This window comes from Actinoplanes sp. NPDC024001 (assembly GCF_040638955.1).
Taxonomy (GTDB): Bacteria; Actinomycetota; Actinomycetes; order Mycobacteriales; family Micromonosporaceae; genus Actinoplanes.
Genome location: NZ_JBEZZB010000042.1, coordinates 1 through 56,584, shown reverse-complemented (window position 1 = coordinate 56,584; position 56,584 = coordinate 1). Strand labels below are relative to the sequence as shown.

Below are 56,584 nucleotides of genomic sequence, written 5' to 3'. Positions count from 1 at the left end.
CCCGCCTGACCCTGCCGTACGTCTGGATCGGCTTCGCCGTCATCGAGGCGCTCGCGCTGCTGGGTATCGCGTTCGGCTTCATCTGGCAAGGCAACCTCTGATCTTCGGCCTCGACTAGGAGGACCCCATGATCAACCTCTATCTGGCGGCCGAAGAGGGCGCCACCGAGCACAACCCGATCATTCCGATCTGGCAGGAAATCGTCGTCGGCTCGGTTGCCTTCGCGGTGCTCTGCTTCGTGCTCATCAAGTTCGTCTTCCCGCAGATGGAGAAGACGTTCCGGGCGCGCGTCGACGCCATCGAGGGTGGCATCAAGCGTGCCGAGGCCGCGCAGGCCGAGGCGAACGGGCTGCTGGAGCAGTACAAGGCCCAGCTCGCCGAGGCGCGTACCGAGGCCGCTCGCATCCGCGACGAGGCCCGGGCCGACGCCGAGGGCATCCGGCAGGACGTGCTGGCCAAGGCTCGCGAGGAGTCGGACCGCATCATCGCGGCCGGCAACGAGCAGCTCGCCGCGCAGCGTGAGTCCATCGTCCGGGAGCTGCGCTCCGAGGTCGGCACGCTCGCGGTCGACCTGGCCAGCAAGATCGTTGGCGAGGCGCTGGCGGACGAGGCCCGTACCCGGGGCACCGTCGAGCGGTTCATCAACGACCTCGACTCGGCCGGGCGGCGCTGATGGCTTCGAGCGTGAGCCGCGAGGCTTACGGCGAGGCCGTCGACCGGCTCGCCGCGGAGACGACGTCGGCCACGGCCGCGCAGCTGGCCACGGTCGCCGACGAGATCCTGTCGGTGGCCGGCCTGCTGCGGGCCCAGCCCCGGCTGCGCCGGGCGCTGACCGACCCGTCGCGGCCCGGCTCGGACCGTGCCGATCTGCTCAAGTCGCTGCTCTCCGGCAAGGTCACCGCGGCCACCATCAACACGGTTACCACGCTGGTGGCCGGGCGGTTCTCCCGTCCGGTGGAGCTGCTGGACGCCACCGAGCGTCTGGGCGTCGAGGCCCTGCTGGCCTCGGCCGAGCGGGACGGCAAGCTGGCCGACGTCGAGGACGAACTGTTCCGGTTCGCCCAGATCGTCGGCGGCAACTCCCGACTCGCGGTGACGCTCAGTGACATCGGTGCTCCGGTCGAGCAGCGGGTTAAGCTGGTGCAGGACTTGCTCAAGGGCAAGGTGCACGTGGCCACCGGCCGGCTGGTCGAGGTCGCGCTGACCGGCTTCGGTGGCCGTGGCTTCGAGGCCTCGCTGACCCGGCTGGTCGAGGCGACCGCCGCCAAGCGCGACCGCGAGGTGGCGTATGTGACGGTGGCCAAGCCGCTCACCGACGCTGACGAGCAGGCCCTGGCCGTGAAGCTGTCCGCCCTCTACGGCCGCGAGGTCTCGCTGAAGGTGGACGTCAACCCGGCGGTTCTCGGCGGTGTCAGCGTCCGGGTCGGCTCCGACCTTTACGACGGCACGGTCCTGCGCAAGCTGAACCAGGCCAAGCAGGCGTTCGCTAAATAGTTCTTTCCCCTCGATTCCCATCGAGAAGCCCCCTCGGCGGCGGTGACGCTCCGAGCTAGACAGAGAAGGCAGAGGATGGCCGAGCTGACCATCTCCTCGGACGAGATCCGGGGGGCGCTAGAGCGCTACGTCTCGTCCGCCACGTCGACCGATCTCACCCGCGAAGAGGTCGGCATCGTCTCCGACGCGGGTGACGGCATCGCGCACGTCGAGGGCCTGCCCTCGACGATGGCGAACGAACTGCTCGAGTTCTCGGACGGCACGCTGGGTGTCGCCCTCAACCTCGACGTCCGCGAGATCGGCGCCGTGATCCTGGGCGACTACGCGAACATCGAGGAGGGCCAGCCGGTCAAGCGGACCGGCCGTGTCCTCTCGGTCCCGGTCGGCGACGCCTTCCTGGGCCGCGTGGTCGACGCGCTGGGCAACCCGATCGACGACCGCGGCGAGATCGCCAACGAAGGCTTCCGTGAGCTGGAGCTCCAGGCGCCGAACGTGATGGCGCGCCAGCCCGTGAAGCAGCCGCTGCAGACCGGCATCAAGGCGATCGACGCCATGACGCCGATCGGCCGTGGCCAGCGCCAGCTGATCATCGGCGACCGTAAGACCGGTAAGACCACGGTCGCGATCGACACGATCATCAACCAGAAGGCGAACTGGGAGTCCGGCGACCCGGAGAAGCAGGTTCGCTGCATCTACGTGGCGATCGGCCAGAAGGCCTCCACCATCGCCAGCATCCGGGGCACCCTGGAGGCGCAGGGCGCGCTGCAGTACACGACCATCGTGGCTGCTCCGGCGTCCGACCCGGCCGGCTTCAAGTACATCGCGCCGTACACCGGCTCGTCCATCGGACAGCACTGGATGTACAACGGCAAGCACGTCCTGATCGTCTTCGACGACTTGACCAAGCAGGCCGAGGCGTACCGCGCCGTGTCGCTGCTGCTGCGCCGCCCGCCGGGCCGCGAGGCGTACCCGGGTGACGTCTTCTACCTGCACTCCCGGCTGCTGGAGCGCTGCGCCAAGCTCTCCAACGAGATGGGCGGCGGCTCGATGACCGGTCTGCCGATCATCGAGACCAAGGCCAACGACATCTCGGCCTACATCCCGACCAACGTCATCTCGATCACCGACGGCCAGATCTTCCTGGAGTCCGACCTGTTCGCCTCGGGTGTCCGCCCGGCGATCAACGTCGGTACGTCGGTGTCCCGCGTCGGTGGTTCGGCGCAGGTCAAGGCGATGCGCTCGGTCTCCGGCCGCCTGCGTCTCGACCTGGCCCAGTTCCGTGAGCTGGAGGCCTTCTCGGCCTTCGCCTCCGACCTGGACAAGGCGTCGCGCGCTCAGCTGGAGAAGGGCGTCCGGCTGGTCGAGCTGCTCAAGCAGCCGCAGTACTCGCCGTACGCGACCGTCGACCAGGTCATCACGATCTGGGCCGGCACCACCGGTCAGCTCGACGACATCCCGGTCGGCGACGTGCGCCGGTTCGAGCAGGAATTCCTCCAGTGGTTCAAGCAGCACCACAGCGAGGTCTACACCGCGATCGAGTCGACGAACCTGCTGAGCGACGACAACGTCGAGAGCCTCAAGGCCGGCGTCGTCGAGTTCAAGAAGGTCTTCCAGAGCGGCTCCACCGAGAGCGGTAGCTAGGCATGGCCGGTCAGGTACAGGCGCTGCGGCGGCGCATCCGCACCGTCCGGTCGACCAAGAAGATCGCCAAGGCGCAGGAGCTGGTCGCCACCAGCCGGATCGCCAAGGCGCAGGAGCGGGTGAACGCGTCCCGGCCGTACTCGGTGGCGATCACCAAGGTCCTGGGCGCGCTGGCGACCAACGCGTCGGTGGACAACCCGCTGCTGGTCGCGCGTGAGCGCGTCCAGCGGGCGGGCGTCCTGCTGATCACCAGTGACCGGGGCCTGGCCGGCGCCTACAACGCCAACGCCATCCGGACCGCCGAGCAGCTGATCGCTCAGCTGCGCTCGGAGGGCAAGGAGGTGGCGCTGTACGTCGTGGGCCGTAAGGGCGTCGGTTACTACAAGTTCCGTAACCGGGAGATCGCCGCCAGCTGGACCGGCTTCTCCGAGCGGCCGTCGTTCGCGGACGCCAAGCGCATCGGTGACGCGCTGATCGAGGCGTTCGCGGCGGGTTCCGAGACCGACGGCACGTTCGGTCCGGAGAACATCGCGGGCGTGGACGAGCTGCACATCGTGAGCACCGAGTTCAAGTCCCTGATGACGCAGACCGCCAACGCGAAGCCGCTCGCGCCGGTCCAGGTCGACGAGCAGGCCGAGGAGTCCGAGGGCCTGCGCCCGGCGTACGAGTTCGAGCCGGACGCCGACGAGCTGCTCGACGCGCTGCTGCCGAAGTACCTCAACACCCGCCTCTACGCGGCGTTGCTGGACTCGGCGGCCAGTGAGTCGGCGTCGCGCCGGCGGGCGATGAAGAGCGCGTCGGACAACGCCGACGACCTGCTCAAGCGGTACACGCGCGAGATGAACTCCGCGCGGCAGGCTGCGATCACCCAGGAAATCAGTGAGATCGTCGGCGGCGCCAACGCGCTGGCCGCGGCGGGAAGTGATGTGTGATGACTGCTGTAGCTGAGCCCACCAAGGCGGAGACCGCTGTCGGCCGCGTCGTCCGGGTCATCGGCCCGGTCGTCGACGTCGAGTTTCCCCGTGACGCCATGCCCGCCATCTTCAACGCGCTGCACGTGGAGGTCACCCTCTCCGGCGGTACGAAGAAGCTGACGATGGAGGTCGCCCAGCACCTGGGTGACAACCTCCTCCGGGCGATCTCGATGCAGCCGACCGACGGTCTGGTGCGTGGCGCCGACGTGACCGACACCGGCGCGCCGATCTCGGTGCCGGTCGGTGACGTCACCAAGGGCCACGTGTTCAACGCCCTCGGCGAGGTCCTGAACGTCGACCCGTCGACGCTGGACGTGCAGGAGCGCTGGTCGATCCACCGCAAGCCGCCGGCGTTCGCGGACCTCGAGCCGAAGACCGAGATGCTGGAGACCGGCATCAAGGTGCTCGACCTGCTCGCGCCGTACGTGCGTGGTGGCAAGATCGGCCTGTTCGGCGGTGCCGGCGTGGGCAAGACGGTGCTCATCCAGGAGATGATCATCCGGGTGGCCCGTAACTTCGGTGGTACCTCCGTGTTCGCCGGCGTGGGTGAGCGCACCCGTGAGGGCAACGACCTCATCCTGGAGATGGAGGAGGGTGGCGTTCTCGACAAGACCGCCCTCGTCTTCGGCCAGATGGACGAGCCGCCGGGCACCCGTCTGCGGGTCGCCCTGACCGCCCTCACCATGGCGGAGTACTTCCGGGACGTCCAGAACCAGGAGGTGCTGCTCTTCATCGACAACATCTTCCGGTTCACCCAGGCCGGTTCCGAGGTCTCCACCCTGCTCGGGCGTATGCCGTCGGCCGTGGGTTACCAGCCCACCCTGGCGGACGAGATGGGTGAGCTGCAGGAGCGGATCACGTCGGTCCGGGGCAAGGCGATCACCTCGCTGCAGGCGATCTACGTGCCCGCCGACGACTACACCGACCCGGCGCCGGCCACCACCTTCGCCCACCTGGACGCGACCACGAACCTCGAGCGGTCGATCTCCGACAAGGGCATCTACCCGGCCGTGGACCCGCTGGCCTCCAGCTCGCGGATCCTCGCGCCCGAGTTCGTCGGCGCCGAGCACTACGCGGTCGCCCGTGAGGTGCAGCGGATCCTGCAGAAGTACAAGGACCTGCAGGACATCATCGCCATCCTCGGTATGGACGAGCTCTCCGAGGAGGACAAGGTCACGGTCGCCCGGGCCCGCCGCATCGAGCGGTTCCTGTCGCAGAACACCTACGCGGCGGAGCAGTTCACCGGCGTTCCCGGCTCGACGGTCCCGCTGAAGGAGACCATCGAGGCGTTCAAGAAGATCGCTGAGGGTGAGTACGACAACTACCCGGAGCAGGCCTTCTTCATGTGCGGTGGCCTCGAGGACCTCGAGAAGAACGCGCACGAGCTGATGAAGGGCTGACCACGCCCGTAGTCATTCGAGAGCCGCACCGGTGTTTCACCGGTGCGGCTCTCGCTCGTTTCGGGCCCCGGTTGCGCGCTTGGGTATGCTGGGCGCCGCGTTCGCATGATTCGGTAAGAGTTTGGGGATCGGGTGGCAAAGAAATTCCGGCGCCGCACGCCGTTGTGGGCCCGTCTCAGCGCCGCCTTCGGCGCGATCCTCATGGTGACGAGCGGTGGCGTGCTGGTGACCGGCCAGACCGTGATCGCGAAATACACCGGTGCGGTGGACGCCGGCCCGGTCCGGATCGGCGACTCGGACAGCGAGGAAGCCGCGGACATCAAGGGCCCGCTGAACATCCTGCTCGCCGGCATCGACCCGCGCGGCACCAAGACCGCGCCGCTCTCCGACTCGATCATCGTGGCGCACGTGCCGGCCTCGATGGACCAGGTCTACCTCTTCTCGCTGCCCCGCGATCTGTATGTCGAGATCCCCGCCTTCGAGAAGAACGGCTTCCGCGGCACCAGCTCGAAGATCAACGCGGCGATGACGTTCGGCAGCTCGGTCGGCAACGGGAAGTATGACGAGAAGCAGGGCTTCCAGCTGCTCGCCAAGACCGTCACCAAGCTCACCGGCATCAAGGAGTTCGACGCCGGCGCGATCGTCAACTTCGGCGGGTTCAAGGACATCGTCGAGGCCATGGGTGGCGTCACCATGACGATCGACCAGAACGTGAAGTCGGAGCACCTCCAGCCGAACGGCAAGCCCCGCCCCAAGCGGGCCGGGTGTGACAGCGGCTGCGAGCACCCGTACATCGGGCCGCAGAAGCTCTACAAGAAGGGCACCTACCACCTGAAGGCGTGGGAGGCCCTGGACTACGTCCGGCAGCGTTACGGCCTGCCCAACGGCGACTACGACCGCCAGCGGCACCAGCAGCAGTTCGTCAAGGCCATGGCCAAGCAGGCGATGAGCAAGGACGTGGTGACCAACCCCAGCAAGCTGCTGAAGGTGCTGGACGCGGCCGGCGACTCGCTCACCTTCTTCGGTGAGGGGCACAGCGTCGTCGACTGGGGTCTGGCGCTGCGCGGCGTCAGCACCGACGACATGACGCTGGTCAAGCTGCCCGGCGGGGCGTACCAGCCGAACGGGAAGTACCTGGGGGAGCAGCTCGCGCCGTCGACCGAGGAGTTCTTCAAGGCCCTCAAGGAGGACCGGGTCGCGGCCTTCCTGCTCGACAACCCGGAATACGTGAGCAAGGACAGCTGAGTCGGCACCCCGTACCACGGTGACCTGGGGCGCAGACTAGACTTCACCCGATCGGTTTCGCAGCGTCAAAGGGAGACAGCGTGGCCAACCAGCTGCACGTCGAGGTCGTCGCCGTCGAGGAGAAGGTGTGGTCCGGCGAGGCGGAGATGCTCGTGGCGCGGACCACCGAGGGTGAGATCGGTGTGCTGCCCGGTCACGCCCCGCTGCTCGGCCTGCTCAAGGAGCCGTCCCAGGTCCGGGTCAAGCTCGCCGGTGGCGAGCAGCTGACCTACGACGTGGCCGGCGGATTCCTCTCCATCGACGCGAACGGCGTCACGGTGCTCGCCGAGAGCGCCACGGCCGCCACGCCCGAGTCGCACTGACGCCGGCGATGCGGATTCTGGAAATCGTCGGAATCTGCGTCGTCGCGCTGCTCGCGCTTCTCTTCGCCGTCTTCTTCCGCCGCCGCCTGCTCATGCTCGGCGGCGGAACCATTCGGGTCCAGGTCCGGATCAGCACGATGGTGCCCGGCCGCGGCTGGTCGCCCGGCCTCGGCCAGTTCGTCGGTGACGAGCTCCGCTTCCACCGCATGTTCAGCCTGGCGATCCGCCCGAAACGGGTGCTCGACCGGCGGACCCTCGCGGTGCGGGAGCGGCGCCTTCCGGCCGGCCCGGAGCGGCTCACCATGCCGGGGCACTGGGTCGTCCTGCGCTGCGAGACCGACGGCACCCAGCTCGAGATCGCCATGGCGGAGACCACCGTCACCGGCTTCCTGTCCTGGCTGGAAGCGGGCCCGCCGCGCGACCCCGGCGCCCTGCGCAGCCGCCCGGCGTTCGGCACCCGCCCGATCGAGCCCTGAGTCCAGGCGCGCCGGATTGGCCGTGTCCGGCCGGCGCTGGGCTGCCCTAGCGTCGACGGCATGCGGATCAGAATCGTCGACGCCTTCACCGACCGGCCGTTCGCCGGAGCGCCCGCCGGGGTGGTCCTGCTGGACGCCTTCCCGGACGATGCCTGGATGCAGCGGGTGGCCGTCGAGGTCAACCACGCCGAGACCGCCTTCCTGCACCGCCTGCCGGCCGGCTCCGAGGCCGACTGGGCGCTGCGCTGGTTCACCCCCGCCGTCGAGGTCGCGCTCTGCGGGCACGCCACGCTGGCGGCCGCGCACGTGCTGGGCGAGGACGGGCCGGTCCGGTTCGCCACCCGCAGCGGGGTGCTGGTCGCCTCGCCCGGCCCGGACGGCATGCTCACCCTCGACTTCCCGACCGCGCCGCTGACCGCGGTCGCGCCGGATCCGGCCCTGGCCGCCGCCCTCGGCGCGGAGGTCCTGGCGGTGCGCCACACCGGGCCGAACACCGACGACCTGCTGGTCGAGGTGGCCGGCGAGAAGCTCGTCCGGGAGATCGCCCCGGACCTGCGTGCCCTGACGCCCCTGTCGAACCGGGGCGTCATCGTCACCGCGGCGGCCGGCGACGAGACGGCCGGCTACGACTTCGTCTCCCGCTTCTTCGGCCCGGCGGTCGGCGTCGACGAGGACCCGGTCACCGGCAGCGCGCACACCGCCCTCGCGCCCTACTGGGCGGCGAAGCTGGGCCGCGACGAGCTGACCGGATATCAGGCCTCACCGCGGGGCGGTTTCGTGCGGGTGGCCCTGCGCGGCGACCGCACGCACCTGAGCGGGCACGCCGTCACCGTGATCGACGGCGAACTGCACGCTCAGGTCCCCTCATCGGCGGGCTCGAACCGGTCGGCGACCAGTTCGACCTCGTAGGCCCAGTCGTCGGCCAGATAGGCGGCGTAACTCGCCGGGCCGCCGGCGTGGGGATAGCGGTCGGCGAAGAGCCGGGACCAGCCGTGCCCGGGAGCGTCCGCCCAGAGGCGGTCCACCTCCGCGGCGGTGTCGACGGTGAAGGCCAGGTGGTTCAGGCCGGGCGCCAGCCGGTCGTGCACCGTCCCGGAGAGGGCAGGGGACTGCTCCAGCACGAGGTAGACGTCCCCGTGCTTCCAGGACCGGCCGCCCGGCCAGTCCTGGAAGGGCTGCCAGCCCAGCTCGCCGAGCAGCCAGCCCCACGGGCGCAGGGCGCCCGCGAGGTCGGGGATCCAGAGCTCCAGGTGGTGCAGCCCGCCGGTCATCGACGGCTGCCGCCGGGGACCCACTTCACGTCGCCGTCCGGGTTCGCCACCCGGGACAGGATGAAGAGCAGGTCGGAGAGGCGGTTCAGGTATTTCGCGGGCAGCGCACTCGTACGCTCGGGCTCCTGCTCCTGAAGAGCCCAGGCCGAACGCTCCGCGCGGCGCGCCACCGTGCGTGCCACGTGCAGGAGCGCGGCCCCGGGGGTGCCGCCCGGAAGAATGAAGCTGTCCAGCGGGGCCAGCCGCTCGTTGAACTCGTCGCACCAGCCTTCGAGGCGGGTCACGTACTCCTCGGTGACCCGCAGCGGCGGGTACTCCGGCTTCTCGTCGGAGAGCGGGTTGCCCAGATCCGCCCCGAGGTCGAACAGGTCGTTCTGGATGGAGGCGAGCACCGTGCGTACCTCCGAGGGGAGATCGCCGAGCGCGATCGCGACACCCAGAGCGGCGTTGCACTCGTCGGCGTCGGCGTAGGCCGCGATGCGTGGCGCCGTCTTGGGCGCCACCTCGTTGTTGACCAGCCGGGTCTGGCCGGCGTCGCCGGTACGGGTGTAGATGCGGGTGAGATGCACAGCCATGCGCCCCACCCTACGTAGTGGCGCATGCCCGGGGCTCATACCATGGCCCGCGTGGATGTGATCAGGGTGAAGGGCGGCGCACGGCTGGCCGGTGACGTCGTGGTGGGCGGTGCCAAGAACTCGGCGCTCAAGCTGATGGCGGTGGCATTGCTGGCCGAGGGCCGCAGCGTGGTGTCGAACGTGCCACGCATCACCGACATCGCGATCATGGCGGAGGTGCTGCGCCGCCTCGGCTGCGACGTCGACCTCTCCGGTGGCGAGGCGGTCATCGACGTGCCGGCGGAGCCGGGTGCCGAGGCCGACTACGACCTGGTGCGCCGGCTGCGCGCGTCGATCTGCGTGCTGGGGCCGCTGCTGGCCCGCCGCGGTTACGTGCGGGTCGCGCTGCCCGGCGGCGACATGATCGGCTCCCGTGGCCTGGACATGCACGTCTCCGGCCTGGCCCGGATGGGCGCGGAGATCTCCAACGAGCACGGTTTCGTGATCGCCTCGGCCCCGGCCGGGCTGCGCGGCTCCAAGATCTGGCTGGACTTCCCGAGTGTCGGGGCCACCGAGAACCTGCTGATGGCCGCGGTGCTCGCCAAGGGCGTCACCGAGATCGACAACGCCGCGCGCGAGCCGGAGATCGTGGACATCTGCCAGATGCTCAACGCGATGGGCGCCCGGATCGAGGGCGCCGGCACGTCGACGCTGATCGTCGAGGGTGTGGAGGGGCCGCTCAAGCCGGTGCACCACACCACGGTCGGCGACCGGATCGTCGGCGGCACCTGGGCGTTCGCGGCGGCGATGACGCGCGGCGACGTGACCGTGCGCGGGGTGCGGCCGGAGTTCCTGGACATCGCGCTGGACAAGCTGGTCACCGCCGGCGCGACGGTGGATCCGGGGGAGAACGAGTTCCGGGTCCGGATGACCGAGCGCCCGCGCAACGTCGACATCGTCACGCTGCCGTACCCGGGTTTTGCCACCGACCTGCTGCCGATGGCGCTCGGTCTCGCCGCGGTGGCCGAGGGCTCCTCGCTGATCACCGAGAACATCTTCGACGGCCGGTTCATGTTCGTGAACGAGATGGTGCGTCTCGGCGCCGACATCCGGACCGACGGGCACCACGCGGTGGTGAACGGGCGGGAGCGGCTCTCCGGCGCCCCGGTGCGCGCGACCGACATCCGGGCCGGTGCGGGCCTGGTCATCGCCGGGCTCTGCGCGGACGGGGTGACCGAGGTGGGCGAGGTGCACCACATCGACCGTGGCTACCCGGACTTCGTGGCCGACCTGGCGAAGCTGGGTGTCGAGGTGGAGCGCACCGACGTGCCGGAGCCGACCTTCGACTTCTGATCAGCTGGACACCAGCCGGCGGGCCTCCTCCACCTCCTCGGAGAAGACCAGCACGCTGACCCGGCCGTCGCGCCGGGTGGCGGTGGTCGCCCGGATGCCGGCGTCGCCGAGGAGCCGCCGGATCTCGTCGGCCACCTCGGTGTCGTCGGCGACCGCGGCCGGGAAGAGGAGACCGTAGTCCTCCCGATCCTCGAAGATCGCGAGGCCGTCGCGCGGGGGTTCACCGCCGGTGGGCTGCAGACCCATGCGCCAGAACACCGCGCCGAGGAAGCCGACCAGTCCGACGGCGATCAACGGTCCGATGAGATACCAGCCGTCGCTCGTGGCCATGGGCACAGTCTGGCACCGCCGATCGCTGATTTCCGGAGATTCGACCCGATCGGGAGTCGGGCTGAACCACCGTTAAACTGGGCGCCCTCACACGAAGGAGTGGAACATGGCGGGTCGGCTCGCGGTCATCGGTTCCGGATTGATGGGTTCCGGTATAGCCCAGGTCTCGGCGCAGGCCGGATGGCAGGTCACCATGCGGGACGTCGACGACGCCTCGCTCAACCGCGGCATGTCCGCGATCAGGGACTCGCTGACCCGCTTCGCGGCGAAGGGCCGGATCGCCGAGGCAGACGTCGAGGCCACCCTCGCCCGGATCACCCCCACCACCGACCTGGACGCGGCCGCCGAGGCCGACATCGTGGTCGAGGCCATCTTCGAGAAGGTCGAGGCCAAGCACGAGGTCTTCAAGGCCCTCGACAAGATCTGCAAGGCGGGCGCGGTCCTCGGCACCAACACCTCGGCGATCCCGATCACCCAGATCGCCACGGTCACCTCGCGGCCGGAGTCCGTCGTCGGCATCCACTTCTTCTCGCCGGTGCCGATGATGAAGCTCGTCGAGCTGGTCCGCGGATACCAGACCTCGGACGAGACGCTGGCGGCCGCCCGCGCCTACGCCGAGGAGGTCGGCAAGACCTGCGTCGAGGTCAAGCGCGACGTCGCCGGGTTCGTCTCCAACCGGCTCTTCTCCGCCCTGCTGGTCGAGGCGATCAAGCTGGTCGAGTCGGGCGTGGTCTCCGCCGCCGACCTGGACACCGTGATGAAGCTCGGCTTCGGGCACACGATGGGGCCGCTGGCGACCGTCGACCTCACCGGGCTCGACGTGATGCTGAACGCGGCGAGCAACATCTACCGGGACACGGCGGACGAGAAGTTCTTCCCGCCGGAGCTGCTGCAGCGCATGGTGCAGGCCGGCGACCTGGGCCGGAAGACCGGCAAGGGTTTCTACCGCTACTGATGGCTGGGCCGGTGCGGCTTTGCGCCGCACCGGCTTCAACCGTTCGACGTACGTGCTACGCCTGGCCCAACCGCAGCTGGGTGGCCCCGTGGCTGCGGCCGGTTTAACGGCTCTGCACGACGCCATTCCTGTTCAGCGCGACGCCGTTCCTGTTCAGCGCGACGCTGTCCCTGCTCAGCGCGACCCCGCGAACGCCAGCGACAGCGCCGTTGCGGCCACCATCCCGCCGAGCAATGTCAGCCCGATCCCGCCGATGTCCATCCGGGCTCGCATCCCCCGATGGGCCAGCAGCGCCGCCACCGGCACCCCCGACGACGGCGCCACCAGGAACGTCAGCCATCCCAGTCCGCGGATCACCACGCCACCCCACACCCCGGTCTCCCCGAAGGTCACCAGCCCGGCGGCGACCAGCCCGGTGAGCGCCGCGCAGACCGCGCCCACCACCGGCAGCATCGGCAGCAGCCACCGCGACAGCGGGCGCCGGGCCGGCCGGACCGTCACGTCGATCCGGTCCGCGGCCCGGGAGAGCAGCGTCCGCGGCGACTGCCGCCCGGGCGCCGGCGCGTCCTCGGTCGTCGGCCGCCGCTGCAGGGCCACCCGGGGCAGTGTCTCCACCGGGGCCGGTTCCGGCGTCTCGCCCAGCGCCCGGACCCGCATGCCGCGCGCCCGGCGCAGCTGATCCCAGAGCCGGGCCGCCTCCCGATCCACGTCCAGCACCTGTGCCGCCGCCGCGCCCGCCCAGCGGTCCGCGGCGAGGGCGTCGTGCTCGGCCCGGGCCAGTTCGCCGGCCGCCCGCGCCGCGCTGTCCTGATACGCCTGCTCGGCGTCGTCCAGCTCCGCGTCACGCCGCCGGGTGACGTCGGCGAGGGCGCTCACCATCAGCTGGTAGTCGCGGCCCAGGGGCTGCCGGTCACGTGTGGTCACTGTTCACCTCGTACGGGATGATCACTTCGGGTGTGCGGTGCACGGAGCGGTCGAAGAACAGGGCCCGCCGGGTCCGCGGATGCCAGGCCGGGCCGTCCGGCTGCGGGTGCAGCTCGGCGAGGTCCGCCCCGGGCACGTCGAGTGCGACCCAGGCGCCGACCGTGTCGAGGTCCGCGCGCAGAGCGGACACCGAACGCCACCAGCCGAGCACGTGGGTGCGCCGTTCCGGGCCGTCGGCCAGCAGGGCCCGCAGCGCGGCCCGGTGCTCGGCGGTGACGGCGTCCAAGGCGTAACCGAGCACGTACCGGGGCACGTCCGAGGGCGGCAGGTCGAAGTGGACGTCGGAGGCGTCGTACCAGTCGGCGGCGGGCAGCTCGGCGACCAGCCGAGCCGCCGCCGGCGCTGCCTCCGGCGTCAGGCAGACCACGCTGAAGTGCGCCGGCCCCTGCGCGGCCAGCGACAGCGCGGCGGCCGCCAGCACGTCACAGGCCTCATCGGTACGGGCGCCGAGCACCGCCAGGTTGCGTCCCGGCATCCGCCCGAGCCGCAGGCGGGCCGGTTGTGCCGCCACGTCGATCCGCTCCCCGAGCACCGCCCCCGGCGACGACCCGACCGGTGCGTCCGCCGCCGGCACCCGTCCCGCCGGCCGGTACGCGGCCGGAAGCCGGGGCACCGCGTCACCGTCGAACAGCCGTGGCTCCTCGCAGCCGAGCGGCCGCCCCCGCCAGAGTTTGCGCTGCGTGGCCCGCCAGACCGTCAGGTCCCCGGCATCCGGCAGCCGCACGACCCGGTTGGCGCCGGCCGCCCCGGACTCGGTGTTCACCACCGCGTGGAAGCGGGGGATCAGCGCGGCCGCCAGGTTGTCCGCGGCCAGGATCCGGCGGGCCTTCGGCAGCGCGATCCGCAGCGTGAACCGGCCGGTCAGCGTCTCGGCGCCGGCCACCTCCCGGCCCGCCAGGATCAGGTGGATGCCCTGCGCGGGTCCGCGCCGGGCCAGATCCTCCAGCAGGGTGACGGCCTCCTCGGCGACCGCGTCCCGCCCGTCGATCAGCACCGGGAACTCGTCGATCACGGCGACGATCCGGGGCCAGTAGCCGTCCGGATCCGCGGCGCGCAGCTCGGCCAGGCCGGTGGCATCGTGCCGTTTGGCGGCCTGGGCACGGGTGCGCAGCTCCTCGCCGAGGTGGCGCAGCATGGCCAGCCCGAACTCGCGGTCGCCGTCGACGTTGATCCCGGCGAGGCGGACCTGCGGCAGCCAGCTCGGGTCGCGCAGGCTCGCCGCGTACCGGGCGAACGACGTGCCGTCGGTGAAGTCGAGCAGGTAGAGGGCGAGTTCCTCGGGGCCGTAGCGGGTGGCGAGCGAACCCAGCCAGGTGTAGATCAGGTTGGTCTTGCCGGAGCCGGCCGGGCCGCCGATCAGCGCGTGCGGCGCGCCGTCATCGAGCGGCACCTCGATCAGGGCCCCGTCGGTGCTGTCCCCGATCGGCGCCGCGAGGCCGGTCCGCGACGACTCGGCCCACAGCTTCGCCGGCTCGAGGTCGGCGAGCCGGGCGTGCGGCGAGCCGGGCCGGAGCCGGTTCGCCGCACCCTGGCAGAACAAGGCGATCCGCTCGGGGTCCGGCGGCGGGTCCAGCCGGATCTCCAGCCGGCCCAGCGAGTCGCAGGTCGCGTTCCGGTCCCGGACCACGATCCGTTCCACGGTGGGGTCGGCCTCCAGCTCCAGCCCGCGGACCATCAGGTGCACGCCGCAGGCCACGCCCGTACGCACGATCCGGTTCAGCTGCGCCTGCTGCCCCGCGGTGAGCTCGGCGGCGGTGGCCTGGTCGGCGAGCAGCACCACGAGCCGCCACGGCTCACCGCGCCGGCCCAGCTCGTTGACCCGGCAGATGTGCTCGGCCAGCTCGTCCAGCAGCGATCCGAGGCCGCCCGGCCCGACGAAGGCCGGCCCGAGCGGCGCGAACGCGGCGAGCGTGCCGCCCAGCCGCTCCGGGTCGTAGACGGTGAGCCGTACGTCCCCGGGCCGGGTGCTGCCGAGCGCCCGCAGCAGCACACCGGTGATCACCTCGTCGAGGGTCGCCGTCGGCCCGCTGAGGTGCAGGTGCGCGGCGTCGAGCAGCGGGATCAGGCCGGGCAGCGCGGTGGTCTCGTCGAACGAGATGGTCCCGATGCGCAGCAGGCCCGGCCGGCCGCCGGGCTCCGGTTCGCTCGGCGCCCACAGCCGCCACGGCGCTCCGGCCGCGCCGGTGGCGCTGACCGTGGCCAGGCCGCGCAGGTGGCCGGCGAGCCGGATGGCTTCGCTGCGATAGCGGCGCTGGATGTCGTCGCGGGCGGCCTCCCGGGCTGCCGCCAGCTGACTGAGGCAGGTGGCGTACGCGTCCCGGACGAGGCGGCGCCGGTTCTGCGCCTCGCCACGCGCTGTCTCAGCGGCGGCAAGCACCGCCCGTGCGGTGCCGCGTGCCTCGGCCAGTTCCTGCCGGACCGCGGCGACCAGCGCGTTGCGGTGACCCATGGTGGGGGATTTTAGCCATTTCCGACCTTTTTGGGACTTTATGCGTTGCGTGTCGTGATCTCGTCCGTGGCGGGTCGCCCGGGCAACGCCCGATGCCGGCCGCCGAGGTCCGTCCACAGCCGTTCCGCGACGACCATCGCGGCCTCCCGCTGCCACTGCCGGGCCACATCCCGCGACACATACCGCCGGAACCAGTCCACGGCCAGCCGCGCCTCCCGGCTCATCCCGTCACCGCGCTGCCGCCGCGCATACGGGTTCAGGCCCAGCACGCAGCAGAACTGCAGGACGTTGTAGTAGCGCCAGTCGTCCGTCGTGCTGAACGGGCCGGGCGGGCGCAGCGCGGACACCGACTCCCGCAGCACCGCCCGCAACTCCCGGGCCCGGGCCCGCGGCTGATCCTCCCGGCCGGCCAGCCGGCGCTCCACCACCGGCATGTCGGTCAGCGGGCTGCGCGCCAACCGGTCCAGGTCGGCGAAATCGTTCAGCGCCCGGCGGGTCAGCCGCAGGAACTCCGGCTCACCGATCGAACCGAGCCGGCGCGGCTCCCGCCGGCGCAGCAGCGCATCCGCGTTCAGGAACAGAGTGGACCGGTCGGAACGCAGGGCGGCGTCGTCGTACAGCGCGGCCTTGTCCAGCAGCCGCCGCAGCCGGCCGGTCAGGCCGGCCACCGCCGACGTCACCGCCACCACCCCGAACTGGACCAGCGCCACCCCGTCATGACCGGGCACCAGCAGCATCGTGACCGCGGCCGGAACGCCCACCAGCACCGTCGCCGCCAGCCCGGCGATCAGGGCGCGGCGCATGTCCGGGCGCAGCCGCTCACCCGCCTCGGTGGCATGCGCCACCGCGATCAGATAGCCCACCACCAGCAGATCCACGCCGATCGCCCCGATCAGCAGGGCGTCACCGCCCAGCTCGGCGGGGGACAGCAGCAGGCCGAGAGCGAACGCGTACAGCACCGCCATCAGGGTCAGCGCCAACGGCAGCATGCGCGGCACCACCTGCGCCCGCAGCCGCCACAACAGGGTCAAGCCGCCGAGCAGCGGACTCAGCGCGACCAGGCGGCCCACCCCCGGCAGGGCGACCACCATGACCAGGAAGAGCAACCCCAGCACCAGGGCGCCACGGTCGATCGGCCGCCGTTCCGGCGGCGTCAACGGCAGCAGCGCCACCACGGCGCCGGCCCACCCCAGAGCGGGCAGGCAGAGCAGGACCTGGGCAAACATGGCACCCGGTGCGACGGTCCAGGCGGCAACCCCGATGGCGTACGTGGCCAGCGCGGCAGCCGCCCACCGCAACACCCACCGCCCCGGATCACGTCCGATCAGATAGCAGGCCAGCCACCAGGCGAGGGCGAAAGAGGGAACGGCGACCGCGGGCACCAGAGCAGTCAACCAAACAGCTGGCGGGTCTCGACACCCGAGATTCGCTCACGCTTGCGCCGGCGTCGTTTCCGCACCACCCAGACCGTCCCCAGGAGCAGCACGAGCAGCCCGATCAGCACCAGCACCGGCAACACGATGGCCAGCACCGACATCACCACGCTGCCGAAATCCTCGGCCGTGCTGGCGACCGGGGCGCCGAAACCGGCGGTCGACGCGTTCACCACCGGGCGGGAGGCGGTCTTCACGCCGTGCACCCCCAGCGCGATCAGCCCGCCGATGACGATCGGCACCCACTGGTGCGAGGTGAAGAACGAACCCGGATCCGACACGGTCACCGTCTCCGACGCCGAACCGGCGCCGAACGCCAGCCCGCCCGCGGTCGGCCGGACGAACGTCTGCACCACGTCGTTCAGGTGGTCCACGACCGGGACCTTGTCGGCCACCACCTCGATCGTGAGCAGCAGGCCGAGGATCACCAGGGTCCAGCCGTTGGACAGCCACGACCAACCGGCCGGCAGACTGATCGCCTCGGTGTAGCGGGCCAGCAGACCCATCGTGAGCAGCGGAATATATGCATTCAGGCCCGCCGATGCGGCGAGACCGGTGCCGGTCAATGCTTCGAACACGAAACCAGCATGGCACCGGCATGCGAACCTCGCCCGGCAGGAGTCGGGTAGTGTCGCCCGGTGCGTCTGGTCATCGCGAAGTGCTCCGTGGACTATGTCGGCCGTCTCTCCGCCCACCTGCCTCCGGCAGTGCGGCTGCTGATGGTCAAAGCCGACGGGTCGGTGTCGATCCACGCCGACGACCGTGCCTACAAGCCGCTCAACTGGATGAGCCCGCCCTGCAAACTGCAGGAGGCGCCGGGCGTCTGGAAGGTGGTGAACAAAGCCGGCGAGGAGTTGCGGATCACGCTGGAGGAGATCTTCCAGGATTACTCGTACGAGCTGGGTGTCGACCCTGGCCTGCAGAAGGACGGTGTGGAAGCCCACCTGCAGGAGCTGCTGGCCGAACACCCGGAGACGTTCGGCGAAGGCTGGACCCTGGTGCGCCGCGAGTTCATGACCGCGATCGGCCCGGTCGACCTGCTCTGCAAGGACGCGGACGGCGGTTCGGTGGCCGTCGAGGTGAAACGCCGCGGCGAGATCGACGGTGTCGAGCAGCTGACCCGCTACCTCGAACTGATGAACCGCGACCCGCTGCTCGCGCCGGTCAAGGGAATCTTCGCCGCCCAGGAGATCAAGCCCCAGGCTCGCGTCCTGGCCACCGACCGCGGGATCCGCTGCGTGGTCGTGGACTACGACAAGCTCCGCGGCATGGAGCGCGACGAGCTGACCCTCTTCTAGCCTCCTCCCGGCGCGAGGCAGTCCGGTTGCGGCGCGAGGCAGTCCGGTTGCGGCGCGAGGCAGTCCGGTTGCGGCGCGAGGCAGTCCGGTTGCGGCGCGAGGCAGTCCGGTTGCGGCGCGCGAGGTGGGGACGGTTTTGGGGCGGTGATGGCCCACTCCGGGCGGTCAAGCTTGATCCCTACGTGGGCCATCACCGCCCCAAAACCTTGCCTGGGCGCGGTCCGCACGGCGACTCACGCCGATCACCCGCACCCTCCAGCTACTACACCTGCCGACCCTCTTCCTCTCGGTCAGCAGGCCGCACTCGTCCCCAAGCGCCTTTCGCCGCACCGTCCCTACACACCTCCGCCGCGCCCGGCGGAGGTCGGACCGCCGACCCGCAGGGGTCACCGCGAGCCTTCGCCGCAGCCTCACAGCGCGCTTTGTCGCAGCCGCTCCAACCCGCCCCTGGCCGCGGTCGCAACAGCGCGTTGCCGCCAGCCCTCGGCTGCGCATCTTGCGTCGCTGGCCAGCCTTCGGCTGGGCCCTTCCCGGCGCCGTCGCCAATCTCCGCGGCTGGTCCCAGCGCTGTCTCGGCCCAGGCGATCCTGCGCTGGCTGTCAGCCGGCCGTGCCGGCTGCGCCTGAGCGTTGCTTTGGCCGGTCTCAGCGGGCCCTGACCGTCAGCTGGCCTGGCTGGCTGCGCGTGAGGGTTGCTTCAGCTGGTCTCAGCGGGCGCTGACCGTCGGCTGGCCTGGCTGGCTGCGCGTGAGGGTTGCTTCAGCTGGTCTCAGCGGGCGCTGGCCGTCAGCTGGCTTGGCTGGCTGCGCGTGAGGGTTGCTTTGGCCGGTCTCAGCGGGCGCTGAGCGTCGGCTGGCCTGGCTGGCTGCGCGTGAGGGTTGCTTCAGCTGGTCTCAGCGGGCGCTGACCGTCAGCTGGCTTGGCTGGCTGCGCGTGAGGGTTGCTTTGGCTGGTCTCAGCGGGCGCTGAGCGTCAGCTGGTTTGGCTGGCTGGGCCTGAGGGTTGTTTTGGTTGGGCTGGCGACGTTGAGTGCCGGCGGGGTAGTGAGGGCTGGGGGTGAGGTGGGGTCAGCGGGGGGAGAGGGGGACGCGGGACTCGGAGGTGGAGAGGGAGAGGTAGGCGCGCAGGCCGACGGTGGTCAAGGTGGCCTGCAGGGCGAGCACGGTCGGGGACGGCGGTGTGGCCTGGCCCAGCGTGAGCATCGTGGGCAGGGTGAGGAGCAGCAGGTCGGGCCCGGCCACCGAGCTGACCAGCGGGCCGGTCGAGACCGTGCCCATCGGGGTGTCGAGGGGCAGCAGGTCGTTGCGGACGAAGCCGACGCGGGCGTGGCGGACGGCGGCGGCGGCGCCTACCGGGCCGGCGGTGAGGCCCAGCAGCCACCAGAGGCCGCTGGGGAGGTTGCCGGTGGCCTGGAGCAGGGTCAGCGCGATCGTGGTCCAGGCGGTGGACAGCAGGGCGGGGATCCAGAGGCGCTGGGTCAGGGCGTGGCGGGAGCTGAGGCCGAGGAGGCGGAGCAGGACCGGGTTGCCGGCGTCGGTCTTCACGGTGGCGGTGGTGGTGCCGGCGGCGATCATGCCGCCCAGCGGGATGAGGGTGGCCAGCAGCCAGCCGGGGCCGTCGGCGGCGAGCAGCGGCAGGGTGGTGGCCGCGGTCAGCCAGAGCAGGCGGGGCAGGCGGCGCCGGGCGAGCAGCAGGTCCTGGCCGACGAGGACCGGCAGCCGGGCCGGCGGGCGGGTGGAGCGCAGCCGGCGGTGGGCCCAGTAGCGGCGTTCGACCATGTCGGCGACCCAGGACGGTTCCATGCCGAAGGCCGCGTCGAACAGGGTGCCTGCGGTTTTCGCCGACTCCAGGATGCGGTCGTTGGGGGTGCGGGCGAGGTCCCGTACGCCGAGGAGGAAGCCGGCGGTGACGACGACCGCGAGGGCACCGGTCAGCGGAACCACCAGCGCGCCGGTGGGCCACCCGCCCAGGGTGGGTGGCGTCCAGCCGGCTGCCTCCAGGACCAGCTCGGCCAGGCCGGCGGCGAGCGCGGCGGCGGCGAGCCGGTCGACGAGGGCGGCGCGGGCGGTGTCGGCCTGGGCCGACCGGGCCAGCAGGAAGAGGGCGACGCCGGTGACGGCGGCGGCGAGCGTGAGCGGGCCGACCGGCGCGGTGTCACGGTGCGTGGTGTGCCCGAGGACGGCGAAGCCGGCCGCGCCGGCTGTAACCGCCGCCGCGGCCGCGGTGAGACGGACCGAGGGCAGCAGCAGCCGGCGGCGGCTGACCGGTGCGGTGAGCAGGAAGTACGCCGCCGGCCGGCTGAGCGAGACCGGGCCGAGGCGGCGCAGGGCGAGCAGGATCAGGGCAGCGGAGAGTACGCCGAGCGCGATCGCCGAAACGCCGGAAAGTGCCGGGTCTGCGGGCCAGAAGGTGGCGGTGAGTTGCCGGTGCAGCATCGCCCCGACGATGACCACGAAGAGCACCGCGACGTAGACGCTGCCCAGGAATTCGCCCCGGTCGCGGTGGGCGGACTGGGTGCGGTGGATCCAGCGGCGGACCGGGCGCAGCGGGACGGTGACGGTCACGGCCGGCCCAGCGATTCCATGGTGGTGAGTTCGGCGCCGGAGGCGACCGCGAACTTGTCGTCGTGGCTGGCCAGCAGCAGGGAGCCGCCGGCCGCCTGGTAGTCGGCGAGCATCGCGGCGACCAGCGCCCGCCCGTCCGGGTCGAGGCGCTGTTCGGGTTCGTCGAGGATGAGCAGCGAGCTGGGCCGGAGCAGGGCCAGCAGCAGGGTGAGGCGCTGTTTCTGACCGGAGGAGAGCGACGGCGGGATGGCGTCGGCGTGCCCGGACAGGCCGAACCGGTCGAGGGCTTCGTCGATGCCGGCGTCGTCGGGGTCCTGGCCGTGCGCCCGGCAGATCAGTTCGGCGTGTTCCCGGGCGGTGAGACCCGGGTACCAGGTCGGCGGCTCCACGGTGGTCACCACGGCACGCCAGAACTCCGGGGTCTCGCCGGGTTCGGCGCCGAAGATCCGGATGGTGCCGGCGTCCGGCTGCTGCAGGCTGCTGACGCAGCGCAGCAGTGTGGACTTGCCGATGCCGTTCTCCCCGGTCACGCAGACGCCGGTGCCGGCCGGGACGGTGAGCCCGACGTTCACCAGCACCGGCGTGGAACCGTAGCTGACCGATAGACTGCTGACCTCGACCGCCGGGTGATCCACCACCCGATCAGACTATGGCTTGCGGCCGTAGAGCAGGCGCAGTGCCTTCACGATCTGGCCGACCTGTGCCGGGGTGCGCTCGAACGTCATGGCCGGGAGCAGGGACTTCGCCCGCCGCACGGTGATCGCCTTGGGCCGGGCGAATTCCCGCAGCCCGTCCTCGCCGTGGATGCGCCCGAACCCGGACTCGCCGACCCCGCCGAACGGCAGGTTGCCCATGCCGACGAAGGTGAGGGTGCCGTTGACCGCGACCATGCCGGAGCGCAGCCGCCGGGCGATCCGGATCGCGTTCTTCTTGCCGAAGACCGAGCCACCCAGCCCGTACGGCGTGTCGTTCGCCTTCCGCACGGCCTCGTCCGCGTCCCGCACCCGGGTGATGGTCAGCGTCGGCCCGAACGTCTCCTCCCGCATCTCCGAGGAGTCCTCCGGCACGTCGACCAGCACCGTCGGCGCGACATAGGGCGCCTGGACCGCGTCCGTCCCGCCGAGCACCGCACGCCCGCCCTTGGCGATCGCGTCCTCGATGTGGTCGCGGATGATCTCCAGCTGGCGGGGCATGGTGATCGGCCCGATCTCCTCGCCGGTCCGCAGTCTGCCCGCCTTCTCCACCACGGCGTCGACGAACCGGTCGTAGACGGGGGCCACCGCGTAGACCCGCTCGATGCCGATGCAGGTCTGCCCGGCGTTGGTCATCGCGCCCCAGACCGCCGCCTCGGCGGCCGCCGCCACGTCCGCGTCCTCGTCGACGATCAGCGCGTCCTTGCCACCGGCCTCCAGTACCACCGGCACCAGATTTTCCGCGCAGGCGGCCATCACCTTCTTGGCGGTGGCGGTGGAGCCGGTGAACGAGATCTTGCCGACGCCGGAGCGGCACAGCGCCCCGCCGACGTCACCGAAGCCGTGCACGGCCTGCAGGACCGGGTGCTCCGGGACGATCTCGGCGAACGTGTCGGCGAGCCACTGCCCGACCACCGGCGTGTACTCGCTCGGCTTGAAGACGACGGTGTTGCCGGCGGCCAGCGCGCCGCTGATCGGGCCGACCGGGGTGACGATGGGGTAGTTCCACGGGCCGATCACGCCGACCACGCCGAACGGCTGGTACTCCAGGTGGCCGGAGTGCTCGGCGAGCAGCAGCCGGGTCCGGACCCGGCGGGGGCCGAGCACCCGTTTCGCGTTGCGGGCCGCCCAGTCGAGGTGTTCCACCGCGGCGGTGACCTCGATGATCCCGTCGGTGACCGGTTTGCCGGCCTCGCGGTGGGTGAGTTCGGCGAGCTCCTGGATCCGCTCGACCAGCAGGGTGCGCCAGCGCAGCAGGCGGGTCTTGCGCCCGTCGTAGCCGATGCTCTGCCACCAGGCGGCGGCCTCGCGGGCTCGCTCGACGGCTGCGACGACCGCCTTCTCGTCCGCGACCGGCACGCGGCCGGCTTCGTCGCCGGTGGCCGGGTTCGTGGAGATCAGCCAACCGTCCTCGATCACAGGCTGGCCCGGAACGTGAATCGCCGTCATGACCGCGAGTGTAGGGCGATTGTTACTGATCAGTCACTACGTACTCTGGGAGTTGTGAGTCCCCGCCGTAATCGTCCCCGCCGCCGTGACGACCCCGAGCCCCGCCCGGACCGTCCCGGCATCACCGAACAGCGCGTCCAGCAGTGGCAGGACGGCGAGTGGATGGTGCGGAACATCTTCGGTGCGGCGGCGGTGAAGACGTACCGGTGCCCGGGCTGTATGCAGGACATCCGCCCGGGTGTGGCCCACATCGTGGCGTGGCCGGCCGACGGTTACGGCGACGAGAGCGACCGGCGGCACTGGCACACCGGCTGCTGGCGGGCCCGCGACCGGCGGGCGCCAGGGGTGGAGCGCTCGCGAAACGCTCCTCGTTATGGTTGATCAGTGAGCAACCAGATCCGGGCCAACTCGATCCTTCCCGCGACCCGCGAGGAGATCGAGCTGCACACCGCGGACGGCGTCACCCTCGTCGGTGAGCTGGCCCGCCCGGCCGACCGCGAACCGGTCGCCACCCTCGTCTGCCTGCATCCGCTGCCCACGCACGGCGGGATGATGGACAGCCACGTCTACCGCAAGGCGGCCTGGCGGCTGCCGGCCCTGGCCGGCATCGCGGTGCTGCGGTTCAACACCCGCGGCACGAGCAGTGTGCGCGGCACCAGCGGCGGCTCCTTCTCGCACGCCGTCGACGAGAGGTACGACGTAGCCGCCGCCATCGAGTACGCCGAGTTCCACGACCTGCCCAACATCTGGCTGGTCGGCTGGTCGTTCGGCACCGACCTGACTCTGATGTACGGCCTGGACCCCGCGGTCAGCGGCGCGATCCTGCTCTCCCCGCCGTTGCGTTTCTCCAAGCCCGAGCACCTGGACGCCTGGGCCGCCGCCGGCAAGCCGGTGACCGCGATCATCCCGGAGTTCGACGACTACCTGCGCCCGGCCGAGGCGACGGAGCGGTTCGCCGCGATCCCGCAGTGCGAGGTGGTGCCGGTGGAGGGCGGCAAGCACCTGTGGGTCGGCGACGCCGAGACCGTGCTCGACGAGATCGTCCGGCGCGTCGCGCCGGACGTGCCCACCCCGCTGCCGCGGACCTGGGACGGTCCGATGGAGACCGGCGACGCCGGGGCGTACGCGGATCGTACGGTCGCCGCCTTCTCCGACGTCGAGGTGCCCCGCCCGCTGCGCGATTAGCGCGTCTCCATGCTGGGTTGCATCACCTCGCGCATGATCAGCTGGATGGCGGCCACCATCGGGATGGCGACCAGCGCGCCGATGACGCCGAACAGGCCGACGCCGACCAGGGCCGCCACCAGCGCCGCGACGTCGCTGACCTTGACCGAGCGCCGCATCACGTTCGGGTAGATCAGGTAGTTCTCCACCTGCTGGTAGACGATGAAGAACACGATGCAGACGATCCCGTCGGTGATCGACGACGCGAGCCCGACCAGGCTCACGATGATCGCGCCGAGGGTGGCGCCGATCTGCGGGATCAGGTCGAAGATCGCGACCACCACGGCCAGTGCGAACGGGTACGCCAGGCCGAGCGCCAGCGCCAGCCCGAAGGTGCTCGCCCCGGCCAGGATGGCGATCGTCAGGGCGCCCACCATGTAGGCGCCGACCTTGGTGAGGATCTCGTCGGTGAGCAGCCGCACCCGCGCCCGCCGCGACGCCGGGACCAGCGAGTAACCGGTCTCCTTGATCCGCTCGAAGGACGCCATGAAGTAGATCGTCAGGACCAGCACGGTCAGGATGTTGAAGATCGTCCCGAACAGCAGTCTGGCCCCGCCGAGCACGCCGCCCACCGCGTTGCCGACCGTGCCCGCGTTGATCGCGCTCTGCACCTTGTTGGCGATGTCGTAGCGCTGGACCAGCTCGTTCACCGTCTCGCTGCGGCGCAGGCTCTCGATCACCTCGGGCGCGTTGTTGACCAGCTCGGTGGTCTGCGTGACCAGTGGCGGGATCAGGGCGACCAGGCCACCGGCGAGCAGCGCGACCACGGTGAGCGCGACGATCGTCACCGCGATGCCGCGGGGCAGGCCCCACCGGCGCAGCCGGCTCACCGCCGGGTTGAGGCCGATCGCCAGGAACAGCGCGATGAAGATCAGCACCAGGATCGAGGCGGCGTTGCGGACGCCGAGGAACAACGCGTACGCCAGGATGACGCCGAGTCCGAAGAGGAATCCGAACAGGAACGGGCTGCGCCGGTTCAGCGGCGGCCCGGGCTCACCGAACTTGGTGTCGTCGTCCACCGGCTCCGGCTCCGGAGCCGGTTCGGGCGCGGGATCGGGTTCGTTCTTCGTGGAGGGTTCATCAGGGGACGACATCGGGACCTCCACAGCGCGCATCGGAGATCCCGGACGTTATCGCCGTGACGCCTGCTCCGCCACCCGGGCGGAGCAGGCGTCGCAGTCTCACTCCGCGTCGGCGGGGACGCGGCTCGCCTGCGGGACGGTCACCTTCGCCGAGGCGGTCACCTTGGCGGGCTGAGCGGTCGGCGGGGCGCTCGGCGGGGTGCTCGGCGCGACGGCCGGGCCTCCGGTGACGGGCTTGCCGTCGGCCTCCGGGGAACCGTCCTGGTCCTCGGGGGTGGCAGCGGCGGCCAGCACCGCGGCAGCGGCCAGCTCGGCCACCCGCTTCGCCTCTTTTTGCACCTGACGACGGACGTCTGCGGCGTGCCGCTCGGCGGCCTCCCCGGCTCGTTCCGCCTCGGAGACCCGCTTGAGCTCCGCCTCGAGCTGGGTGTGCACGTCGGCCAGACGCTGCTGGACCCGCTCGGTCTCCTTCTCCGCGGTGCGGGCCTGCTCCTCGGCGGCGGCCCGGCGCTGCTCGGCCTCGGCGATCTCGGCCTGGGCGGCCTCGAGGTCGCGGCCGGCCTGCGCGATCTTCTCCTGCTGCGCGGCGATCTCCTTGCGGACGGCGGTCGCCTGCTCGTCGGAGCGGCGCAGCACCTCCTCCGCGTATTTGTCGGCCTCGCTGCGCAGGTCGGCGCACTGCTTCTCGACGCCGGCCCGCATCTGGGCGAGCTCCTCCAGCACCGAGTGACGGCGCAGGGCCAGCTCGTGCTCGACGGACGCCTTGAGGTCGGCGTGCTCACGGTCGGCCTCGTTGCGCTTGGCCGTGATGTCCTGCTGGGTCTTGTCCCGCAGGGCTTTCAGCTCCTGCTCGGCCTGGACCCGGGTGGACTGCACGTAGCCGTCCACTTCGGCCTTGGTGCGCGCGGCGTCCTGCGACGCCTTCTCGACCAGGTGCTTGGCCTCGCTGCGGGACCGGTTGAGCACCGCCTCGGCCTCGGCGCGCAGCTGCTCGGCATTCTGCCGGGCGGTGGCCAGCGCCTTGTCGGTCGCGGCGCGCTTCGCGGCGTCGGCCTTCTCCTCCTCGGCGCGACGGGCGGCGAGGGCGATCTCGAAGTCGCGGATGCCGTCGTGGGCGTGCGCCTCGGCCTCGGCCCGGATCCGCTCCGCCTCGGCGAGCCGGCTGGCGATGTCATCGGTGGCCGACGCCTTGATCGCCTCGGCCTGCTCCTCGGCGAGGGCGAGGATCTGCTCGACGCGCGGGCCGAGATGGCGGAACGAGACCTCGCCGGTGATCCCGGAGTTGCGCCGGGTCTGGGTGAGCTCCTGCTGCAGGCCCTTGATCTGCGCGGCCATCGCCTGGATCTGCGAGTAGGCCTGCTCCCGCTCAGCGGCCAGCGCGGCGATCTCGTTCTCCGCGCGGGCGACGTATCGCTCGACCTGCTTCTTCTCGTATCCCCGCAGGGCGGTCTCGAAGCTGGGCTCGGTGGCCGCCTCTCCGCCGAGACCGAAGATTTCACCGCCGTGCGACATGTTGTCCATCCTCACATACGCATCGTCCCGGGGCATGTCGGTACACACCGGGTTTGCAGGGACTGTGCGGGTAGTCACGTTTTGTCTCACCTCGGCTTGCCAAACCCAGGCTACGCGCCAAAACGAGTGAGGCCGCACCGGAGAAACTCCGGTACGGCCTCAAATGTTCACAGCCTTCCGGCCGGTTCACCGTCGCGTACTCCCGACGGTCTTGCAACCGGTAGCGGAATGCGGGTCGATCAAGAGTTGGTCTTGGCGGCCACCGGCTCCTCGCCGGCCTCCGCCTTCTCCTGCTGCTCAGGCTGCTCGGCGGGCTGCTCGGGCGCCCGCTGCGCCGGCGCCTCGGCGGCCTGCTTCGCGGCGGCCTCGGCGGCAGCCGGCGCGGCCGGGACGCCCGGGACCAGCCCGGAGAGACCGGACAGCATCTGGCCCAGCTGGTTGGTGACCGCGTCCTTCTGGCGGGTGAGATCCTCGACCTCGCGGCGCGCCGCCTGCGTGGTCAGCTCCGCCTCGGTCCGTGCCTCGCTCAGCTGACGGTTCGCCTCGGCACGCGCCTCGGTGACGGTCTTCTCGGCCAGTGCCCGGGCCTTCTCCACGACCTCGGCCGCGTTGCGCTCGGATTCGACGCGGCGGCTCTCGGCGCGCTGCTCGATCTCCTTGGCCCGGTCCTCGGCGGCGCGGGCACGCTCCTCGGCCTCGGCCACCATCTTCTGCGTCGCCGAGACCTGGGCGGCGTGCCGCTCGGACTCCTCGCGCTCGGCCTTCTCCCGGCGCTCGGCGATCTCCAGGGCCAGCGCCTGCAGGTCCTTGTCGCGCTTGTCCCGCGCGTCGGTGAGCAGCTTGGTCGCCTCGGCGCGCTTCTCCTCGGCCTCGCGGGCCGCCTTCGCCCGGGCCTGAGTGATCTCCCGCTCCGCGGTGGCCCGCAGCGACGAGACCTCCCGCTCCACGGTCGACTTCAGCTCGGCGACCTCGTGCGCGGTCACCGTACGCAACTGCTTGGTCTCGCGATCGGCGTCCGACCGCAACGTGTCCGCCTCGCGGCGGGCCTGCACGCGGGTCTCCGCGGCCTCCCGCTCGGCGTGCGTGCGCACCTGGCCGGCCTCGCGCTCGGCGGTGGCCTTCATGGCCGCCGCCTCGGCGCGCGCCTTGTCGGTGATCTCCCGCGCCTCGAGCCGGGCGGCCGAGAGGATGCCCTCCGACTCGCGCTTCGCCTCACTGCGGTGGTCGTTCGCCTGCTCCTCGGCGAGACGCAGGATCTGCTCCACCCGGGTGCCCAGCCCGGACAGAGTGGGACGGTTGTTCTCCTCCAGCAACTTGTTGCTGTCGGCGAGTTTCTGCTCCAGCGCGCTGAGCCGCTGCTCGGCCTGGCGCAGACGACGCTGGGCGTCGTTCATCCGCTGCTCGGCCTCGCCGCGAGCCTGCTCGGACTGGTTCAGCGCGGCGAGCAGCCGGCCGATGTGTCCGTCGACCTGGTGACGGTCGTAACCCCGCAGGACAACAGTGAAGTCGTGCTGCGAGTTGGCGGTCTCGAAGAAGGCCAGGTTTTGATCCTGCTGCTGGGGCATTGCGCCATCCTGGCGAGAAGGGGGCGGACATGCAAGAGCGGATGAGCATCCGAACCGCATCGTAGATCAGCTTTGACCTGGAGCGTAGCCGGGCCCCGGGCCGAACGGCGGCGGGCCCTCGACTCACCGGTCGGCGCGGTGTCGTCCCCTTGCCACCTGCCCACTCGGGGCTTCGGGCGATCGGGGACCGGCCGCCCACGCCGGCGGCGCCGCTCGATGGCGACGATCCTGCCAGGCGGCCGGGTCCGAGTCAGGAGGAATCACCCGCGCGGTGGACCCCCTCAGGCGGGTTCGACCAGCTCCACCAGGACCCCGCCGGCGTCCTTGGGGTGCACGAAGTTGATTCGCGAGCCGCCGGTGCCACGGCGCGGCTCGTCGTAGAGAAGGCGGAGTCCGCGAGCCCGCAGCCTGTCCGCGGCGACCTTCACATCGGCCACGGTGTAGGCCAGTTGTTGCAGGCCCGGGCCGTTGCGGTCGAGGAACTTGGCGATCGCCGAGTCCGGGCGGGCCGGGGCCAGCAGCTGGAGCCGGGGGCCGGTGCCGTCGCCGACCGCGAGCATCGCCTCCCGTACGCCCTGCTCGTCGTTGGTCTCTTCGTGCACGCACCGCAAACCGAAGTTTTCCGCGTAGAAGCGGATGGCCTCGTCCAGATCGGGCACGGCGATGCCGACGTGGTCGATGCGCAGCAATTCGATATCGGAGAATGTGACATTGTCGGACGCGCTGGCACTCGGTGAGACGTCTGTCATGCGGTTAGTCTCGAACCTGAGTCATCGTTAAGGCCAGCCGGGTATCCCCCAGTACTCGGTCGTCGCAGATGGGATCGAGACCGTGACCAGTTCCGTGATCGTCAGTGGCGCCCGGACCCCGATGGGGCGCCTGCTCGGGAACCTCAAGCACCTGCCCGCCACCGCGCTCGGCGGCCACGCGATCGCGGCGGCCCTGCGGCGCGGCGGCGTCGCTCCCGAGCTGGTGCAGTACGTGATCATGGGCCAGGTGCTGCAGGCCGGCTGCGGCCAGATCCCGGCCCGGCAGGCCGCGGTGGCCGCCGGCATCCCGATGACCACGCCCGCGCTCACCGTCAACAAGGTGTGCCTGTCCGGCATCGACGCGATCGCCCTGGCCGACCAGCTCATCCGGGCCGGCGAGTTCGACGTGGTGGTGGCCGGCGGGATGGAGTCGATGACCAACGCGCCGCACCTGCTCACCGACCAGCGGCAGGGCCGCAAGTTCGGTGACGTGCTGGTGCGCGACCACACCGCCTTCGACGGCCTGATGGACCCGTGGGCCGGGATCTCGATGGGCGAGTCGACCGAGGCGAGCGGTGTCGGGCTCGGCATCACCCGCGCCGACCAGGACGCGTTCGCCGCGCTCAGCCACCAGCGGGCCGCCGCCGCCCAGCGCGAGGGCCGGTTCGCCGAGGAGATCACCCCGGTCCCGGCCGGCGGCCGCGGCGCCACCGAGCCGGTGGAGACCGACGAGGGTGTGCGGCCGGACACCACCGCCGAGTCGCTGGCCGGCCTGCGTCCCGCGTTCACCCCCGACGGCACCATCACCGCGGCCAGCTCGTCGCCGATCTCCGACGGCGCCGCCGCGGTCGTGGTGATGAGCAAGAAGAAGGCGAAACAGCTCGGTCTCACCTGGCTCGCCGAGATCACCGCGCACGGCAACGTCTCCGGCCCGGACAGCTCGCTGCAGTCCCAGCCGGCCAACGCCATCAAGCACGCCCTGCAGAAGGCCCGGCTCACCGTGGACGACCTCGACCTGATCGAGATCAACGAGGCGTTCGCCCAGGTGGTCCTCCAGTCGATGCGCGAGCTGAAGGTGGAGGAGGACATCGTCAACGTGAACGGCGGGGCGATCGCTCTCGGTCACCCGATCGGCATGTCCGGCGCCCGGCTGGTGCTGACCCTGGCTCTGGAGCTGCAGCGGCGCGGCGGCGGCATCGGCGCCGCCGGGCTGTGCGGTGGCGGTGGCCAGGGCGACGCCCTGATCATCAAGGTACCGTCGGCGTGACGGTGCGGCGCCCGGCCGCCGCGGGCGAGGAGGTTCAGCGGTGACCCGATCCCGGGACGTGCCCACTCTGGTCGCGAAAGCCCGGGAGGGCGACCCGCGCTCGGTGGCCCGGCTGATCAGCCTGGTGGAGAACGGCGACCCGGCCCTGCCCGAGGTCGCCGCCGCGATGGCGCCCCACGCGGGCCGCGCCCAGGTGATCGGCCTGACCGGCGCGCCCGGCGTGGGCAAGTCGACCACGACCAACGAGCTGGTCCGCGTCCTGCGCGAACAGGGCGCCCGGGTCGGCGTGCTCGCGGTCGACCCGTCCAGCCCGTTCAGCGGCGGCGCGATCCTCGGCGACCGGGTGCGGATGACCGAGCACACCGCGGACTCCGGCGTCTACATCCGCTCGATGTCCAGTCGCGGTCAGCTCGGCGGTCTCTCCGCGGCCACCCCGCAGGCGGTCCGCGTCCTGGAAGGCGCCGGCTGCGACGTCGTGCTCGTCGAGACGGTCGGGGTCGGCCAGGCCGAGGTCGAGATCGCCTCCCTCGCCGACACCACGCTGGTCCTGCTGGCCCCCGGCATGGGCGACGCCATCCAGGCCGTCAAGGCCGGCGTCCTGGAGATCGCCGACGTCTTCGTCATCAACAAGGCCGACCGCCCGGGCGCCGACGCCACCTACCGCGACATCCAGGGCATGCTCGCCCTCGGCGAGCGCGACCCGGGCGACTGGCGTCCCCAGGTGGTCCGCGCCGTCGCCGCCAAGGGTGAGGGCGTCGACGACGTGGTCGCCGCGATCGGCAAGCACCGCGACTGGCTGGAGAGCAGCGGCAACCTGCGCACCCGCCGGGAGCAGCGGGCCGCGGCCGAGGTCTCCGCGCTCGCCCTCGGCACCCTGCGGGCCCGGATGGGCGACCTGCGCGAGGGCACCACCCTGGGCGAGCTGGCCGCGCGGGTCGCCGCCGGCGACCTCGATCCCTACAGCGCGGCCGACGAGCTTCTCGCGAGCCTCGACGCGCGTCCCTCTCGCTGATCCTTTTCGGTACGCGGCCGCACGCCTCAGCCGAATCGGGCGAGCGTCTCGTCGATCAGCTCACGGTCCCAGTGCAGCGTCCCGTCGTGCAGGTCGGCGGCGACGCCGCGGAGCCAGGTGATCTCGGCGCGGAGCGCTGCCAGCCGGTACTCGTCCTCGATGAGGAAGATGCGGGGCAGCCCGGCCGGGGCCTGGGCGGTGATGGCGGCGGCCCGCTGCTCCTGCACCTCGGCGCGGCGTAGCAGCAGGTCCCGCGTCTCGGCCGGGGTGAGCAGCGGCAGGAAGGCCAGGGCGACCGGGAGCTCGGGGAACTCGCGGGCCGGCTCCGGCAGCATCTCGAGCAGCCAGCGGCGCAGGGTCGCCGCGCCCTCCTCGGTGACCTCGTAGACGGTCCGCTCCGGGCGCCCGGGTTCGCGGCTCGTCTCGCCGGCACGCGCCAGGTTCTCCCGGACCAGCCGGTCGAGGGTCTGATACACGCTGTTGCGCTGCGCCACGTTGACCAGCTGGTCCTGGCCGCGCTGCTTGATCACCTGCTGCATCCGGTACGGGTGCATCGGCGCCTCCACCAGCAGAGCCAGCAGAACCATCGCCAGAGGGGACCGCTTCATGGCGGCCAGCTTAGGCCTTGACGCGGCATAGTCACCTCATCAATAGTAATTTTATGACTAAGAGAAGAGCCCTGGTGATCGGCGGCGGCATCGCGGGCACCGCCACGGCCGTCGCGCTGCGGCACGCCGGCTTTGATCCGGTGGTCCACGAGGCGAAGGAGCGCGGCGCCGACGAGCGGGGCGCCTTCGTGACCCTCGCGGTGAACGGGGTCAACGCGTTGCGCTCGCTCGGGCTCGACCCGGCCCGGGTGCTGGAGCGAGGCTTCCCCACGCCGACGATCGCCCTGCGCGCGGCGTCCGGGCGGCTGCTGGCCGAGGTGCCGCTGGGCGGTCCGCTGCCGGACGGCACGACCACCGTGACGATCCGCCGCGCCGACCTCTACGCGTCACTGCGCTCGCAGGCGAAGGCGCACGACGTCCCGATCGTCTACGGCGGCCGCCTCGCCGGCGTCGTCAGTGGTGCCGGTGAGGTGACCGCGGCGTTCGAGGACGGCCGCACCGACTCCGCTGACCTGCTCGTCGGTGCGGACGGGCTGCACTCGCGTACCCGGGAGGTGTTGAATCCGCACGCGCCGGCGCCGCACTATCTCGGCCTGCTCAATGCCGGGGGTTTCACCGCCGGGCCGGTGGCCGGGCCGCCGGCCGGGGTGATGCAGATGGCGTTCGGGCGCCGGGCCTTCTTCGGGTGGGCGAGCGCGCCGGACGGCACGGTCTGGTGGTTCGCCAATCCACCGCGCAAGCGGCCGGTGGCGCCGGGCGAGTTCTCACCGGCTGCCTGGCGGGCCCACCTGCTCGAGCTGTTCGCGGGGGAGCCGGCCGGTGACCTGGTCGCGGCGTCCGACGAGATCCTGGGGCCGTGGAACACCCGGGATCTGCACCGGGTCCGGGTCTGGCACGACGATCGGGTGGTGCTGGTCGGCGATGCCGCACACGCCGTGGCGCCGTCCTCGGGGCAGGGCGCGTCGATGGCGCTGGAGGATGCCGTGGTTCTCGGTCACTGCCTGCTGGCACAGCCCGAGCTGCCGGCGGCGCTCGCCGCCTACGAGTCGGCGCGCCGGCCCCGGGTGGAGAAGGTGGTGGCGTACGGCCGGCGGTCCAGCAACACGAAGGTGCTGGGCCCGGTGGGGGCGGCGGTCCGGGACGCCGTGCTGCCGGTGATCATGAGGCGCCTGCATCGGCGCGGCGATCCGCAGGCCTGGATTCTCGAGCACCGGCTGCCTCACCTCGCCGCCAGCCGCTGACGCCACCGGTCGGGCGGGCGCGGGCCGGCGGCCCGCCGGGCGCTTCTCCGCCGCCGATCGGGCGGTTCGGGTCGACCGGCGGTGAGCTCACGAAGAGGCGTTGCCCCGGCGGCGTGGCGGTCGCCACCGGGGCCTTGGGGGGCCGTTCGGGTCCACTCTCCGTGATCAAGCGCTGGAACGACAGAACCGGTTAGCGGACATTCCGAAAGATTGATCTCAAGCTGACCATCCCGCCTGGGTCATAGCCTTAATGATCGTTCAGTTCTGCGCTACGGTGTCGGCATGGACGCTGCCGAGATCGCCGCCGGCCGGGAGCGCTGGCAACGGCGCTACGATGCGGCCCGCAAGCGGGACGCCGACTTCACCACGCTCTCCGGTTCGACGGTCGACCCCGTCTACGGGCCACCCGACGGCATGGCCTACCCCGGATTCGAGCGCATCGGCTGGCCGGGCGAGTTCCCGTACACCCGGGGGCTCTATCCCACCGGCTACCGCGGCCGGACCTGGACCATCCGCCAGTTCGCGGGGTTCGGCAACGCCCGGCAGACCAACGAGCGCTACAAGATGATCCTCGCGGCCGGCGGCGGCGGGCTCAGCGTGGCCTTCGACATGCCGACGCTGATGGGCCGCGACTCGGACGAGCCGCAGTCGCTCGGCGAGGTCGGCCACTGCGGCGTCGCGATCGACTCGGCCGCCGACATGGACGTGCTCTTCGAGGGCATCCCGCTGCAGGACGTCACCACCAGCATGACCATCTCCGGCCCGGCCGTGCCGATCTTCTGCATGTACCTGGTGGCCGCCGAGCGTCAGGGCGCCGACCTGAGCAAGCTCGACGGCACCCTGCAGACCGACATCTTCAAGGAGTACATCGCGCAGAAGGAGTGGCTCTTCGAACCGGAGCCGCACCTGCGCCTGATCGGCGACCTGATGGAGTACTGCGCGCGGGAGATCCCGAAGTACAAGCCGCTGAGCGTCAGCGGCTACCACATCCGCGAGGCCGGCTCGACCGCCGCGCAGGAGCTGGCCTACACGCTGGCCGACGGCTTCGGCTACGTCGAGCTGGGCCTGTCCCGGGGGCTGGACGTGAACACCTTCGCGCCGGGCCTGAGCTTCTTCTTCGACGCGCACGTCGACTTCTTCGAGGAGATCGCCAAGTTCCGGGCCGCCCGCCGGATCTGGGCCCGGCACCTGCGCGAGGACTACGGCGCCACCAGTGAGAAAGCACTGTGGCTGAAGTTCCACACGCAGACCGCCGGGGTCTCGCTGACCGCGCAGCAGCCGGTGAACAACGTGGTGCGGACCGCGGTCGAGGCCCTCGCGGCGGTGCTCGGCGGCACCAACTCGCTGCACACCAACGCGCTCGACGAGACGCTCGCGCTGCCCACCGACGAGTCCGCCGAGATCGCCCTGCGTACCCAGCAGGTGATCATGGAGGAGACCGGGGTGGTCAATGTGGCCGACCCGCTCGGCGGGTCATGGTACGTGGAGGCGCTCACCGACCGGATCGAGGCGGAGGCCGAGGAGATCTTCACCCGGATCCGCGAGCTCGGTCACGACGGCAGCCTCACCGCCGGCATTCTGCGCGGCATCGAGGACGGCTGGTTCACCGCGAACATCGCCGAGGCGGCCTTCGCCTATCAGCAGGCGGTCGAGAAGCGCGACAAGAAGGTGGTCGGGGTCAACGCGCACACCGGCACCGTCGCCAAGGAGCTCGAGATCCTGCGCGTGTCCCACGAGGTCGAGGTCGCACAGCGGCGCGAGCTGGGCGCTCGCAAGAGCAACCGCGACGGGGTACGGGTGAAAGCGGCCCTCGAGCACCTGGTGGCCGTCGCGCGGACCGGCGAGAACATGATTCCCGCCATGCTCGACGCGGCCCGTGCCGAGGCCACTCTCGGCGAGATCTGTGGCGTCCTCAAGGACGAGTGGGGGGTGTACCGGGAGCCGGCCCGCTTCTAGTCCCGGACCGGGGGCTGTGACGTCCGATATCGGGCGGCTGGTGGCGGCGCGAACAGGCTGGACAGCGTGCGAGACTAGGTAACCATGAGCGACCCACGGACCACTCCGTCGATCTTCACCCGCGGCGCGGTCGATCTCAGCACGCTGCGCCCCTCGGCCCCGGCCAAACCCGCCGCACCGAGCCGTCCCGCCTCGAACGGCGGCGACCCGGCCGGTGGCGCCCCCGCGACCGGCGCTCCGGTCCCGGGCACCGTCCCGGGCGTCACCCCGGAAACCGTCATCGAGGTCACCGAGGCGAACTTCCAGTCCGTCCTGGAGCGGTCGTTGACCACGCCGATCCTGCTGGACTTCTGGGCCGACTGGTGCGAGCCGTGCAAGCAGCTCTCCCCGGTGCTGGAGAAGCTGGCGGGGGAGTACGCGGGGGCCTGGCTCCTCGGCAAGGTCGATGTGGACGCCAACCCGCGGCTCGCTCAGGTCTTCCGGGTGCAGGGCATCCCGATGGTGACCGCGGTGATCGGCGGGCAGCCGGTCGAGGGCTTCACCGGCGTGCTGCCCGAGGCCCAGATCCGGCAGTACATCGACGCGGTGCTGAAGGCGGCCGGGGTCAGCGTGGCGGCCCCGGAGGACCCCCGGCTGGACGCGGCCGACGACGCCCTGATGACCGGCGACCTGGACGCGGCCGAGGCGGCGTACCGGAAGATTCTCGCCGAGTCGCCGGCCGACGCCGCCGCCGAGTCCGGCCTGGCGCAGGTAGAGCTCTACCGCCGGATCAGCGGCGCCGACCCGGCGACCGCGCTGGCCAAGGCCGAGGCCGACCCCGACGACATCGACGCCCAGCGGCTCGCCGCGGACATCGAGGTGCTCAGCGGTCAGGCCGAGCAGGCTTACGCGCGGTTGGTCGCCCTGGTCAAGCGAACCAGTGGGGACGAGCGCGACGCCGTACGCAAGCATCTGCTGTCGCTGTTCAGCGTGGCCGGTCCGGAGGATCCCGCGGTGGCGGGCGCGCGTCGCGCGCTGGCCAGCGCGCTCTTCTAGACCGCGCCTTTTCTAGCGAAGGGGGGCGTCGTGCGCCGCATCGCCGTTCTGGACGCGCCGTCCAATCTCGGCCTGCGCCCGCCGACCGCGACGTCGGTGCCGGGCTGCGCCAAGGCGCCCGGCGCCCTCCGCGATCAGGGCCTGATCACCAAGCTGCACGCCCGCGACGCCGGCTGCCTCACCCCGCCGCGGTACGACCCGGGCGACTGGCGTCCCGGCGACGGGGTGGCGCACGCGCAGGAGATCGCCGCCTACTCGCGGGCGCTCGCCGACCGGATCGGGACGATCATCGACGGCGGCGAGTTCCCGGTGGTGCTGGGCGGCGACTGCTCCATCCTGATCGGATCCGGTCTCGCCATGCACCGTCTCGGTGAGGCGGTCGGCGGCCGGATCGGCCTGGTCTTCGTGGACGGTCACTCCGACTTCCGGCATCCCGGCAACGCCTCCTACGTGGGTGCGGCGGCCGGTGAGGACCTGGCTCTGGTCACCGGCCGCGGGCAGGCCGACCTGGCCGCGATCGAGAGCCGCCGGCCGTACTTCCGGGACGTCGACGTGGTGGTCCTCGGCATCCGCGCCCAGGACGAGTACCGGCTGGACCTGCAGGCCGCCGGGATCGTGACCCGCCCGGTGCCGGCCCTGCGCGCCGAGGGCGCCGCCCGCAGCGCGCAGTGGGCCCGCGACCAGCTCGTCGACTGCGCCGGTTACTGGGTGCACGTCGACGTCGACGTGCTGGACCCGGCGGTGATGCCGGCGGTGGACGCCCCCGACCCGGGCGGCATCGCCTTCCCCGAGCTGGAGCTGCTGCTCAACGGGCTGGTCGAGTCGCCGCACTGCCTGGGCGTCGAGATCACCGTCTTCGACCCCGACTACGACCCCGACGGTCGGTACGCGGCGGAGATCACGTCCACCGTGGTCGCCGGGCTGGCGCCGGTCCGCACGACGGTTCCCCGGCCCGACCTGATCGCGGCCCGCCGGGACCTGGCAACCGCAGGCGCCGGGCCCGATCCGGAGTGGGAAGCCGAGCCGGAGCGGGAGGCTCCGGATCGGGAGGCTCCGGAGCGGGAGACGCCGGAGCCGCAGGCCGAGCCGCAGGCGCCGGAACCGTCCGCTGAGGAGGAGTCACCCGCTTCGGTCGTGGCTGAAAGTGATCAGCCCGACACGGATGCTTCGGATCTTCCTGGCGGGACCGGTGCGGCGGAGGAGGACACGGCTGAGCCGGCCGGCGACGAGGTGTTCGAGACCACGGCGCAAAGCGACGAACCGGTCGAACCCGCAGCCGTCGCGGTGGTGCACGGCGAGCCGGCGGAGCCCGGGAAGGACAGCGCGGGAGAGCCCGAGCGCGTGGACGTGCGGATGCTGTCGCGCCCGCTCGGCTCGGCGCCGCTGCTCGACTCGGAGCCGTTGCCCGCGACCCGGCCCGGCATGCTGCGGCCCCGGCCACCGCTGGATCCGCCGGCCGTGGGCGCCCTGCCGGCCCCGCCGCCCGGCTTCCCGAGCGGCGCGGCCTGAGAGCGACCCGCTGATCGTTACTTGTTCAGGTTGGTGAGGAAGCGCTGCACGATCGGGACCGCCGCCTCCGAGCCGGCGCCGCCCTGCTGCACCATCACCGCGAACGCCACATCACCCTGGTAGCCGACGAACCACGAGTGGGTCGCCTCCGACCCGGTCTGGAACTCGGCGGTGCCGGTCTTGCCGTGCACCGGCTTTCCGGGGACGCCGCGCAACGCCGTACCCGTGCCGCTCGTGACGACCTCGCGCATCATCGTGCGCAACGCGCCCACCGCGGCCTGGTCGAGCTGCGGGCCGGCGCTGCCGGCCTTGGCCGGCGCCGGGTCCAGGACCAGCTTGGGCGGCTGGGACTGGCCCTTGGCGACCGCCGCGGTCGCCGCGGCCATGGCGATCGGGCTGACCACCGTGCTGCCCTGACCGAAGGTGGCGGCGGCCAGCTCGGTCCCGGTGCCGCCGTCGGAGACCTGCCCGGTGTAGGCCTCGATGCCCAGGTCCCAGGTGCCGCCGATGCCGAGCGCGGTGGACGCCTCCTGGAGCCCGGCCGAGCCCAGCTTCGGCGCCAGCGAGGCGAACGCGGTGTTGCAGGACTTGGCGAAGTTCACGTGGAACTGCACCTTGCCGAGCGCCTGGTCGTGCGAGTTCTTGAAATCGCGGCCGTCCACGTTGAACGTCTTCGGGCAGTCGACGACCGTGTCCGACTTCACCGCGCCGCTCTTGAGCAGCCCGTAGGCGGAGACCATCTTGTAGACCGAGCCGGGCGGCACCTGGCCGGTCAGCGCCGTGTTCACCCCACCGGCGTCCGGCCCGTTCGCGGTGGCCAGCACCGCGCCGTCGCTGATCCGGATCGCCACCATCGAGCTGGGCTGCTTCTCCCCGGCGAGCGCCCGGTCGGCGGCGTTCTGGGCGGCGGTGTCCAGGGTCACCTTGATCGGCTTGCCGTCGACCGGTTCGGAGGTGAAGACCGGGGCGGCCTCGGTCTCGCCGTCGGCGGCCTCCCGGGAGATGTCCACCGACAGGCCGGGGGTGCCGCGCAGCACCGCGTCGTACTTCTCCTGGAGACCGCCGTGCCCGACCTGGTCGCCGACGGCCAGGGTCTCCGGGCGGGCCTCGATGTCCTCCTTGGTCGCCGGGTCGACGGTGCCGAGCAGCGCCCGGGCGAACTCGCGGGTCGGCGCGAGCTGCCGGGTCTCCTCCCGGAAGACGGTGCCGGGCAGCGGGCGGACCTCGGAGCGGATCTGGTTGTAGAGCGGCCGGCGCAGGGTGACCAGGTCGATGAAGGCACCCGGGTCGGCGGCGTCGATCTTGGCTTTCAGGCCGGCCATGTCCACCTGGACGTCGACCTTCTTGAACGCCGCGGTCAGGCCTTTCTGCAGCGCGGCCAGGTCGGTGATCTTCTCCGGGCTGACCCCGATCGTCACCACCTTCTGCGGGCCGAACAGGGCCTTGCCGTCCGCGCCCAGGATGCTGGCCCGCTGCGACGCCACCCGGCGCAGCCGGAGCTTGTCGCCGGCGGCCATCTCGGGCTGGACGACGGCCGGTTCCCAGATCACCCGCCAGCCGTCGCTGCCGGCCTTGGTGGTGCGCACGGTGCTGGGGTACGTCCAGCTCACCCCACCGGGCAGTGTCCACTTCAGGGTGATCGGCGTGGTCGCGTCGTCGCCGGTGGTCTTCGACTCGCCGGCCACCGTGACCTCGAGCGGCTGCGTGGCCAGGTCGCCGTAGAGCTCCCGGATGCCGGTCAGCACCTCGGGTGCGGCGATCTTGCCGCCGCCCGCGGTCACGAACCCGACGGCGTCGAGCTTGCCCGCCCGCCAGCCCTCGACGAAGGCCTTGACGGTGTCCTCCGGCGGATCCGCCGAGCATCCGGTCAACCCGGCCGTGACGAGCAGAAATAGCGCGGCCAGACCGGCGGAGGTGCGACGCATTACCGTTCCTTTCCCTGTGGGTAGAAAAGCAGCAACCCTGGGTAGCAGATCGAACCGTAGTAGGCACACGCCCGTCATGCTGACCCGCAGCGGGTGATACTCGGCAAACCGGCACATCACCGTGCTGGCACACCCGGGGTGTGAGGGGTGCCGGGCCGGTCGTTCTAGGCTGTGCTCGACACGTTCGAACCCACAGTGCCGTGGGTGAGGGGAGCGCCAGGCCATGGCTGTCGCCGACGAGGCAGCGACCGATGCTGATCAGACTGTGCCGACTTTTGTATCGGCCCGCCTAGGGACATCCACCGAATCAGGAGAGCTCGACGAGCCCCTGCCCGACGCCGAGCGGCTGGTGGCGCAGGCGGTGCAGCGAGCGGGTGAGGACCACACCACCGCGTCGCTGGTCGGCCGCTTCTGGCGGTTCGCCCCCGACGAGGAGCTGGTCGGTTATTCACCCGACGAGATGTACGCGGCGGCGCTGGAGCACCGCGAACTCGCGCAGAACCGGCTGCCCGGTGAGCTGAAGCTCGCCATCACCGAGCCGACCGGCCCGCAGGGGCACAGCGTCCTGCAGATCGTCACCGATGACATGCCGTTCCTGGTGGACTCGGTGATCGCCCTGCTCACCGCGCACAACCTGCAGGTCTACCTGCTGGTGCACCCGTTGATCGTGGTGCGCCGCGAGCCGCTCGGCGCGCTCGCCCAGCTGGAGTCCGAGGTCGAGCCGGACGACGCGATCGAGGGCGACCTGGTGGAGAGCTGGATCCGGATCGAGATCGATCCGGTGCGCCGCGCGGAGGCGCGCGACCAGCTGCTCAACGAGGTACGCCGGGTGCTCACCGACGTCCGGGACGCGGTGGAGGACTGGCCGCGGATGCGCCAGCGGGCGGTGGCCATCTCCGAGGAGCTGTCCGGGGTGACCTCCCTCCCGGTTCCGGACAAGGACGTCAAGGACTCGATCGAGCTGCTCAGGTGGCTGGCCGACGACCACTTCACCTTCCTGGGCTACCGCGAGTACCGGCTGGACGGCGGCGTGCTGAGCGCGGTGCCGGGTACCGGGCTGGGCATCCTGCGCGGGGCGAGCAAGCCGCGCAGGCTGGCCTCGGAGATGGCCCAGGAAGCCTACGAGCGGGCGCTCGAGAAGCGGCTCCTCGTGATCACCAAGGCGAACTCGCGGGCCACCGTGCACCGCTCCGCCTACCTCGACTACATCGGCGTGAAGGTCTTCGACGAGGCCGGCAACGTGACCGGCGAGCGGCGCTTCCTCGGCCTGTTCTCCAGCTCGGCCTACCGGACCAGCGTGCGCCAGCTGCCGGTGGTCAAGCGCAAGGTGCAGGAGGTGATGGACCGCTCCGGCCTGTCGCCGCGCGGCCACTCCGGCAAGGACCTGCTGCAGATCCTGGAGACCTACCCCCGCGACGAGCTGTTCCAGATCAAGACCGATGATCTGTACGAGGCGGTCATCGGCGTCCTGCGGATGGCCGGCCGCCGGCAGCTGCGCCTGTTCCTGCGCCGCGACCAGTACGGGCGGTTCATCTCCTGCCTCATCTACCTGCCCCGCGACCGGTTCACCACCGGTAACCGGCTGCGCATGCAGGAGATCCTGCTGCGCGAGCTGAACGGCATCGGCGTCGACTACACCACCCGGGTCACCGAGCGGATGCTGGCGCGGGTGCACTTCATCGTGCGCACCGACCCGGCCGCCCCGCCCGGGCAGATCGACCCGAACGTGCTGGCCGAGCTGCTCGCCGACGCGACCCGGATGTGGGACGACGACTTCTCCCTGGTGCTGGAGCGCAAACTCGGCGACGAGCCGGCGAAACGGCTGTTCAGCCGGTACTCGACGGCCTACCCGGAGAGCTACAAGAACAGCCACACCCCGTACGAGGGGATGCAGGACCTGGCCAAGCTGGAGCTGCTGGAGGAGCCCGGCCAGCTGGCGATGCACCTGTTCCGCCGGCGCCGGCTGGGGCCCGAGGGGACGCCCGAGCCGGACGAGCGCGACGTCCGTTTCAAGGTCTACCGCTACGGCGAGCCGATGATGCTCTCCGCGGTCCTGCCGGTGCTGCACTCGCTCGGCGTCCGGGTGACCGACGAGCGGCCGTACGAGATCCGCCGCGACGACGGCATCATCTACCTCTACGACTTCGGTCTGCTCCCACCGTCCGGGCACCGTGAGTTGTCCGAGGTACGGCCGCAGGTGGAGAACGCGTTCGCGGCCGCCTGGCGGGGCGAGGCCGAGGTGGACGGCTTCAACGAGCTGGTGCTGCGGGCCGGGTTCACCTGGCGGCAGGTCGTGGTGCTGCGCGCCTACGCCAAGTACCTGCGCCAGGCCGGCAACGTCTTCTCGCAGCGCTACCTGGAGTCGACGTTCACCGCGTACCCGGAGATCGCCGGCCTGCTGGTGCGGCTCTTCGAGACCCGCTTCTCACCGGCGCTGCAGATCGGCGAGGCCGAGCGGTCCCGCCGGGCGGCCGAGCTGCGCACCGAGATCACCGAGCTGCTCGACCAGGTGGAGAGCCTGGACCAGGACCGGATCCTGCGCTCGTACCTGACGCTGATCGAGGCGACCCTGCGGACCAGCTTCTTCCAGCGCGGGGCCGAGGGGCGCCCCAAGTCGTACGTGGCGTTCAAGCTCGACCCGCAGGCCATCCCGGACCTGCCGCAGCCCCGTCCTAAGTACGAGATCTTCGTCTACTCGCCCCGGTTCGAGGGTGTGCACCTGCGTTTCGGTGCGGTGGCCCGGGGCGGTCTGCGCTGGTCGGACCGGCGGGAGGACTTCCGTACCGAGATCCTCGGCCTGGTCAAGGCGCAGATGGTGAAGAACGCGGTGATCGTGCCGGTGGGCGCCAAGGGCGGCTTCGTGCTCAAGCAGAAGCCGGGCGACCGGGACGAGGCGGTGGAGTGCTACAAGCAGTTCATCACCGCGCTGATGGACGTCACCGACAACATCCTGAGCGGCAAGATCGTGCCGCCGCCGGACGTGGTGCGCCACGACGGCGACGACCCGTACCTGGTGGTGGCCGCGGACAAGGGCACCGCGACGTTCAGTGACATCGCCAACGAGATCTCGGTCCGCAAGGACTTCTGGATGGGCGACGCCTTCGCCAGCGGCGGCTCGGCCGGCTACGACCACAAGAAGATGGGCATCACCGCCCGCGGCGCGTGGGAGTCGGTCAAGAAACACTTCCGCGATCTGGGCGTCGACACCCAGACCCAGGACTTCACGGTGGTCGGCGTCGGCGACATGTCCGGCGACGTCTTCGGCAACGGTATGCTGCTGTCGCAGCACATCAAGCTGGTCGCGGCCTTCGACCACCGGCACATCTTCCTGGACCCCGGCCCCGACCCGGAGATTTCGTACGCCGAGCGCAAGCGCCTGTTCGAGCTGCCCCGGTCCTCCTGGGCGGACTACGACAAGTCCCTGCTCAGCGAGGGTGGTGGGGTCTACCCGCGCGGCGCCAAGTCGATCCCGGTCAGCCCGCAGGTGCGGGAGGTGCTCGATCTGGACGCCTCGGTGACCACGATCAGCCCGGCCGAGCTGATGCGGGCCATCCTCAAGGCGCCGGTCGACCTGTACTTCAACGGCGGCATCGGCACCTATGTGAAGGCGTCCGCCGAGTCGCACGCCGACGTGGGCGACAAGGCCAACGACGCGATCCGGGTCAACGGCTCCGAGCTGCGGGTCAAGGTGGTCGGCGAGGGCGGCAACCTGGGGCTCACCCAGCGCGGCCGGATCGAGTTCGCCCGTTCCGGCGGCCGGGTCTTCACCGACTTCATCGACAACTCGGCCGGCGTCGACTGCTCCGACCACGAGGTCAACATCAAGATCCTGCTGGGCGGGGCGGTCACCGACGGCGAACTGACCATGCCGGAACGCGACGAGCTGCTCGCCGCGATGACCGACGAGGTCGGCGCGCTGGTGCTGCGCGACAACTACGAGCAGGCGACCGCGCTCGGCAACGCCCGGGCCCAGGCGCACTCGCTGCTGCCGGTGCACCGGCGGATGCTCAAGTCGCTGGAGGAACGCGGCGAGCTGAACCGGGAACTCGAGGCACTGCCGTCGGACAGGGAGCTGGCGGCTCGGTCCGAGGCGGGGGACGGGTTGACGCCTCCGGAGTTCGCGGTGCTCCTGGCGTACGTCAAGATCAGTTTGGAGCGTGCGGTGCTCGCCGACGAACTCGTCGACGAGGCCTGGACCAACGACGTGCTCACCCGGTACTTCCCGACTCCGCTGCGGGACCGTTTCGCCGGCCGGATGGCCGGCCACCGGCTGCGCCGGGAGATCATCTCCACCGCGCTGGTGAACGAGGTGGTCAACCGGGGCGGCACCTCCTTCGTCTTCCGGGCGATGGAGGAGAGCGGGGCGTCCGCGGCCGACGTGATCCGGGCATACGTGGTGATCCGCGACGTCTACGGCCTGCGCGACATCTGGGCGGCGGCGGAAGCGCTCGACAACCAGGTGCCGACCGCGGCGCAGACACTCGTCTTCCTGGAGACGCGGCGGCTGCTCGACCGCGCCGTACGCTGGCTGGTCAGCACCCGCCGCTCGCCGATCGACGTGGCCGCCGAGATCGGCAAGCTGCGCCCCGGCGTCTCCGAGCTGCTGCCGCGACTGCCGCACCTGGTCGTCGGCGGCGAACGCCGCGCCCTGGAACAGCGGGTCGCCACGCTGGTCGAGAAGGGCGTGCCCACCGAGCTGTCGGAGGCGGTGAGCCGGGTCTTCTACGGTTTCGGCCTGCTCGACATCCTGGAGACCGCGGCCGCGATCGACCGCGACGCGGGCGAGGTGGCGGAGATCTACTTCGTCCTCTCCGAACGCTTCGGCGTGGACGCGCTGCTGTCGCACATCTCCCGGCTGCCGCGCGGTGACCGCTGGCAGACCCTGGCGCGCATGGCCCTGCGCTACGACCTGTACGCGGCGTTGGCGGCCCTGACCGCTGAGGTGCTGCAGTCGACCCCGTCGACGGCGACGCCGGAGGACCGGGTGTCGGAGTGGGAGCAGGTCAACGCGGCGTCGATCGCCCGGGCGTCGAACGCGATGGGCAACGTGGATGACTCGCCGGCCGACCTGGCGGCGTTGTCGGTGCTGCTGCGGCAGATCCGGACACTGGTCAAGACGTCGTCCGCGTCGTGAGGGTGGGGCGGCCGTCCGGCATCCGCCGGGCCGCCGCCCCCATCTGTCCCGCTCCCGGCCGCACGCCGGTCCCGGAGAAGGCATCGGGCCGGCGCCGGGCCGCGGCGTGTTCAGCTGCGGGAGGGCCGGCGAAGGTGGTGAGCCGGGCTGCGCGGGGCTGCTCCCGAAGCCCTGCGCGCCCGGCTCACCGTCTGCGTCGCGGTTCGTACTGGTCCCGAGCCGAGTTCCGCGACGTCCCCAGACCCACCTGCGCTCATGACGCTACGTGACAATCGGCACCTGTCGGAACCGTTGCGGTCACGGATTGTCCGTTCGGTTGGCCCGATTCATGCAGAAGATTCGCCCATTTACGACATAGCTGGCAATAGGCGCAAATCTCGTTACGCTAAGTGATGTCGTCGTTCCGTACGTCGTCGAGCAACTGCAGCACCTGCCGCAGGGCCGGGCGCAGCACGCGAAGCCGGGAAAGGCCGACCAACCGGTCGATCAGCGGGACCGCGCCGTCGATCAGCCGGCGGGTTCGCCGCTGCTGCGGGGAGTGGTCGTAGACCCAGAACAGGGTCACGCCCATCCAGCTCAGCCAGAGCAGCTCGGGCAGCCGCTCCCGTAACTCCGGGTCGACCTTCGCGGTGGAACCTTCCAGCACCTCCCGGAACAGGCCGATCGAGGCGTCCCGGGCCGGCGACGACTCCCGGGAGAACGGGCTCAGCGGCGACGTCGGCTCGGCCGCGGTCTTGAAGAACGTCGCCGCGAACGAGTGGTACGGCGCGTTGACGTCGACCCCGGCGTGCAGGACCCCGCGCAGCCGGGCCGCGAAGTCGCGCTCGCCGGCGAGCACCGGTGCCGCTGCCGCCCGGTGCTCGCTCTGCATCCGGTCGTAGAACCCCTGGATCAGGTGTTCCTTCGAGTCGAAGTAGTAGTACGCGTTGCCGACGGCGACCCCCGCCTCCTTGGCGATGGCGCGCATCGTGGTGTCCGCGTAACCCCGCTCCCGGAACAGGCGCAGCGCGGTCTCCAGGATCGCCTGCCGGGTCTGCTCGCCGCGGGCCCGCCGTGGCTTCTCGGTGGGCGGCCCCGCCGGGCCGTCAGCGGCAGCTGTCGTCACAGGCCTCACCGTATCCGGGCTCCCGGGTGGACCGCCGGACGGCCGACGCGGTGGCGATGAACCGGCGGGCCAGTGGCAGCATCGCCGGGGTCGCCAGGCGCTCGGCCATCCCGCGATAGCCGTCCAGCGCCCAGAGGCAGGCGAGCCAGGCGCCGTCGCCGGTGTAGACCTCGCCGGTGTCCGCGATCACCGTGAGATCGCGCAGCGTGGCGGCGTGATCCAGGGTCGGGAACCGCCGTCGTGCCTCGGCCGAGCCGGCCGGCAGGAACTCCAGCGGCACCAGGTGCAGACGCCCGGCCAGCCATCGGTGCGCGGTCCGGCAGATCGGGCACCCGGCGTCGTAGAGCACCGTGAAAGCGCCGATCCGGCCGGCCCCGTGACCGGCCGGATCGGTGGTCCCGCTCATCAGTCGCTTTTCAGGCGTGTGCGGGCGGCGGCATCGGCAGGCGGGCAGCCGGCGGCAGCGGCGGCGCGGCCTGCTGCTGGCGGAGCCGGCTGCGCCGGTAACGCCCCAGGAAGAAGACGTTGCAGAAGTGCAGGACGCCGAGGACCAGCAGCACCAGCCCGATCTTGAGCGACAGCGTCTCCAGCACCTCACTCGCACCGGCCACCGTCTGGTCGGAGCGCATCGCGACCGCCACATAGCCGAGGTTCAGCAGGTAGAAGCCCATGGTGAGGAGCTGGTTGACGGCCCTGGCGAGCCGGGCCTCCCCGAAGACCTCCTCCAGGAAGATCTGCCCGTTGCGGGAGAGCGTGGTCGCCACCCACACGGTCAACCCGATGCTGATCGCGAGGTAGACGAGATACATCAGGGCTTTGTGGTCCATGAACAACTCCACTTGAACGCGTTCAAATACCGATGTGCCGACCGTACGCCGTTTTTTGAACGTGTTCAAGTGGGTGCCGAAAACAGCCGGGCCCGGGATCGGGTCCGGCTGTCGAGGTCAGCGAGCCAGGCCGAGCGCTTCCGCCGCGGCCCGCCCGTTCGCCAGGCTGGCGCCGTGCGTGACGATGAAGGCCCGCGCGCCCTCCGGGCGCCAGTCCGACGGCCAGCCCATCTCGACCACGCCGACCGGGCGGGTGGCGGCCAGCTCGCCGACCAGCGCCCGTCCCGCCGGGGAGCTGTGGATGCGCCGGCCGACCACCACGATGGGCCGGTCGCCGGCCCGGTCGGCGAGCGCCTGCGGCGTGGTCGAGCCGGCCACCACCTCGATCTGCTCGGTTCCGTTGAGGTGCGGCTTCAGGCCCCACGGAACCCGGCCCTCGGCGATCGAGAAGCCGGCCTCCAGCTGCACCACCAGCGGGGACCGCAGGTCGGCGGGGGTGCCCTCGACGGTGACCGCGCGGCGGGCGGCGGCCACGCCGAGGTCGCCGTCGCGGTCGGTGGCCGGGCGGGGGCGGGAGCTCCACGCGGCCAGGGCGGCGGTGCGCGCGACCGCGCCCTCCAGGCGGGCCAGCGGCAGCCGGCCGTCGCCGACCGCGGCGACGATCTCGGTGGCGACCGCTTCGACCAGGGCGCGGTTCACGTCCGCGCCGATGCAGAGCAGGTCCGCCCCGGCGGCCAGGGCGGCCACCGCGGCGCGGGGGATGCTGCCGGCCGTTCCGGCGGCGCCGCGCATCTCCAGGGCGTCGGTGACGATCACGCCGCGGAAGCCGTACTCGCCGCGCAGCAGGTCGGTGAGGGCGGCCCGGCTGAAGGTCGCCGGAAGGTCGCCGGTGAGGGCCGGCACCCGGATGTGCGCGCTCATCACGGCCTGCGCCCCGGCCGCGACGGCTGCGGCGAACGGCGGCAGGTCGCGGGCGTGCAGCGTCGCCAGCGGTACGTCGACCGTCGGCAGCTCCAGGTGCGAGTCGGTGACCGTGGCGCCGTGCCCGGGGAAGTGCTTGGCGCACGCCGCGACGCCGGTCGACTCCAGCCCGGTGATGGCCGCGCCGGCGTGCCGGGCGACGAGCGCCGGGTCGGCCCCGAACGATCGGGTGCCGATGATCGGGTTGTCGTCGGCGGTGTTGACGTCGACGGTCGGCGCCAGGTTCAGGTTCACCCCGGCGGCGGCCAGGTCGGCGCCGATGGCCGCGTAGACCAGCCGGGTCAGCTCCGGGTCGTCGACCGCGCCGAGCGCCGCGTTGCCCGGGTACGCGCTGCCGGTCCGGTGCCCGAGCCGGGTGACGTCGCCGCCCTCCTCGTCGATGGCGATCAGCGCGTCCGGCCGGGCGGAGCGCAACCGCGTGGTCAGGGCTGCCAGCTGGCCCGGGTCGGCGACGTTGGTGCCGAACAGGGTGTGGCCGGCGAGTCCCTCGGCGAGCAGTTCGAGCGCCCAGTCCGGGGCGGAGTGCCCGGGGAAAGCGGCGAGCAGGGTGTGCAAGGCGAGGCGGCGGAGGCCGGAGTCGGTCGACATGTTGTCCTTCCGATGACGCAAAACTGGTCCAGGAGGCCCGCGAGCTGCCATGATCGCTCGGAGTCGATGAGCCACCCTGCGGCTCGGCGGCGTTGCCGACCGTTACGCTGCGGCTGCGTGTCGTGCGCCGACACTGTAACAGGAAAGAATCTTTAGTATTAGGGGACGAACGCTTATGGCCGCCACCCGCCTACCGGGCACGCCCCGGCTGCTGCGCGCACTCAACGACCGTGCAGCGCTGGACCTGCTGCTCACGCGCGGTCCACTGACCCGCGCTCAGCTCGGCGAGCTGACCGGCCTGAGCAAGGTCACCGCCTCGCAGCTGGTCGAGCGGCTGGAGGAGCGCGGCCTGGTCCGGCGGGTCGGTGAGCAGGCCGGCGGCCGCGGGCCGAACGCGCAGCTCTACGCGGTCACCCCGACCAGCGCGCACGTGATCGGCGTGGACGTCGGCCCGGACTGCGTCGTCGCCGCCTGCGCGGACATCACCGGCGCGATCACCAGCCGGGTCGAGCAGAGCACCAAGGACACCGACGACCCGGTCGGCGTGGTGCACAACGCGGTGGTGCAGGCCGCCGGCGAGGCCGGCACCGACATGTCCTCGGTACGCCGGGTCGTGCTCGGCACCCCCGGTCTGGTGGACCCCGAGTCGGGGGAGATCTCCTTCGCCCACGACCTGCCGCGCTGGCACCGCGGCCTGCTCGCCGAGCTGCGCCGGGACCTGAGCACCCCGGTCTTCTTCGGCAACGACGTGAACCTGGCCGCGGTCGCCGAGTCCAGCACCGGCGCGGCGACCGGGGTCAACGACTTCGCGCTGGTCTGGATCGGCCGCGGCGTCGGTCTCGCGACGGTCATCGCGGGCCGCCTGCACCAGGGCGCCACCGGCGCCGCCGGTGAGATCGGCTACCTGCCGGTGGCCGGCGCCGAGGTGCCGCACAACGCCTCCCGCCGCGGGGTGAAGGGCGCTTTCCAGGCGATCGCCGGCGCCGACGCGGTCAAGGCGATCGGCAAGCAGTTCGGCTTCCGCGGCGCCGAGGCGGCCGACGTGGTGCGTGCCGCGGTGGCGGCCGGCCCGGCCGGCGATCCGGTGCTCGACGAGCTGGCCCGCCGCCTCGCCCTCGGTGTGGCCGCCACCTGCGTGGTGCTCGACCCGCCGCTGGTCGTGCTCGCCGGTGAGGTGGGCCGGGCCGGCGGCGCCGCCCTGGCCGACCGGGTCGAGCGCGAGGTGGCGGCGATCACCCTGGGCTCGCCCAAGGTCGTGGTCACCGGCGTGGCCTCCGAACCGGTGCTGCACGGCGCCCTCCGCACGGCTCTGGACGCGGTCCGCGACGAGGTCTTCGGGTCGACGACCGACTGAGTGTGCCGAGTTCGGGTGCGAATCGCACCCGAACTCAACACGCTGGATGGAGACCCGGCACGCCGTCTCGTTCCGATGCGGGCACGTGGTTGGATGGATGCGTGCTGGAGGCTGCCGTACCCATTCCGCCCGACGAGGACACCGTCATCGCCTTCGACCGCGTCAGCGTGGTCCGCTCGGGGAATCACCTGGTCCGTGACCTGTCCTGGCAGGTCGAGCTGGATGAGCGCTGGGTGGTGCTGGGCCCGAACGGTGCGGGCAAGACGACCCTGCTCAATCTCGCGTCCGCGCGGCTGCACCCGACCCGCGGCACGGCCTACGTGCTCGGCGAGCGCCTCGGCCGCACCGACGTCAACGAGCTGCGCACCCGGGTGGGCATCACCACCGGCCGGTTCGCCGACCAGGTGCCGCCGACCGAGCGGGTGCTCGACGTGGTGGTCACCGCCGCGTGGTCGGTGGTCGGCCGGTGGCGGGAGAGCTACGACCCGCAGGACGAGGCCCGCGCCCGCGAGCTGCTCGACCAGCTCGGCATGACCGGGTTCGCCGACCGCGAGTTCGGCACCCTCTCCGAGGGCGAGCGCAAGCGCACCCAGATCGCCCGGGCGCTGATGACCGACCCCGAGCTGATGCTGCTCGACGAGCCGACCGCCGGGCTCGACCTGGGCGGCCGGGAGACGCTGATCGGCCACCTCGCCGAGCTGGCGATGGACCCGGACGCCCCGGCCATGGTGCTGGTCACCCACCACGTCGAGGAGATCCCGCCGGGCTTCACCCACGGCCTGCTGCTGCGCGAGGGCGTGGTGGTCGCCTCCGGCCTGCTCGGCGAGGTGATGACCGCGGAGAACCTGACGAAGACCTTCGGCCTGCCGCTGGTGGTGGACCGTTTCGGCGACCGTTTCACGGCCCGGGCCGGCTAGATGTCGCCGCGGATCGTCGTCGCCGGCAGCGCCAACATGGACCTGGTCGGCCTGGCGCCGCGCCTGCCCCTGCCGGGCGAGACGGTGCTCGGCGACGACTTCGTGATGGCGCCCGGCGGCAAGGGGTCGAACCAGGCGATCGCGGCCGCCCGGGCGGGCGGCGCGACCACGTTCCTGGGCGCGATCGGGTCGGACTCGTTCGGGGTCACCCTGGGCGCCCGGCTCACGGCCGCCGAGGTCGACACCCGATGGGTACGGACGAGTTACGGCAGCTCCGGCGTGGCCGTGATCATGGTGGACCGGGACGGGGAGAACTCGATCCTGGTGAGCCCGGGCGCCAACCGTACGTTTGTGGATCTGACCACTGACGAGCGCAAGGTGATCGCCGAGGCCGACGTGCTGCTCTGCCAGCAGGAGATTCCGATGGCGACGGTCCACGCCGCGCTGCGGGCCGGCCGCGCCGCGGGCACCCGCACCATCCTGAACGCCGCGCCCGCCATGGACCTGCCGGACGGCCTGCTCGACGAGGTCGACCTGCTGGTGGTCAACGAGATCGAGGCGCGGGCGATCACCGGCCGCGCCGAGCCCGACATGTCCGCGCTGCTGGCGCTGGTCCCGCGGGTGGTGCTCACGCTCAGCGGCGCCGGCGCCCGGTTCGCCGACCGGGAGGGCCGCGACGAGCACGTGCCGGCGTTCCGGGTCGAGGTCGCCGACACCACGGCCGCCGGTGACGCGTTCACCGGCGCCCTGGCGGTCGCCTGGGGTGAGGGCCGCGACCTGGTCGACGCGGTCCGCTGGGCCAACGCGGCCGGCGCGGTGTGCGTGCGGAAGGTGGGCGCCAGCGGCGCGCTGCCCGAGCGCGCCGAGATCGACGCGCTCTACGGCGGCTGACCCTCAGGACTGCCGGGCGGTGGTGAGGAAGCGGGTCACCTCGGCCCGCAGCACCTCGGCGAGCTGGGAGAGCCCGGCGTTGCCGGCCGCGCCACCGCCGTCCACCGCCGCGGCGATCCCGTCGATCAGGCTGCTGATCTCGCGGAAGCTGCGGCTGACCCCCTCCAGCACGCCGACCGCGTCGGCGGCCGCCTGCTGCACGGTGCTCACCTGGCCCATGATCTCCTCGCTGGAGGAGCTGGTCTCGTTCGCCAGGTTCTTCACCTCGCCGGCCACGACCGCGAAGCCCTTGCCCGCCGCGCCGGCCCGGGCCGCCTCGATGGTGGCGTTCAGCGCCAGCAGCCGGGTCTGCGAGGCGACCTGGTTGATCAGGTCGACGGCGTCGCGGATCTGGTCCGAGGCGGTCCGCAGCGAGGTGACCGTCTCCAGGCCCCGCTCCGCGTCGCTGACCGCGCCGCGAGCGAAGTTGGCCAGCCCGTTGGCGGACGCGCCCATCTCGGTGGCCGCGGTGGCGACCTGCTCCGACACGGTCAGGACCGCCGACTCCAGTTCGTCGGCGAGGGCCAGCCGGGCCCGGTCACCCTCGGCGATCCGGTCGGCGTTGCGGCTCATCGCGTCGAGCGACTGGTTGACCTGTTCCGCGGAGAGGCGGAACGCCCCCTGCAGGCCGGTGGTCAGAAACCGCCGGTAGAACCGGCCTTCGGCGGCGGCCGCTGAGGCGGCGCCGGCCTCCCGGACGAACGCGTCGATGCGGTCCAGCAGGTCGTTCACCGCGGTACGGGTGGCGATCGCCGTCTCGGTCTCCCCGATCGGCGGCACCCGCGCCTCGAAATCCCCGGCCGACACGCTGCGGAACGCGGTGGTGATCGCCCGCAGCGCGTCGTCGTTGCCCGGCGCCGGCCGCGGGTCACCGCCGCGCCTCACCGGAGCGCCCCGTTCGTCAGCGACCAGACCAGTTCGTCGTACTGCTGCCCCCGCTCGCGCAACTCGTTCTGCAGGGCCTGCCAGCCCGCCTCGACCGCGGCCTTGGTGTGGTTCTCCCGCGCCTCCACGGTGCGCAGGCGGGTGTAGAGCTCGCTGACCGCGCTGATCGCGGCCGGGCTCGGGCGGCGGCGGTTCGAGTGGTAGCCGATCACCCGCCCGGAACTGTCGTAGGAGGGGGTGACGTGCGCCAGCACCCAGTAGTGCGCGCCGTCGGCGGCCAGGTTCAGCACGTAGGCGAAGATCTCCCGCCGCTCCGCGAGCACGTCCCAGAGCAGCTTGAAGACGGCCCGTGGCATGTCCGGGTGCCGGATCACGTTGTGCGGCCGGCCGACCGCCTCGTCCTCCCGCAGCGCGGAGATCCGCAGGAACAGCTCGTTGGCATAGGTGATCACACCACGCTGATCGGTCTTGGTGACGATCATCTCGTTCTCACCGAACGTGCGCTCGACCCCGGTGGGCCTGACCTCGGTCGCTCTCATGGTTTCTTGATCGTCGCCAACCGGTGCGCCTCGCACCGGCGAAATCACGGAAATCAGCGGGAGACGCGCAGCGCCCAGGCGATCAGCGGCACCTGCAGCGGCAGCCGGCCGTAGGCGACGGCCCGGCGCGCCGGCGAGGCGTGCCGCCAGTCGACGGCCATCTTGACGTTCGCCGGGAAGACGGCCGCGAACAGCACGGCGGCGGCCAGGCCGCCGGACCGGCGGGTGCGCGGGTGCGCCACGGCGGCGGCGACCGCCAGTTCGGCGGCCCCGCTCAGGTACGTCCAGGTGCGTGGCGACCCGGGCAGCGACCGGGGCACGATCGTGTCGAACGGCTTCGGTGCGGCGAAGTGCAGCGCGCCCATCGCGCCGAGGAACGCCGCCAGGCTCACGGCGTCGCGCCTCACCGGCGGACCGCCGGCTCCAGGGCCCGCTGCAAGGCCCGGTAGATCCGGCCGAAGCGTTGCGCGTTGTTCGTCCGCAGCAGCAGCACGTCACCGCCGCGCACCCGGCCCCAGATCTCCAGGTTGCGGCTGCCCCGGTCGTACGACTGGTCGACGCGCTCCAGCATCAGGTCGGCCACCGGCACCACGGCCAGGCCGAGCAGCAGGCCGCCGACCAGCAGCGCCAGCGTGGTGCTGAGCTCGGCATCGACGAGCAGGGCGATCGCGACGGCGAGCCCGCCGAGCAGGAGTGGCAGGAGGATGGTCAGGCCGAGCGCGCCGCGCCAGGCGATCACGCCCCAGGAGCGTGCGCCACGCGTGTACCACACCTGGATGAGCTCGGGGAGCCGGAAGTCGCGGCCGTTCATCCACACGCCGGATGACGTGATCAGCACTTCCGGATCCCGGTAGTAGGTGGTCATCTTCTCCTCCCCAGGGAACCCAATGTAGTTCGTACCCGTCGTAGGCTGACGGCGAAACGGCTCGATGCGAGGAGGCACGGGTGGGCGAGTTCGTACGGCTCGAGGTTGCGGACGGTATCGGCACGATCCGGCTCGAGCGGCCACCGATGAACGCGCTGAACACCCAGGTCCAGGAGGAGCTGCGGGAGGCGGCCCAGGCCGCGTCCGGCGACCAGTCGGTGCGTGCCGTGGTGGTCTGGGGCGGGGAGAAGGTGTTCGCCGCCGGCGCCGACATCACCGAGTTCACCTCGGTGACCTACCCGGACATGGTGGCCCGCGCGGGTGCGCTGTCCAGCGCGTTCGACGCGGTCGCCCGGATCCCGAAACCGGTCGTCGCCGCGATCACCGGCTACGCGCTGGGTGGCGGCTGCGAGCTGGCGCTGGCCTGCGACTGGCGGGTGGTGGCCGAGGACGCGAAACTCGGCCAGCCGGAGATCAAGCTCGGCATCATCCCGGGCGCCGGCGGCACCCAGCGACTGGCCCGTCTGGTGGGTCCGGCCCGGGCCAAAGATTTGATCTTCTCCGGCCGGATGGTGGACAGCGCCGAGGCCCTGCGGATCGGTCTCGCCGACCGGGTCGTCCCGGCCGCCGAGGTGCTGGAGGCGGCGATCGCGCTGGTCCGCCCGTTCACGACCGGCCCGGCGCTCGCTCTGCGCGCCGCCAAGCAGGCGATCGACGGCGGGCTGAGCATGGATCTCGCCGCCGGCCTGGCGCTGGAGTCGCATCTGTTCGCCGGTCTGTTCGCCACCGACGACCGGGTGGAAGGAACCACCGCTTTCGTCGAGAAGCGCAAGCCGAAGTTCACCGGCAGGTAGTGGATCAAACGGTTCCCGCCGGTGGGTGAGATTTGCTCACGACGGTGGAGATCGTGCGTTCGACACGCGCGGCCAGCCACTCCAGGGAGGTCGTGAACAAATCTCATTGCCTAGACTGCGGTCATGTCCATCGACCAGGGTGGTCCGAAGCGGTACGCCCTCGGCATCGACTTCGGCACCTCGAACACCGTCGCCGTGGCGCGATGGCCGGACGGCCGTGCCCGCCCGATCCTGGTCGACGGCTCACCGCTGCTGCCGTCCGCCGTCTACGCCGACGCCGCGGGAAACCTGCTGGTCGGGCGGGACGCGGTGCACAGCGCCCGGCTGGATCCGGCCCGGTTCGAGCCGAACCCGAAACGCCGCGTCGACGACGGCCTGGTGCTGCTCGGTGAGCGTGAGTTCGAGGCCGTCGAGCTGATCGCCGCGGTGCTGGCCCGGATCACCGAGGAGTGGCACCGCGCGGTGGGGCCGTACCGGCCGCAGACCACGCTCACCTGCCCGGCCAGCTGGGGCGCCGCCCGGCGTACCTTGCTGGCCGAGGCCGCCGCGCGGGCCGGCCTGGAGGGCGCCCGCCTGGTCGCCGAGCCGGTCGCCGCCGCCACCTACTTCGCCGAGGTGCTCGGGCGCGACGTGCCGATCGGCTCGGTGGTGATCGTGCACGACTTCGGCGCGGGCACCTTCGACGCGAGCGCGGTGGCCCGCACCGCCGAGGGCTTCGAGGTGCTGGCTGTGGACGGCCGCGACGACCTGGGCGGCCTGGACGTCGACGCCGCGGTCGTGGAGCACCTGCGCACCGACGAGTGGTCCCGGCTGATGGAGCCGGCCACCGTCGAGGAGCGGCGGGCCCGCCGCCAGCTCTGGGACGACGTGCGGATCGCCAAGGAGCGGCTGTCCCGGGCGCAGTCGGCCGACTTCGTGGTGCCGCTGCTCGACACCGAGGCGCACCTGACCCGCGAGGAGCTGGAGACGGTCGCCCGGCCGGTGCTGGAGCAGACCGTCCGGGTCACCAAGAACCTGCTGCGCTGGGCCGACCTGCCGGACGGCCGGCTGGCCGGGGTGTTCCTGGTCGGCGGCGCGAGCCGGATCCCGCTGGTCGCCACGCTGCTGCACCGCGAGCTGGGCGACCCGCCGGTGGTGATCGAGCAGCCCGAGCTGGTGGTGGCCGAGGGCAGCATCCTGGCCGGCGCCGCGCTGCTGGCCACCGAGCCGGCCGCGCCCGGGCCGACCGAGGAGCTGCGGCTGCCGTCGAAGAGCCTGCCGAGCGCGACCGGCCTGATCACGCTGAACGGCAAGTCCGCCGAGCCGGCCGGGCCCACCGTGGTCGTCGCCGACCGGGCGGAGGTGGAACCGGGCTCACCCACCGTGGTGGTCGCCGACCGGGCCGAGGCCGAGGCCGGGCCGGGCACGCCGGAGGACGAGCAGGCCACGGCGGTGCGAGTCGAGCGGCCGGAAACCGATCAGGCGACGGTGGTGCGGGCCGAGGAACCGGCCCGCGCCGAGGGCGAGCAGGACACGGTCGTCGCTGCCACGCGGACCGGCGAGCCCGGCACCGGCCGGCGCGAGATCGACCAGAAGGCGACCGCGACGACCGAGCGGACGGACGACGAGGAGCACGCCGAGGCGGCGGCCGAGGAGGCACTGCTGCCGAAACGGACCAAGCGCCCGGTCACCGACGAGGTGGACGAGGCTGACATGCCGCCGCACCTGCGGCCGCCGGTCGACCCCTGGCCGCACGCCGACCCGTCGACCTGGCGGCCCGACCCGGACGCGACGGCGGCCACCCCGCCGCCCGGCACCAGCGACTGGACACCCGGCAAGAGCTGGCAGCCCGTACCCCCGCCGAGGAAACCCGGACCACCGTCGCGGGGGAACCGGCCCACCACGCCGGTGGTGGCGCATGCGCGCCCGATCGCTCCGGTCGCGGCGCAGCCGCGACCGGTCTCGCCGGCGGTGGGCTCGGCCCGGCCGGTCGCGTCGGCGCGGGCCGTGGGCGCCGC

50 protein-coding genes and 1 pseudogene (1 of these 51 cut by a window edge) are annotated in these 56,584 nt (G+C 71.8%); 27 read left to right on the top strand and 24 right to left on the bottom strand.

Translation table 11 applies throughout. The annotated features are described in order from the left end of the window. From AB0F81_RS18570 to AB0F81_RS18525, 10 genes are all read left to right on the top strand, one after another. Nucleotides 1-101 carry the end of an ATP synthase F0 subunit C gene (locus AB0F81_RS18570; RefSeq protein ID WP_360198696.1) on the top strand. Its footprint begins 133 nt before the window's first position, so only the last 101 of its 234 coding nucleotides appear in the window; its start codon lies off the left edge, out of view; its stop codon occupies nt 99-101. Nucleotides 102-127: 26 nt separating this feature from the next. Next, nucleotides 128-673 carry a F0F1 ATP synthase subunit B gene (locus AB0F81_RS18565; RefSeq protein ID WP_360198693.1) on the top strand — a complete coding sequence of 182 codons (546 nt, stop codon included), beginning with the start codon at nt 128-130 and terminating at the stop codon, nt 671-673. Beyond that, complete coding sequence (locus AB0F81_RS18560) at nt 673-1,494, top strand: F0F1 ATP synthase subunit delta (protein WP_360198691.1); 822 nt, start codon at nt 673-675, stop codon at nt 1,492-1,494. Before AB0F81_RS18565 ends, AB0F81_RS18560 begins: the two co-directional genes overlap by 1 nt. A gap of 75 nt (nt 1,495-1,569) precedes the next feature. Then, nucleotides 1,570-3,135: a F0F1 ATP synthase subunit alpha gene (gene atpA, locus AB0F81_RS18555; protein ID WP_360198688.1), complete on the top strand. Its 1,566-nt coding sequence runs from the start codon at nt 1,570-1,572 to the stop codon at nt 3,133-3,135. A gap of 2 nt (nt 3,136-3,137) precedes the next feature. Further along, entirely contained in the window at nt 3,138-4,067 is a 930-nt protein-coding gene (locus AB0F81_RS18550) for a F0F1 ATP synthase subunit gamma (RefSeq protein ID WP_360198685.1), read from the top strand. After that, the gene (gene atpD / locus AB0F81_RS18545; RefSeq protein WP_360198683.1) at nt 4,064-5,509 is read left to right on the top strand and encodes a F0F1 ATP synthase subunit beta; all 1,446 of its coding nucleotides are present in this window, start codon (nt 4,064-4,066) and stop codon (nt 5,507-5,509) included. Before AB0F81_RS18550 ends, atpD begins: the two co-directional genes overlap by 4 nt. A 201-nt stretch (nt 5,510-5,710) precedes the next feature. Next, nucleotides 5,711-6,754 carry an LCP family protein gene (locus tag AB0F81_RS18540; protein WP_360198724.1) on the top strand — a complete coding sequence of 348 codons (1,044 nt, stop codon included), beginning with the start codon at nt 5,711-5,713 and terminating at the stop codon, nt 6,752-6,754. A gap of 80 nt (nt 6,755-6,834) precedes the next feature. After that, complete coding sequence (locus tag AB0F81_RS18535) at nt 6,835-7,116, top strand: F0F1 ATP synthase subunit epsilon (protein WP_360198680.1); 282 nt, start codon at nt 6,835-6,837, stop codon at nt 7,114-7,116. 8 nt (nt 7,117-7,124) lie between these two features. Then, nucleotides 7,125-7,592, top strand: a complete 468-nt coding sequence (locus AB0F81_RS18530) for a DUF2550 domain-containing protein (protein ID WP_360198677.1) — start codon at nt 7,125-7,127, stop codon at nt 7,590-7,592. Nucleotides 7,593-7,652: 60 nt separating this feature from the next. After that, entirely contained in the window at nt 7,653-8,501 is an 849-nt protein-coding gene (locus AB0F81_RS18525) for a PhzF family phenazine biosynthesis protein (protein WP_360198675.1), read from the top strand. On the opposite strand, the gene AB0F81_RS18520 is transcribed toward AB0F81_RS18525, so the two are convergent. After that, nucleotides 8,447-8,863 (bottom strand): VOC family protein, encoded by a 417-nt coding sequence (locus tag AB0F81_RS18520; RefSeq protein ID WP_360198672.1) that lies wholly within the window; start codon nt 8,861-8,863, stop codon nt 8,447-8,449. The two genes, AB0F81_RS18525 and AB0F81_RS18520, sit on opposite strands and share 55 nt — an antisense overlap. Continuing rightward, the gene (locus AB0F81_RS18515) at nt 8,860-9,438 is read right to left on the bottom strand and encodes a cob(I)yrinic acid a,c-diamide adenosyltransferase (RefSeq protein WP_360198669.1); all 579 of its coding nucleotides are present in this window, start codon (nt 9,436-9,438) and stop codon (nt 8,860-8,862) included. The genes AB0F81_RS18520 and AB0F81_RS18515 overlap by 4 nt, the downstream gene beginning before the upstream one ends. A gap of 42 nt (nt 9,439-9,480) precedes the next feature. Here AB0F81_RS18515 and murA point away from each other — a divergent pair, with 42 nt between their 5' ends. Then, the gene (gene murA / locus AB0F81_RS18510) at nt 9,481-10,770 is read left to right on the top strand and encodes a UDP-N-acetylglucosamine 1-carboxyvinyltransferase (protein WP_360198667.1); all 1,290 of its coding nucleotides are present in this window, start codon (nt 9,481-9,483) and stop codon (nt 10,768-10,770) included. Here murA and AB0F81_RS18505 read toward each other — a convergent pair whose 3' ends face one another. After that, entirely contained in the window at nt 10,771-11,100 is a 330-nt protein-coding gene (locus AB0F81_RS18505; RefSeq protein ID WP_360198664.1) for a hypothetical protein, read from the bottom strand. It abuts the gene before it with no gap. A gap of 106 nt (nt 11,101-11,206) precedes the next feature. On the opposite strand from AB0F81_RS18505, the gene AB0F81_RS18500 reads away from it, so the two are divergent. Further along, nucleotides 11,207-12,055, top strand: a complete 849-nt coding sequence (locus AB0F81_RS18500) for a 3-hydroxyacyl-CoA dehydrogenase family protein (RefSeq protein WP_360198662.1) — start codon at nt 11,207-11,209, stop codon at nt 12,053-12,055. Nucleotides 12,056-12,229: 174 nt separating this feature from the next. Here AB0F81_RS18500 and AB0F81_RS18495 read toward each other — a convergent pair whose 3' ends face one another. Genes AB0F81_RS18495 through AB0F81_RS18480 form a run of 4 tightly spaced genes read right to left on the bottom strand, consistent with a single transcriptional unit; the run spans nt 12,230 to nt 17,499 of the window. Then, on the bottom strand, nt 12,230-12,979 hold the full coding sequence (locus AB0F81_RS18495) for a hypothetical protein (RefSeq protein WP_360198659.1): 750 nt from the start codon (nt 12,977-12,979) through the stop codon (nt 12,230-12,232). Beyond that, complete coding sequence (locus AB0F81_RS18490) at nt 12,966-15,488, bottom strand: FtsK/SpoIIIE domain-containing protein (protein ID WP_360198657.1); 2,523 nt, start codon at nt 15,486-15,488, stop codon at nt 12,966-12,968. Before AB0F81_RS18490 ends, AB0F81_RS18495 begins: the two co-directional genes overlap by 14 nt. Before the next feature lie 38 nt (nt 15,489-15,526). Further along, a complete protein-coding gene (locus AB0F81_RS18485) occupies nt 15,527-16,882 on the bottom strand; it encodes a hypothetical protein (RefSeq protein ID WP_360198654.1) in 1,356 nt (451 codons plus the stop codon). Beyond that, on the bottom strand, nt 16,879-17,499 hold the full coding sequence (locus AB0F81_RS18480) for a DUF4126 domain-containing protein (protein ID WP_360198651.1): 621 nt from the start codon (nt 17,497-17,499) through the stop codon (nt 16,879-16,881). Before AB0F81_RS18480 ends, AB0F81_RS18485 begins: the two co-directional genes overlap by 4 nt. A 60-nt stretch (nt 17,500-17,559) precedes the next feature. Between AB0F81_RS18480 and nucS the strand changes: the two genes are divergently transcribed. Next, a complete protein-coding gene (gene nucS, locus AB0F81_RS18475) occupies nt 17,560-18,219 on the top strand; it encodes an endonuclease NucS (protein WP_360198648.1) in 660 nt (219 codons plus the stop codon). A gap of 1,066 nt (nt 18,220-19,285) precedes the next feature. On the opposite strand, the gene AB0F81_RS18470 is transcribed toward nucS, so the two are convergent. From AB0F81_RS18470 to AB0F81_RS18460, 3 genes are read right to left on the bottom strand one after another with little or no spacing between them, the layout of a single operon-like run. Then, complete coding sequence (locus tag AB0F81_RS18470) at nt 19,286-20,782, bottom strand: DUF6297 family protein (RefSeq protein ID WP_360198646.1); 1,497 nt, start codon at nt 20,780-20,782, stop codon at nt 19,286-19,288. Then, the gene (locus AB0F81_RS18465) at nt 20,779-21,420 is read right to left on the bottom strand and encodes an ATP-binding cassette domain-containing protein (protein WP_360198643.1); all 642 of its coding nucleotides are present in this window, start codon (nt 21,418-21,420) and stop codon (nt 20,779-20,781) included. Before AB0F81_RS18465 ends, AB0F81_RS18470 begins: the two co-directional genes overlap by 4 nt. 9 nt (nt 21,421-21,429) lie before the next feature. Next, nucleotides 21,430-22,923, bottom strand: coding sequence for an aldehyde dehydrogenase family protein (locus AB0F81_RS18460; RefSeq protein ID WP_360198640.1), 1,494 nt, complete (start codon nt 22,921-22,923; stop codon nt 21,430-21,432). A gap of 120 nt (nt 22,924-23,043) precedes the next feature. Here AB0F81_RS18460 and AB0F81_RS18455 point away from each other — a divergent pair, with 120 nt between their 5' ends. Next, nucleotides 23,044-23,304: a hypothetical protein gene (locus tag AB0F81_RS18455; RefSeq protein WP_360198721.1), complete on the top strand. Its 261-nt coding sequence runs from the start codon at nt 23,044-23,046 to the stop codon at nt 23,302-23,304. 3 nt (nt 23,305-23,307) lie between these two features. Continuing rightward, a complete protein-coding gene (locus AB0F81_RS18450) occupies nt 23,308-24,108 on the top strand; it encodes an alpha/beta hydrolase (protein ID WP_360198637.1) in 801 nt (266 codons plus the stop codon). Here AB0F81_RS18450 and AB0F81_RS18445 read toward each other — a convergent pair. The 4 genes from AB0F81_RS18445 to mce all read right to left on the bottom strand — a co-directional run bounded on the left by AB0F81_RS18445 (nt 24,105) and on the right by mce (nt 29,055). Beyond that, complete coding sequence (locus AB0F81_RS18445; protein WP_360198634.1) at nt 24,105-25,241, bottom strand: AI-2E family transporter; 1,137 nt, start codon at nt 25,239-25,241, stop codon at nt 24,105-24,107. The two genes, AB0F81_RS18450 and AB0F81_RS18445, sit on opposite strands and share 4 nt — an antisense overlap. Nucleotides 25,242-25,328: 87 nt before the next feature. Beyond that, nucleotides 25,329-26,750: a Laminin subunit beta-1 gene (locus AB0F81_RS18440; protein WP_360198718.1), complete on the bottom strand. Its 1,422-nt coding sequence runs from the start codon at nt 26,748-26,750 to the stop codon at nt 25,329-25,331. Between the two features lie 230 nt (nt 26,751-26,980). Next, nucleotides 26,981-28,306 carry a cell division protein DivIVA gene (locus AB0F81_RS18435; protein ID WP_360198631.1) on the bottom strand — a complete coding sequence of 442 codons (1,326 nt, stop codon included), beginning with the start codon at nt 28,304-28,306 and terminating at the stop codon, nt 26,981-26,983. 281 nt (nt 28,307-28,587) lie between these two features. Next, the gene (mce, locus tag AB0F81_RS18430) at nt 28,588-29,055 is read right to left on the bottom strand and encodes a methylmalonyl-CoA epimerase (protein WP_360198628.1); all 468 of its coding nucleotides are present in this window, start codon (nt 29,053-29,055) and stop codon (nt 28,588-28,590) included. A gap of 82 nt (nt 29,056-29,137) precedes the next feature. On the opposite strand from mce, the gene AB0F81_RS18425 reads away from it, so the two are divergent. Together AB0F81_RS18425 and meaB are read left to right on the top strand one after the other, a co-directional pair. Beyond that, nucleotides 29,138-30,322, top strand: coding sequence for an acetyl-CoA C-acetyltransferase (locus AB0F81_RS18425; protein ID WP_360198625.1), 1,185 nt, complete (start codon nt 29,138-29,140; stop codon nt 30,320-30,322). A 40-nt stretch (nt 30,323-30,362) separates the two neighbouring features. After that, complete coding sequence (gene meaB / locus AB0F81_RS18420) at nt 30,363-31,334, top strand: methylmalonyl Co-A mutase-associated GTPase MeaB (RefSeq protein WP_360198623.1); 972 nt, start codon at nt 30,363-30,365, stop codon at nt 31,332-31,334. A 26-nt stretch (nt 31,335-31,360) separates the two neighbouring features. On the opposite strand, the gene AB0F81_RS18415 is transcribed toward meaB, so the two are convergent. After that, the gene (locus tag AB0F81_RS18415) at nt 31,361-31,942 is read right to left on the bottom strand and encodes a PadR family transcriptional regulator (RefSeq protein WP_360198620.1); all 582 of its coding nucleotides are present in this window, start codon (nt 31,940-31,942) and stop codon (nt 31,361-31,363) included. A gap of 53 nt (nt 31,943-31,995) precedes the next feature. Here AB0F81_RS18415 and AB0F81_RS18410 point away from each other — a divergent pair, with 53 nt between their 5' ends. The 4 genes and pseudogenes from AB0F81_RS18410 to AB0F81_RS18395 all read left to right on the top strand — a co-directional run. Continuing rightward, a complete protein-coding gene (locus AB0F81_RS18410; protein ID WP_360198617.1) occupies nt 31,996-33,183 on the top strand; it encodes an NAD(P)/FAD-dependent oxidoreductase in 1,188 nt (395 codons plus the stop codon). A gap of 282 nt (nt 33,184-33,465) precedes the next feature. After that, nucleotides 33,466-35,139 (top strand): methylmalonyl-CoA mutase family protein, encoded by a 1,674-nt coding sequence (locus AB0F81_RS18405; RefSeq protein WP_360198614.1) that lies wholly within the window; start codon nt 33,466-33,468, stop codon nt 35,137-35,139. 84 nt (nt 35,140-35,223) lie between these two features. Further along, a complete protein-coding gene (locus AB0F81_RS18400) occupies nt 35,224-36,174 on the top strand; it encodes a tetratricopeptide repeat protein (protein WP_360198611.1) in 951 nt (316 codons plus the stop codon). Between the two features lie 30 nt (nt 36,175-36,204). Beyond that, a pseudogene (locus AB0F81_RS18395) lies at nt 36,205-37,293 on the top strand (arginase family protein); the annotation flags it as partial. Between the two features lie 407 nt (nt 37,294-37,700). On the opposite strand, the gene AB0F81_RS18390 reads toward AB0F81_RS18395, so the two are convergent. After that, the gene (locus AB0F81_RS18390; RefSeq protein ID WP_360198608.1) at nt 37,701-39,608 is read right to left on the bottom strand and encodes a penicillin-binding transpeptidase domain-containing protein; all 1,908 of its coding nucleotides are present in this window, start codon (nt 39,606-39,608) and stop codon (nt 37,701-37,703) included. A 223-nt stretch (nt 39,609-39,831) separates the two neighbouring features. Between AB0F81_RS18390 and AB0F81_RS18385 the strand changes: the two genes are divergently transcribed. After that, nucleotides 39,832-44,742: an NAD-glutamate dehydrogenase gene (locus tag AB0F81_RS18385; protein ID WP_360198605.1), complete on the top strand. Its 4,911-nt coding sequence runs from the start codon at nt 39,832-39,834 to the stop codon at nt 44,740-44,742. A 385-nt stretch (nt 44,743-45,127) separates the two neighbouring features. Here the strand turns inward: AB0F81_RS18385 and AB0F81_RS18380 are convergent, their stop codons facing one another. The 4 genes from AB0F81_RS18380 to AB0F81_RS18365 all read right to left on the bottom strand — a co-directional run bounded on the left by AB0F81_RS18380 (nt 45,128) and on the right by AB0F81_RS18365 (nt 48,243). Then, nucleotides 45,128-45,847, bottom strand: coding sequence for a TetR family transcriptional regulator (locus AB0F81_RS18380; protein ID WP_360198602.1), 720 nt, complete (start codon nt 45,845-45,847; stop codon nt 45,128-45,130). Continuing rightward, nucleotides 45,828-46,253 carry a DCC1-like thiol-disulfide oxidoreductase family protein gene (locus AB0F81_RS18375; protein ID WP_360198599.1) on the bottom strand — a complete coding sequence of 142 codons (426 nt, stop codon included), beginning with the start codon at nt 46,251-46,253 and terminating at the stop codon, nt 45,828-45,830. The genes AB0F81_RS18380 and AB0F81_RS18375 overlap by 20 nt, the downstream gene beginning before the upstream one ends. Before the next feature lie 10 nt (nt 46,254-46,263). Further along, complete coding sequence (locus AB0F81_RS18370; RefSeq protein ID WP_360198597.1) at nt 46,264-46,674, bottom strand: hypothetical protein; 411 nt, start codon at nt 46,672-46,674, stop codon at nt 46,264-46,266. 117 nt (nt 46,675-46,791) lie between these two features. Further along, on the bottom strand, nt 46,792-48,243 hold the full coding sequence (locus AB0F81_RS18365) for a glycoside hydrolase family 3 N-terminal domain-containing protein (RefSeq protein WP_360198594.1): 1,452 nt from the start codon (nt 48,241-48,243) through the stop codon (nt 46,792-46,794). Nucleotides 48,244-48,418: 175 nt separating this feature from the next. On the opposite strand from AB0F81_RS18365, the gene AB0F81_RS18360 reads away from it, so the two are divergent. The 3 genes from AB0F81_RS18360 (at nt 48,419) to AB0F81_RS18350 (ending at nt 51,405) form a co-directional block, all read left to right on the top strand. Beyond that, complete coding sequence (locus tag AB0F81_RS18360; RefSeq protein ID WP_360198592.1) at nt 48,419-49,597, top strand: ROK family transcriptional regulator; 1,179 nt, start codon at nt 48,419-48,421, stop codon at nt 49,595-49,597. A 101-nt stretch (nt 49,598-49,698) separates the two neighbouring features. Continuing rightward, nucleotides 49,699-50,514 carry an ABC transporter ATP-binding protein gene (locus AB0F81_RS18355; protein ID WP_360198589.1) on the top strand — a complete coding sequence of 272 codons (816 nt, stop codon included), beginning with the start codon at nt 49,699-49,701 and terminating at the stop codon, nt 50,512-50,514. After that, nucleotides 50,515-51,405, top strand: a complete 891-nt coding sequence (locus AB0F81_RS18350; protein ID WP_360198587.1) for a ribokinase — start codon at nt 50,515-50,517, stop codon at nt 51,403-51,405. Between the two features lie 3 nt (nt 51,406-51,408). Here the strand turns inward: AB0F81_RS18350 and AB0F81_RS18345 are convergent, their stop codons facing one another. From AB0F81_RS18345 to AB0F81_RS18330, 4 genes are read right to left on the bottom strand one after another with little or no spacing between them, the layout of a single operon-like run. Next, nucleotides 51,409-52,329: a methyl-accepting chemotaxis protein gene (locus AB0F81_RS18345; RefSeq protein WP_360198584.1), complete on the bottom strand. Its 921-nt coding sequence runs from the start codon at nt 52,327-52,329 to the stop codon at nt 51,409-51,411. Continuing rightward, nucleotides 52,326-52,868, bottom strand: coding sequence for a PAS domain-containing protein (locus tag AB0F81_RS18340; RefSeq protein WP_360198581.1), 543 nt, complete (start codon nt 52,866-52,868; stop codon nt 52,326-52,328). The genes AB0F81_RS18345 and AB0F81_RS18340 overlap by 4 nt, the downstream gene beginning before the upstream one ends. 53 nt (nt 52,869-52,921) lie before the next feature. After that, a complete protein-coding gene (locus tag AB0F81_RS18335) occupies nt 52,922-53,275 on the bottom strand; it encodes a hypothetical protein (RefSeq protein WP_360198578.1) in 354 nt (117 codons plus the stop codon). Continuing rightward, nucleotides 53,272-53,733, bottom strand: a complete 462-nt coding sequence (locus AB0F81_RS18330; RefSeq protein WP_360198575.1) for a DUF6232 family protein — start codon at nt 53,731-53,733, stop codon at nt 53,272-53,274. The genes AB0F81_RS18335 and AB0F81_RS18330 overlap by 4 nt, the downstream gene beginning before the upstream one ends. An 80-nt stretch (nt 53,734-53,813) precedes the next feature. On the opposite strand from AB0F81_RS18330, the gene AB0F81_RS18325 reads away from it, so the two are divergent. Both AB0F81_RS18325 and AB0F81_RS18320 read left to right on the top strand, forming a co-directional pair. Further along, nucleotides 53,814-54,587, top strand: coding sequence for an enoyl-CoA hydratase-related protein (locus AB0F81_RS18325; RefSeq protein WP_360198573.1), 774 nt, complete (start codon nt 53,814-53,816; stop codon nt 54,585-54,587). Between the two features lie 123 nt (nt 54,588-54,710). Next, the coding region (locus AB0F81_RS18320; protein WP_360198570.1) for an Hsp70 family protein at nt 54,711-56,584 on the top strand (1,874 nt) is incomplete at its 3' end.

What these genes read in the sequence shown, in the direction of transcription:
- AB0F81_RS18565 (WP_360198693.1), top strand. Translation starts at nt 128, where the DNA reads ATGATCAACCTCTATCTGGCGGCCGAAGAGGGCGCCACCGAGCACAAC.
- AB0F81_RS18560 (WP_360198691.1), top strand. Translation starts at nt 673, where the DNA reads ATGGCTTCGAGCGTGAGCCGCGAGGCTTACGGCGAGGCCGTCGACCGG.
- atpA (WP_360198688.1), top strand. Translation starts at nt 1,570, where the DNA reads ATGGCCGAGCTGACCATCTCCTCGGACGAGATCCGGGGGGCGCTAGAG.
- AB0F81_RS18550 (WP_360198685.1), top strand. Translation starts at nt 3,138, where the DNA reads ATGGCCGGTCAGGTACAGGCGCTGCGGCGGCGCATCCGCACCGTCCGG.
- AB0F81_RS18540 (WP_360198724.1), top strand. Translation starts at nt 5,711, where the DNA reads ATGGTGACGAGCGGTGGCGTGCTGGTGACCGGCCAGACCGTGATCGCG.
- AB0F81_RS18530 (WP_360198677.1), top strand. Translation starts at nt 7,125, where the DNA reads ATGCGGATTCTGGAAATCGTCGGAATCTGCGTCGTCGCGCTGCTCGCG.
- AB0F81_RS18525 (WP_360198675.1), top strand. Translation starts at nt 7,653, where the DNA reads ATGCGGATCAGAATCGTCGACGCCTTCACCGACCGGCCGTTCGCCGGA.
- AB0F81_RS18520 (WP_360198672.1), bottom strand. Translation starts at nt 8,863, where the DNA reads ATGACCGGCGGGCTGCACCACCTGGAGCTCTGGATCCCCGACCTCGCG.
- AB0F81_RS18515 (WP_360198669.1), bottom strand. Translation starts at nt 9,438, where the DNA reads ATGGCTGTGCATCTCACCCGCATCTACACCCGTACCGGCGACGCCGGC.
- murA (WP_360198667.1), top strand. Translation starts at nt 9,481, where the DNA reads ATGGCCCGCGTGGATGTGATCAGGGTGAAGGGCGGCGCACGGCTGGCC.
- AB0F81_RS18505 (WP_360198664.1), bottom strand. Translation starts at nt 11,100, where the DNA reads ATGGCCACGAGCGACGGCTGGTATCTCATCGGACCGTTGATCGCCGTC.
- AB0F81_RS18500 (WP_360198662.1), top strand. Translation starts at nt 11,207, where the DNA reads ATGGCGGGTCGGCTCGCGGTCATCGGTTCCGGATTGATGGGTTCCGGT.
- AB0F81_RS18490 (WP_360198657.1), bottom strand. Translation starts at nt 15,488, where the DNA reads ATGGGTCACCGCAACGCGCTGGTCGCCGCGGTCCGGCAGGAACTGGCC.
- AB0F81_RS18460 (WP_360198640.1), bottom strand. Translation starts at nt 22,923, where the DNA reads ATGACGGCGATTCACGTTCCGGGCCAGCCTGTGATCGAGGACGGTTGG.
- AB0F81_RS18445 (WP_360198634.1), bottom strand. Translation starts at nt 25,241, where the DNA reads ATGTCGTCCCCTGATGAACCCTCCACGAAGAACGAACCCGATCCCGCG.
- AB0F81_RS18440 (WP_360198718.1), bottom strand. Translation starts at nt 26,750, where the DNA reads ATGGACAACATGTCGCACGGCGGTGAAATCTTCGGTCTCGGCGGAGAG.
- AB0F81_RS18435 (WP_360198631.1), bottom strand. Translation starts at nt 28,306, where the DNA reads ATGCCCCAGCAGCAGGATCAAAACCTGGCCTTCTTCGAGACCGCCAAC.
- mce (WP_360198628.1), bottom strand. Translation starts at nt 29,055, where the DNA reads ATGACAGACGTCTCACCGAGTGCCAGCGCGTCCGACAATGTCACATTC.
- AB0F81_RS18415 (WP_360198620.1), bottom strand. Translation starts at nt 31,942, where the DNA reads ATGAAGCGGTCCCCTCTGGCGATGGTTCTGCTGGCTCTGCTGGTGGAG.
- AB0F81_RS18410 (WP_360198617.1), top strand. Translation starts at nt 31,996, where the DNA reads ATGACTAAGAGAAGAGCCCTGGTGATCGGCGGCGGCATCGCGGGCACC.
- AB0F81_RS18405 (WP_360198614.1), top strand. Translation starts at nt 33,466, where the DNA reads ATGGACGCTGCCGAGATCGCCGCCGGCCGGGAGCGCTGGCAACGGCGC.
- AB0F81_RS18400 (WP_360198611.1), top strand. Translation starts at nt 35,224, where the DNA reads ATGAGCGACCCACGGACCACTCCGTCGATCTTCACCCGCGGCGCGGTC.
- AB0F81_RS18390 (WP_360198608.1), bottom strand. Translation starts at nt 39,608, where the DNA reads ATGCGTCGCACCTCCGCCGGTCTGGCCGCGCTATTTCTGCTCGTCACG.
- AB0F81_RS18385 (WP_360198605.1), top strand. Translation starts at nt 39,832, where the DNA reads ATGGCTGTCGCCGACGAGGCAGCGACCGATGCTGATCAGACTGTGCCG.
- AB0F81_RS18375 (WP_360198599.1), bottom strand. Translation starts at nt 46,253, where the DNA reads ATGAGCGGGACCACCGATCCGGCCGGTCACGGGGCCGGCCGGATCGGC.
- AB0F81_RS18370 (WP_360198597.1), bottom strand. Translation starts at nt 46,674, where the DNA reads ATGGACCACAAAGCCCTGATGTATCTCGTCTACCTCGCGATCAGCATC.
- AB0F81_RS18365 (WP_360198594.1), bottom strand. Translation starts at nt 48,243, where the DNA reads ATGTCGACCGACTCCGGCCTCCGCCGCCTCGCCTTGCACACCCTGCTC.
- AB0F81_RS18360 (WP_360198592.1), top strand. Translation starts at nt 48,419, where the DNA reads ATGGCCGCCACCCGCCTACCGGGCACGCCCCGGCTGCTGCGCGCACTC.
- AB0F81_RS18350 (WP_360198587.1), top strand. Translation starts at nt 50,515, where the DNA reads ATGTCGCCGCGGATCGTCGTCGCCGGCAGCGCCAACATGGACCTGGTC.
- AB0F81_RS18340 (WP_360198581.1), bottom strand. Translation starts at nt 52,868, where the DNA reads ATGAGAGCGACCGAGGTCAGGCCCACCGGGGTCGAGCGCACGTTCGGT.
- AB0F81_RS18330 (WP_360198575.1), bottom strand. Translation starts at nt 53,733, where the DNA reads ATGACCACCTACTACCGGGATCCGGAAGTGCTGATCACGTCATCCGGC.